Origin of the sequence: Streptomyces sp. Qhu_M48 (assembly GCF_051305195.1) — a bacterium.
In the GTDB taxonomy this organism is placed as follows: Bacteria; Actinomycetota; Actinomycetes; order Streptomycetales; family Streptomycetaceae; genus Streptomyces.
Genome location: NZ_CP195432.1, coordinates 4178469 through 4236139, shown reverse-complemented (window position 1 = coordinate 4236139; position 57671 = coordinate 4178469). Strand labels below are relative to the sequence as shown.

Below are 57671 nucleotides of genomic sequence, written 5' to 3'. Positions count from 1 at the left end.
TGCCGCGATCCTCTCGAAATGCCCCTTCACGGTGGCGTTGTCGGCGAACATCGCGGCCAGGTCGCCGTATTTGCTCTCGTACGTGAACCGGTCCGGGCCGGCGGTCCTGTCGACGAGCAGGAACCTCCGGTACGTCGGGAAGCCATCGCCCGTCGGGTCCGTGGAAGCGGATTCCTCGGCCAGCTTCGGGCCGTGCCCCGGCCTGGGCCCTTCGCCGCTCCCGGAATCGTCCGAAGGCGGTTCGAAGTACTTGTCGAAGGAAGGCCTTCCGGACTTCCACGCGCCTTCGTCGTGGTATTCGCTGTAGCTCGTGTAGGAGGACAGGTCGGCCTGGTAGTACTGGTGGAACTCGTGGAACAGCTGCCGGACGGCCTGCAGTTCCGTGTCCTCCAGGTCCACGAGACGACGCTTGGTGCCCTCCGTCGTCATCAGAGGCTTCCCGGTCAGTTTGAGGGCTGCCTCGGCGATCCACAGGAACGTGGCATCGCCATCGTTCTTTCCACGGTAGTAGAAGCCGAGAGGATCGGAGTCGACCATGACGAGGGAGGCATGGAACGCGAAGCGGACGTCCTCCCTCTCCATGTCGCCCCAGAGGTTCCGGTAGCGGCGCATGAGTTCGACGGCGCCGCGGTGCTCGGGTTCGTCGTCGTGCGCGTCCTTCCCGTCGCCGTACATCGCCTTCGAGTTCAGCTTCTCGATGTCGTGGAAGAAGATCGACTTGACGACGGCGTCCACCGGAATCAGACGTCGTCCCGCATCACCGCCGGCGGCGACGAGCTTGAGGTACTGGCCCGCGACCATCTGCGCGTGCTGGTAGAACGTGTACTCCTCGTTCGAGGCGCAGATCATCTCGTATCGGCGGGTGAGCTCGGGGAACTCCTGTTTCAGGAGGTCGAGCATGCGGAACACCGGCTGACCCTCCTGCCGGAGGCCGCTCAGTTCCGTACCCACCCGGAGCTGCCGGGCGACTTCGGCGGCCCGCCCCTCGCGCAGGGCGGCGAAGTCCTGCACCACGGGAGTGTCGGTGACGTTGAGGTCCGCGCGGACCTCCTTGTTCTGGCGCGCCAGTTCGAAGGCGATGGCCGCGTGGGTGGCCCAGACCAGCACCGTCTCGTGCATGAGACGGTCGACGGAGCCCGTTCCGTACCGTGCCGACCACTCGGCGGGCGCCGTGTTGACGACGTCGAGAAGGTGCTTGTGGTCGTCCAGGAACTGCTTCAGTTCCTTCTCACGGGCCACAAACGGAATCTCGTCCTCCTGGAGAGGGTGCCGAACGCGGTCGACGGGCCTCTGGTTGAGCTGTTCCCACGTCACGTAGTGCTGGCGCAGTTTCCTGGAGATCCAGTGGAGCGTCTCGTCGGTGTTCTGATGGGAGTCCTTCTTGACGTACTTGGGAGGGCCGTCCTCTTGCGGGACCTGGGTGGATTCGAGCCAGGGGTTGTATCGGGCGCTCAGCTCACGGGCTTCGGAGTCGGGCATCCCGAGCCGGTCGCGAAGTTCGTTCACGTGCAGGTGTTCACCGTGCTTCGGGAACGTGTGACCGGGAAGGTCGTCGTCCTCGCTCAGGTGATCCCTCGGGCCGTCGAAGTAGGTGATCAGAGAGTTCGGCAGGATGTTCTGGCGGAGCAGCTCGAGATCCGCGTTGCGGATTCCGAACTGGTTGCGGTCGGCCGAGTGGTCGACGTTGGTGGTCTCCCTGCCGAGGGAACCTGCCGGTGATTCCATGGGTACGGCGGCGCGCGTGATGCGGTGGTACGTGTCCTGGGGGACCAGGTAGGAGCGGATGAGCGGCTTGTGTATCCCTCCTTCCTGCAACGCGTACTTCATGCCCCACGCGACGGCCCGAGCCGGAGTTCCCACGCTCGTCCACATGGTGGCGTCACCCGTGCCCGTGCAGAGGACGATCTCCCCCGTCTCGGGGTTCTGCTGGACGTCCTTGAAGCGGGACGATGTGGCCCGTCCGCGTACACCAGGGGTGATGTCCAGAGCGACCTCGTCCATCACGACGGTGTAGAAGCGCACGTACGGAGCGCCGTCGACCACCTCGACCTCCACCTCGCCGCGGTGGACGTGGTGGTTCGTCTCGAACGCGTAGCGCCGGCCGCTCCAGCGGGGCCGCGGGTCGGTGGGCCGGCTCGGTCCCACAAAGCTCATTCCGGGGATGCCGATGGCCGGATCGTCCCGGTCGGCCGGCCGCCGGGACGGCCCGTGCTCGGAGCCCTCCGCGGCCTGCGGGTCCACCTCACGGATCTTGACCAAGGACCGGCCGTTCGCCGCCCGCGTCACCGACCGCACCTCGTAGTGCGAGCCGGGTGTGAACACGATCCGGTTCCCGTCGCCGACCGTACGCGCGTCCCACGCGAGCAGCGGCTGAACCTCGAAGATCACGTTGTGCGCCGGGTGGGGCTCGTGACCCTGCCTGGTCGTCCAAGCGAGCGCGGGGGGCATCAGGTCGCCCAGCTGATGCGTCGTACGCGCGTCCGCCAGCTCCCGGAGCCGGGCCAGGCGGTCGGCAGGGAGCCGGGCACCGGACTGCACCGGATGCCGGTAGGGCTTGACGGTCTGGTGGATCTCGCTGATCGCCCGCGCCACCGGCTGGTCCGGCTCCCGCGCCAGGTCACGCAGAACCTGGTCGCCCCTCGCGTGACCGATGACGAGCGCCAGCTTCGAGGCGTCGATCTCGGCGTCGTCGAGCTGCTGGAGGAGTGTCCGGGCCTCGTCGGAGTACCGGGTCAGCGTGCGCACGTCACCGGAGACGGTGCCCTGGCGCCGCGCCTGGGCCACCGACGCGTCGTTCGGCGTGACGGCCTCCTTGACCGACAGACCGTGCGGAACACGGTCGACATCGACCTTGTCCACCAGCCTTCGAGCGGCCTCCGGCCCGCCCGCCGCGTTCTCGATGCTCCGGGTGAGCGCGTCGGCGATCCCGTCCACACGCTCGGTGGCGGCTCGCATCGCCTTGTGGGGCATCCGGTTGTTGCCGCCCGCGGTCACCGTGATCGTGAGCTTCTCCTCGCCGGACAGCTGTCGGCGCTCCAGCTCGGGGAGCAGCCCCGCGGCGAAGTCGTCGAGCTCTCCCCGCTGCACCTCGCTGAGGCTCTTGCCCCCTTCGGGGAACTGGAGGGTCAGCCTTGTGCGAGTGGAGGGTTCACCGCCGGGCCCGAAGAGGGCGGTCAGCGACACGTCGTCCGCGTCACCGAACCGGACGGCGCCGGGATGATCCCGGGTGTCCGCACCGGCGTCGCGTTCGGCGTCGTCCGGGGCCCCGTCATGGTGGGTGGACACCCTCTCGGCGGTGTGGTCGTCGGTGCCGCTGTCGGTGTAGCGGTGCCAGTCCGAGCCGTCACCGCCGACGGCGATCCGGCCGTCGGCGGTGATGCCGACCTGGCGCGCGGTGACGAGTGAGCCGCCCGGCACGGACCAGACCGGTGCGTCGGCGGCCAGCGCGGTGAGGGAGTCGGGCTGCGATCCCCCCTGGGCGCGGTGTTTCCAGAGGCCGCTCATCACCTCCTTGACGGTCGTGTCATGGAGGGCGGCCAGGTCGCAACCGGTGAACTGGATCTCGGTGACGCCGTCGAGCCTGCCGTCGTCGTGGGCGTCGACGAGTGCCGCGAGTACGAGGTCGGCGCGGGGCGGAGCGTCGTCGCCGGTGTGCATGCCGACGACGAACCGGTTCTGCTGCGCGGGAAGGGAGGCGAGCGCCCGGGACTGGGCAGGGCTCAGCTCACCGACGGCGATGCCGGAGGGAATGACGCGTACCGGCCGCCGACGGGTGAACTCGGCGATACCCGAGCTCAGTTCGTCCACCACGACGGACGTGTCGCGCCTCCAGAACTCCGGGGTGTGCCCGGCCTCCCCCAACAGCGCCGGCGGGTAGCCCTGGTCCACCAGGAGGCGCGGGACCAGGATCCGTACGTCGGCGGTGACTCCCGTGCCCGGTGCCGACGCCGGAAGGTCGGTGGCCCCCTGGAGCGCCCTCACGAGCTCGACGAGTGCCGTCAGCCGCGCCCGGTCGCCCGGGTTCGCGGACACGGCGTCGTAGTAGCGGTCGAAGGCGGTGTCGAGGCCGTCCCGGACGGGGTCGGGGGTGGGCGTGGGCTCGTCCTCGGCGAAGCCGTAGAACCGGTCCATGATCGAGGTGATCTCGTCCCGTACGCCGATCTGGTCGTCCGGTCGGGCGTCGTCCTCCTGCTCGATCCGGCGCCGCAGCTCCAGGTAGGAGTCGGCGTTCAACCGCCGCCAGTCACGGCTGCCGGTCCCCTCGCCGAGCGCCTCGCGCATCAGCGCGTCGGTACGGCCGGTCAGCCCGGGAGTCCCGGCCAGCAACACGTCCAGGTCGCCGTCGTGGAGCGCGCGCGTGTTCCGCGGTGCGGCCGGCAGCGGGGCGTCGGCCCGGTCCCGGGGGCCCACCGGCAGCGTCTCACCGGCTTCGAGACCGAGGGCGATCTCGTCCGGGAATCTTCCCCCGGGCATGGCCGAGCGGAGCGAGGCCTCGGACAGGGGGGCGAGCGACCGGAACCTGGTCCAGTCGTCCGAGTACCCGAGCAGGTCGGACGAGGCCGACCTCCTGCGCAGAACGTCCTTCTCGAAGGCGTCGGCCGCCGTCATGATCTCGTGGAACGTGTGGTGGCCGATCGGAAGCATGTCGGCGAGGAGGGCCAACCGCACCAGCTGGTAGTCGACCGGCACCCGCCACTTCGTGGCCATCGCGTGGACGGCCGCCAGCGTGAAGTACGTGGTGTTGGACGTGCCGGCGCTCATCAGACCACCGGTTCCGTCCGCCGTCACCTGACTCTCGGTCTTGAGCGCGATCTGGCGGTGGCGCTCGCCCGGCTCCCAGGTCAGCGCCCCACCTGCCACCGCGTGCGCGCGCTCGCGGTCGCTGAGCGGCGGCACCACCTCGTCCGGTACCAGCTCGGTCCGCCTGCGCAGTTCCACGGCGGCGACGAGCGCGTCCCGCTCGGGACCCTCGGGCAGGGTCTGTTCGAGCCGCTCCTGCTCCTGCCGGATGAGCTGCACGACATCGGCGTCCTGCTGGATCCCCGGGCTCCACTCCCGCTTGAGGATGGCGGGCTTGTCCTTGGCCAGGCCCAACGGGCCGGTGAGGGCCGAACCATGGACCGCGGTGGCGAGCAGGTGCATCTGTTCGCGGATGTTCCCGCCCTCGACGACCTGCCGCAGGGTCTCCGTGTCGGCGCCGACGGAGCCGCTGCCGGTGTTCCCCGTGCTGCCCAGCTTGTGACGGTCCTTGACGGGAGTCCTGTCCCAGATGACCCTGACGAGATCGTGCACCTGCCGCTGGACCTCCGGCAGCTGGGCGATGTACTCGCCCAGGGGTCGCTCGGCGGCGCGCGAGGCGTCCGCGTACGCGATGCGGGTCGCCGCCCGGACGATCTCGTGGTGCTCGGTACGGTCCGGGTTGGCGTGCAGAGCCTGCCCGACGCGCGTCAGGACGGTCAGAGGGAGCGGCCGGACCTCGACGGCGAGCGGGCTGTCCGGTCCGTGCAGGCCCTGCTGGAACCGCTGGATCGCGTCGACCGGGCCGTCCGGTCCGGTGATGGTGACGGCAGCCACCTTGTCCTTGCCCACCAGCAGCGTCCCGTCACCCACGTCGACGGCGTGCCCGGCGGGAATCCGCACCTCCAGCCAGTGGACCGCGTCCGGCGGGAGCGCCCTGGTCAGCGTCGCGTACGGCCGGTCGCCGGTGCGCAGGAGTCCGTCCGAGCGGCCCACCAGCGGAACCGGGGCGTCCGGCAGCACCAGATAGGCGGTGGTGTCCTCCGGCGTAGGCGTGCCGAGGGTGTCCAGCTCCGCCCGCCAGTCCGTCGGGCCGTCCGGGGCGTCCTCGTCCCCGTCGAGCGCGGATCCGTCCTGTGTGATGCCGGTCTGCCCGGCGCCGGTCGGCGTGGCGTCGACATCGGTGACGTCGGTCTGTGTCAGTGCCGGTCCGTCGGTGGTCGTGGACCCGCCGGCACTGGTCGACAGGACGTCGTCGCCGGCCTCTCGCTCCGCGGGGGCGACCGACCGTGACCACGTGCGGCTCGAATCCACGGTGGCCATGGCCACGTCCACCGCGAACTGCCGGAGCCTGTTGGGCCTCGCCTGGGGCCGGGGCTGCTTCCACTGGGCCTCGGCATGGAGTCTGTCCGGCAGCGGCACCGGGGAGAGGCCCAGGTCCCGGAGCATGCGGGGAACCACGAAGCGGGTGTGGGCGGTGAGCGCGCCCTGCGCGGACGCCGAGGAACCACTGATCTGATGGAGCGTCAGGACCGCGTCGGCGACGGCTTCGAGCTGCTTCATGCGCCCGGTCGCCCCGGCCAGATCCGCCCCGTACTTCGCGAAGACGGCGTCGAGCCGGGACCGCACGCCCTGCTCGGGCGACTCCGGTTCCCGCCCGTCGGCCTCGGCGCGCAGGGTCAGGTAGGCGTCGGTGTCCAGTCGCGCCGACGGCTCGGTGTTCGGGTCCGAAGCGGGCGAGGGGTGGGCGGTGACGCGGGAGACGTCGGCCATGCCGAGGGCCAGCTCGCCCGCGAGCACCCCGGGGGTCGCGTCCTGCCAGAACGTCGGGGTGCGGGCCTCGGCGGACAAGCGCGCCGGGGGGAATCCCCGGTCGAGCAGCAGGCGCTGGATCAGGATCTCGACCTCGGGCGTGAGTGAGCTGCCCGTCGCGTCCCCCTGGAGCGCCTTGACCAGGCCGGCGACGGCCTCCAGACGGCTCCGGTCGTCGTCGGCGGACGAGACCTCGGTCTCGTAGTTGTCGAACGCGTCCTCGATGGCGTCCTCGGACAGGTCGCCCCGGCCGGCCGTGTCGTCCTGGTCGGACCCGGCCACCCGGCCCAGCAGCTTCCGGTACGCGTCCGCGTTCATCGTGTGCCAGTCGCCGCCCGCGTCCTGCCGCCGGTCCGCCACCTCCGTGAGCACTCCCGACCAGCGGAGATCCGACAGCACCAGTCCCCAGTGCTCCTGGGGAAGGTGCTGTGACAGAGGCCCCTCGCCCGCCGTGCCGGTCCCGAACGCGACGATCGCCTCGTCGCCCGGGACGACCGCGACGGGCAGGTCATCGGCGCGCGTGGTGATGAGGTCCGGGGTGTGGTCGGGCGCTCCGGAGTCGGCGTACTCCTGCCAGGCGGCGTCGTCGCGGCGTACGGACAGCCTGCCGTCAGGGGCGACGGAGACGTCGGCGGCGGTGACGAGACGCCCGCCGGGGACGTACCAGACGGGTGCGTTGGCGGCGATGGCTTTGAGGGGGCTGGGTGGGGTGGCGTCGGTGGCGCGGTGTTTCCACAGGCCGGTCATGACGGTTTTGAGGGTGGTTTCGTGGAGGGGGGTGGCGAGGTTGCAGGCGGTGAAGTGGATTTCGGTGATGTCGTCGAGGGTGCCGTTGTCGTGGGCGTCGGTGAGGGCTTTGAGGAGGGTGTCGGGGTCGTGGGGGGTGTCGGGGTCGGTGTGCATGCCGACGACGAAGACGCCGGGGCGCTTGGGGAGGGCCTGGAGGGCGGTGGTCTGGGCGGGGGAGAGGACGCCGACGGAGATGCCGGAGGGAATCTCCCGTACCGGACCCGTCGGTGCCGTCCCCGTGGCGGGCGCTGTGACGGGCCCGTCCGTCGTGGGCCAGGTGCCGGGGCCGGTGTTGTCGTGGAGGACGGAACCGGAGCCGGTGACGTCCTCGATGGCCTCCAGGTAGCGGCGCGGGAAGGTACCGTCCGGCAGCGTGGACGTCGCCATGACTCCGGACGCGTCGGCCCGGTCGGGAGTGCGCCGGAACAGGGTCTCGGCGTCGTGGTAACGGTCGGGCAGCCCGGCGTAGTGGAGCAACTCGTGCAGCAGCATGGCGTCGTCGCGGTTCCTGGCCTCCGGATCCGCGTCGTCGTCCCGCAGCCGGAAGTTGAGCTGGTCGGATCTGTCACCGGGCCCGGTGGCAGGGCTCACGGTGATCCAGTCGCGGCCCTTGGCACCTTCCTCCGCCACGGACCTGGGGTCGAGCCGGACCTCCATGTGGAGCTGGTCCCCGCTCCGGGGCAGCTGGAAGCCCAGGTTCACATGGGCGTCCAGAAGGCCCTGGAGCCTGTCCCGCAGCGCGGCGGCGTCGGCGGCGGTGTAGGCGTCGTCCACGGCCACGGGAAGGTCGAGCTGGACCAGCCGTACGGTACCGCCCGGTGAGCCGCCCGCCGCACGGTCCCCGTCCGGGACGCGGAAGCGCTGCACGTCGGCGTTGATGAGCGTGTACCGGCCCGTACGCGTCCCGTCGTCGCGCCGCCGGTCCGCCGTGCCGGGGAAGGGACCACGCTCGTCCGGATCGGCCGCGGGATCGAAGCGTTCGGTGCGGACACGGGCGGGCGGCGGGACGTCCTGGCGGCCCTGAACCCACTTCCACGCCGACCACCGGTCCGCGGTGACCGGCTGCTCCGTCGGCGCCACCTCCTCGGGAACCCGCTGACCGGGCTGGGAGTGGGCCGAGCTCTCGGGGACGTCGCGACTGGTGTCCGGGCGGTCACGCTTGGGGCCCCTGCTCTCCGTGTCGTCGTCGCCGTCACCGCCGTGGGGACGCTTGGCACGCGTGCTGGACTCGGGTGCCGGGTCCAGGTCCATGTCCATGTCGTCGAGATTCCGGGTGGGCACCCGGGCCTCGCGGATGGCGGTCAGTTCGCGCCGGTAGTCCTCGGCGATCTCGTCGGGGAACCGTCCGCCGGCCGCGACGTGGTCCCGCAGGTCGGACTCGGGCAGCGGAGGAAGAGAGCGGTAGTGCGCCCAGTCCGGAGCCTGGTCGGGTGCCGGGGTGATGTGCAGATCGCCGATGTCGGTCCGCGCGGGGTGCTGGGCAGCGTACTGCTGCGCGAAGGCGGCGGAGCCCGCCAGCACCTCGGGCAGCGAGTGATGGCCCTGGCCGACGAAGGTGGCGATGATCGCGAGACGCAGCGTGCGGTGGTCGAGGAGGAGGCCCCACTGGTCGGCCATCAGCTGGGCGTACCGATGGAAGTAGTAGCCCGAGCCCGAGGTGCCGGACCTGATGAGGCGCCCCAGTTCCTCACTGCCGCGCTGCAACGGCGTGTTCATGTCGAGCGTGAGGCGACTGCCGCCGGGAATCCACCGCAGCTTGCCCCGCGAGTTGAGGGCGATCATCCTCTCCTGCGCGCTCAGCGTGGGTACGGCCTCGTCTCCCTTGAAAGGCCTCAGGATCGAGTCCAGTGCCTCCCACTTCTCGTTGGCCCTCGTGAGTTCCTCGGAGCGCGGGTCGTGCCCTTGGCTCCGCAGCCTGTTGATCTCTGCTTCGAGGCGGGAGTGCTCGCGGAGGTCGGGGTTGTCCCTGCGCTGTGTGCGCTCCTCCGTGATGGACGGCGGATAGGCAGGGCGGCGGTTGAGGGCCTTCGGGAGGACCTGCGACGAGATGGAATTGAAGAACAGGGTCATCCGCTCGCGCAGGTTGCCCTGGCGCACGACGTGGCGCAGCGCCTCCGGGGAGTTGCCCACGGCGCCCGGCACAGTGGCATGGCGGGTGCCCATGCTGCGACGGTCCGACTCGTTGGTGATCCGGTCCCAGACGGTGCCGGCCAACCGCGCCGCGACCTCCTGGACTTCCGGCCGCGTCGCCAGGTAGTCCGCGAGACGCCGTTCGTACGCCTCCGATTCCTCCCTGTAGCGGATCCGGACCAGGTCGTCGACCGTGGCGTCCGGCGCAGCGGCGAGTGCGTCGGAGGTCGGCGGTGCCTGGCTCGACGCACTACCGGCACCGGCACCGGCAGAGGAAGAGGAAGAGGAGGAGGAACCGGAGGAGGAACTGGAGCCGAAGCCGGACGGTTCTCCTCCACCCGGGCCGAACTTGACGGCGTCGGGGTGCTCCGCGTCGACCGCGGGCGTACGGAAGCGGAAGCGGACCGCGCCGTCGGGGAGAGTGGCGGACGGGGCCGTCGTGCGGGTCGGCGTGTGATCGACGTCGCCGCTGTCGGTGTACTCGTGCCAGGCGGCTCCCTCGTCGACGACGGCGATCTTTCCGTCCGGAGTGAGACCGACGTGCTGGGCCGTGAACAGGTGACCGCTCGGGCCGTCCGTGGAATCACCGCTCGTCGTGGGGACGTACCAGACGGGTGCGTTGGCGGCGATGGCTTTGAGGGGGCTGGGTGGGGTGGCGTCGGTGGCGCGGTGTTTCCACAGACCGGTCATGACGGTTTTGAGGGTGGTTTCGTGGAGGGGGGTGGCGAGGTTGCAGGCGGTGAAGTGGATTTCGGTGATGTCGTCGAGGGTGCCGTTGTCGTGGGCGTCGGTGAGGGCTTTGAGGAGGGTGTCGGGGTCGTGGGGGGTGTCGGGGTCGGTGTGCATGCCGACGACGAAGACGCCGGGGCGCTTGGGGAGGGCCTGGAGGGCGGTGGTCTGGGCGGGGGAGAGGACGCCGACGGAGATGCCGGAGGGAATCTCCCGTACCTGACCTTCCGGCGGAGTGGTGCCGTTGTCCTCGTCGCCGCCGCCGTCCGAAGGCGGGGAGGCGGCGACCTCGACGGGTGTCGAACGTCCCGCCGGGGCGTCGTTCGAGGACGTGGTGGTGCGCTCGTCGTCGACGAGGAGGTAGTCGAGTCCCTCGGCGGCGGCCTTGTCCGCTTCGGCCTGGAGCGGGTGGGGCGTGACCCCGGGCGCTGCGGCACGCGCCTCCGCCTCCGCCTCCGCCTCCGCCGGCTCCTCGCCGGCCTTCGGCGCGGGCGCCGTGAACTGGTCGCCGCCGCTCTGGGTCACCGTGTGCGCTGTCGGCCGGTGCTGATCCGTCGGCCGGTCCTGATCCGTCCGGTTCGGGGCCCCGTCCTGCGCGCCGTCGCCCAGCACGGAGGAGAGGTCGGACGAGACAGTGGGCTGGGAAGGCCCGGCAGCCGCCTCCGTGTCCGAACCCTCCTTCTTGCCGCTGTCGGTGGACGTGTCGCCGTCGGTGGAGGTACCGCCGTCCGTGGAGGTGTCGCCGTCGGATTCGGTCCGGAACAGCGGGTCCTTGGCGATCTCGTCGGAGAACGACGGCCCCAGGTCGAGGTCCAGCGGCTTGAGGGCGCCGTCACCGTCGCTCTCGACCGTGACGTCCGGCTGCTGAGGGGCGTCTGCGAAGAACGAGGTGCCCGTGAAGGGGTTCGAGAAGACCCACTTCACCATGTCCTTCATGTCGCGCGTGAAGTTCGGGTCCGGCGTGTCCGACGTGGGGCGGGGCACCGGCCACGGTGCCGAGCTGCCCGTCATGTTCGCCACGAACGAGGCGATGTTCAGGGGATGCAGCAGCCCGAAGTACTTGTTGTCGTCGATGTTCTCGGCGTACTGGTGGGTGAGGATCCAGTTCTGGTACTTGGTCATGACCGGCTCGAACATGCGATGCAGGCCGGCGCTCAGCGCACCCATGGCCACGCCGGAGGCGAACGGACCCGCGGTGACCTTGAACGTGCCGTCCCCGAAGAACAGGTTGTAGAACCCCTCGCTGAGCATCTCGTGCGTGCCCTCGCTGAGGAGCGACGCGACGGCCCCGCCGAGCTGGTACATCGGGCTGCCCTGGAGCGGGTTCTCCTGCTTGAAGACGCGGGCCAGGGCGTTGCTGTGCTCGGAGCGGGCGAACAGGTCCGGCATCGCGTCGGCGAGGTTCCTGAGCGGCGCCAACTGACCCAGATCGCCCATCGCCTTGGTGAGGAGCTCGGGAAGCTCGGAGTGGTCCGCGCCGAGACGGACCCACTTGCGGGCCAGCATCTCGCCGAACTCCTTGCCCGCCGCCTCGGCTCCCTCGTGCGCGAGGTGCTTGGCGAAGACGTCCCCCATCTTGTCGGCGAACGCGTCGGCGATGGTGCCCTCGCCGAACCGCATGAAGCCGGTCTCCAGCTGGCGGGTGACGCCCCCGAGGAGTTCGCCGACGTCCTTGGCGAAGTCCGATCGCGCCTCCTTGGTGGCGAGGAGACCGTCCAGCGGGTTCTCGGTGTCGCTCGCGGTACGGCCCGCCGCCGCTGAACCGGAGGACTTGGAGCCGGTCGTCGGCGCGTCTCCGGCAGCGGACTTGTCGGAGTCGGGGGCGTTCCTGCCCCCGACGGTCTCGGGCTTGCCCGTGGTCGGAGCGTCCTTCGTGCCCGGGGCGGGAGCGTCCTTCGTACCGGGGGCGGGAGCGTCCTTCGCACCCGTGGCCGGAGTGTCCTTCGCGCCTGCCGCGGGGGCGTCCTTCGTACCCGTCGCGGGCGGGTTCGGCTTGTCCTTGGCCGTGGCGCCGCCCGGCGTCTCCGGCTTCGCCCTGCCGGGAGCGGTCGCGGCGTCCGGCTTGGCGGGGGCGACCGGCGGTGGCGTGACTCCTTCGGTGGCGGTCTTCGGCGGGACCGGGGGAGGCGTCGCGCCCTCCGGCGTCCTGTCGACCGGCGTGGGGGGCAGTTCCTTGTCCGTCGCCCGGTTGACCGGGGTGGGCGGCAGTTCCTTGTCCGTCTTGGCCGCGATGTCGTCCAGCTTCGACTTCGGGCCGGCCCCGCCCGTCGGGACGTCGGGGGTCTTGTTCTTCGGGACGTCGCCCAGTGTGTCGTCGGCCTTGCTCAGCACGTCGTCGATCCGCTTGCTGAGGATCGAGCCCGGCGTCCTGCCGCCGAGGAGCCTGCCGAGCATCTTGCCGCCGTAGTGGAAGACGACCTCGAGCGGGCCGCCGACCAGGCCGGTCAGGGCGCCCTGCTTGACCGAGTCGATCAGCGACTCGGTGTTCCAGCTCGTGGTGTGTCCCGCGCCGAGCTGGTAGAGCTGGATCACCGTGTCCTGGAAGACGCCGCCCATGATGCCGATGAACGTCTGGCTGAGGATGGTCTGCAGCAGCCACCGGAAGAGGTGGTGGATGCCCTCGCGGGTCGCCGCGAACATCGCCGACACCGGCCCCCACACCGAGCCGAAGGTGAAGACCGAGAAGAGCGTGGCGAACAGGATCTCGGCCAGCAGCTGGACGAGCTGGAGGATCGCCATGATCTTCGTGTACTCGACCTGGTTGGCGACCTTGAGGGCCACCTCGGACAGCTGACGGGACAGCTCCGCCGTCTGCTCCAGCTGGTTCGCGCCCGCCGTCTGGCCCGTCAGGTCCCTCATGGCCACCAGGAACGAGTCGGCCGCCTCGCCGTCGAAGTCGTTCTTGACGATCGGGATGAGCTCCACGACGTACCCGGTGAGCGTCTCCAGGTCCCGGGCGATGGAGCCGTAGTGCTCCGACACCCGCCGCATGAGGTCCTCGTCGGCCTCGGGCCACTCCATGCCCGACACGAAGCCGAGGAAGTCGGCGACACCTTCCGGCGGATTGATGGCCATGGCGTGGAGGTCCTCTGATCGGGCGGACGGCTGTGCCCGGAGGAACGGGGACAGCCGTCCGCGCGGTTCAGCGGGGGCGTAGGCCCGCACCACCACCACCGGCACCAGCACCACCAGCGCCCGCGCCCGCACCCGCACGCGGGTGCGGGCGGTCATCGGGCGACCGGCCTCAGAACCCGTCCGCCTGCGCCCCGGCCTCCTCGTCCGACTTCGCCATCGTGTCGGACGTCTCGTTCCCCGCCTCCACGACCGTGCCCAGCCGCTTGCTGATGTACGCGAGCGTCTCGGTGAGGTTCTCGGTGGGCTTGTCGACCTGCTGGTGGTAGGCCGTGCCGATCTCGTCCTTCCCCGCGGACTCCTTGTTGATCCGGTTGATCTCCACGATCGCCCGGCTGAGGTCGGTGAGACAGCGCTGGTAGTCGTCGTAGTGCGCGAACTTGCTCTTGAGGTCGCTCAGTACCTTCAGTTCGTCAGCCACTGAACTCCTCCTGCTTTCCGGTGGGGATGCGGGTCTCGGACTCGGTGACGAACTCCTCCTGCTTCGCGGCCTGCTCGGAGGCGCGGCGGGCGGTCGCCTCCTCCTCGGCGGCGAACTCCCGCTGCTTGGCCGCCCTCGCCTCCTCCTGGGCCTCCTCCAGGCCGAATGAGGGACGCATCGCCCGCAGCGGCTTGAGCAGTTCGTCCATGTCGGCGGGCATGCCGCTCATGCCCGTCACGCTGCGCAGGTGGCCGCCGAAGTCCTCGAAGCCCTTGATGCGTTCGATGACCTGACTGCCCATCGTGGCCCGGGCCTCGTTGAGCACGTTGACCAGGGCGGCGGAGAGTTCGGCCGGCGCCATCGACTGGTACGCCTTCGTGTGGAAGGTGAGCGAGACCACCTGTCCCTGGGGGCCGACCGTCACGGACACCATGCGGTCCTTGGAGGTGACGGAGGCGGTCGCCTCGTCCAGTTCGCGTTTGGCCGCGAGCATCCGGTCCCGGTGGTCGTGCAGGGCCGACATCGCGTCCTTGAGGATGCTGTCGAAGTCGATGGCCATGGGGCGCCTTTCGTGTGGTGGGGAGGGGTCGGCCGGCCGTCAGCGGCCGATGACCCCGCTGACGGAGCCGGTGTCGGTGCCCCAGGTGTCCTCGTCCTCGGTGAGCCAGGTGGTGCGCTGCCGGTCCTTGCCCTGGTTGGGTTGACCCGCGCCCGCGCCGCCGGGGCTCATCGGGGGCATCATCGGCGGCATCATCGAGGACTGCGACGCTCCGGGGCCGCTCCCTGGCCCGCCGGACGACTGCCTGCCATCGGCCCCGGGAGCGGCGGACGAGCCGGTCGGAGGGGTCTGCGTGGGCAGGCCGAGCATCCGGGCGGCCCGCTCGCCGAGGCCGGTCGCGCCGCCGACGGTCGTGGACGTGCCCTTCAGCCTGGCGCCGTCGCCGATCCCGCCGCCGCCCGACCCGAGGCCGTCCGTGACGAACTTCCGGCCGCCGGCACCGCCGCCGGCACCCGTACCGAGCCCGTCCGTGAGGTGTTTGTTGCCGCCCGGACCGCCGCTGGTGATGGTCTTCGGATCGGGACGCGAGGTGATGGCGTGCTCCGCGTTGGTGAGCAGCTGGTGGGTGCGGCTGATCGGGTTGCCGTTCGCGTCGACGACGATGCCGTCCTTGAGCGTCGCCCCCTTGGGCAGCGCGTACGGGTTGCCGTTGGAGTCGAGCAGCGGCTTGCCCTTGGCGTCGACCACGGTGCCGTCCGCCAGGACCTTCGCGCCCTCGGGAAGACGGATCCGGTCGTAGGAGGAGCCCGGCAGTCCGCCCGTCTGGGTGTCCTCCTTGGGCGGCACACCCACCTTGCCCCCGGGCGGGGCGACGACCTGCTTGCCTCCCGCGCCCATCACCGGCTTTCCGTTGGAGTCGTAGACCTTGCCGTCCTTGCCGATGCGGGAACCCGGCGGCACCATGACGGGGTTGCCGTCGGAGCCCATGACGGGCTTGCCGTTCTTGTCGAGCAGCGGGACCTTGCCGCCTCCCGTACCGCCTCCCGTGCCGCCGCCCACCGTCCCGGGCGAGGTGGTGGGAACCGAGATGGGAGGGGGCTTGGGGCCGCCGGGGAGGTTGCCCCCCGGCAGGTTGCCGGATTTGTTGCCTCCGGACCCGCCGGTCCCACCGGACCCGCCGCCCTTGCCTCCCGTGAGGTCCGGGAGGTTGCCCCCGCCGGTGCCGCCGGGACCCTTCTTGTCCAGGTTCGGGGGGTTGGGACCGGGGCCGCCGGCGCCGCCGGGGCCCCCGGGCCCTCCGGCGCCCGAGCCGCTCGGCAGGGTGAAGTTCGGCTGGTAGACGCCTTCTTCGAGGGCGGAGGCGAGCTTCTGGTACTCCGTGTCCAGCTTGCCGACGTAGGTCGTCGCGGCGGTGTCCAGCGTGGACAGACCGAGCAGCCACTCGTTCTTCGCGGCCCGCTCGATGGTCTTGATCCAGTCGGCGGCGCTGACATCGGTTCCCGACTTGTCGACGATCTTGTCGAAGACCGGGTCGGTCTGGCTCGTGTATCCGTTGCCGTAGCTCGCCGTCGACGTCTGCCACGTGACGTGGAGCGTCGCACCCGTCATGAGACGGTTGAACTCCCTGCGCAGCAACGACACACCGTTGTACGGCGAGTAGGCTTCCGGCGTGCCTTCGCCCGTCGGCTTCTTCCACGCCTCCAGGCCCTGGTAGAACATGCCGGACGAGGAAGCTCTGAGCTGCTCCTTGGCGGACTCCAACAGGGTGACGCAGTTCTGCGGCGTCGTGATGTCGAGCCTGACCTTGTTCATCTCCATGTGCATGACGTCGACGAACTTCTTGAACGAGCCGGCCGCGCTGCCCCGCCACTCGCTGCCCTCGGAGTCCAGGTCGTCGCCCCACCCCTTGATGACCGGCATCCACTCGTCGAGCCAGCTGACCACGCCCTCCAGCTGCTGCTTGGCGTTGACGAAGGTGAACTGGTTGACGATGCTCGTCTTCGCGGGCGAGGTGCTCACCAGGGGCCCCAGGGCCTTCATCGGCTCGCTCAGCCACAGGTTGTACGGCGAGTCAGCGGCGTCCCAGTAGCCCTTCCAGTCGACGCTGAAGCCCACGACGTACCGGGCTCTGTCATTGCCGTAACTGCTCTCGGCCGACCAGTAGATGTCGAAGATCTTGCTGTAGTCCCTGGTGAGCCCCACGTTCTTCTCGATGCGGAAGGTGGCGAAGTCGATCCATGCCTTCGACTCCGGTCCGGCCACCGCTTCCCGGGTCGTCAAGGTCCCGGTCGTGTCCATGAAGACCTTGAGGCCTTCCTCCCAGGTCCACTTCTTGGCGTCCATCGTCGCGCCGAACTCCTGTCGGGTTGGTGGCGGTCTACTTCGCGGGCGGGGAGCCGGTCCCACTGGGCTGCTGGGCGTCCCGCTGGATCATGCTGAGGAGCTCCCACATCTCGGTCACGTCGACGGAGTCCCCGGCGGCGTTGCCGAGGATCTCCTTGACGCTCCGCAGATTGAGGCTGCCGCTCTTGGTGACGCCCTGGAGCTTGTCGAGAGCGCCCTCCACCTGCTTGCACATCGCGGTGAAGCCCGCCTGCACGCGGGCGGCGCTGGTCAGCTGCTTCGGGTTCCCCGGCAGGAGCTGGCCGTAGTCACCGTTGGACGCGCCCGCCGACCAGTCCGGGAGCGCCAACAGGACCGGGTCCGATGTCAGCTCCTTGAGCAGCGCCTCGAACTTCGTCGCCTTGTCCAGCAGAACGTCCTCGGTGATCGAAGTGACGTTCTTGTCGCCCTCGTCGTCGTCCGCCATGGTTCCTCTCCTGTCCTGTGCCGGGCCGTACACCGTTCGGCACGGAGAACGGAGGGCCCCCGCCCCGGGGTTCACCCCCGGCCCGCGATACGCCGGGACCCGGCACACCGACGAACGGTCGGCGCGCCGGGTCCCGGGGCGGGGTGCGGCGTTCAGCGCTGGAACAGGAAGGCACTCTTGCGGTCGCCGTTGCGGATGATGCCGTGAGCGTCCGCGAGCAGGTCGGCGCCCTTGTTGAACTGCTGCGACAGGTTGGAGTCGAGGCTGTTCACGGCCTGCTTGAACTCCGCGAACTCCTTGGCCGCCTCACCGGTGAACTCGGCGCGGATGGCGTCGAGCCGCTGGACGACGGTTTCGAGGGCCGCGTTCATGGTCGCGGCGACCTGCTTCATCTGGGCGTTCGCGTCCTCGAGCGCGCCGTGTTTGATGTCCATGTCCATTTCGCTCATGCGCGTTCCTTAGAGAGAAGGGGAGAAGCGGGGGGAGAGGAGGAAGGAGGCGGCGGACCGGGGATCGCCGCCCCGGGTCACTTGCTGAGGACGTCGTAGACGTCGCCGGACCACAGGTCCATGTTGGCGTCCGCCTCACCGGCGGTGTCCGTCATGACCTTGCTGGTCGTGCCGACGGCGTCGACGAGGTCCTTGTACTCGGCCATCACCGTGCGGTAGCCGCGCTGCCAGTTCTCGATCTTCGCGATGAACTTGGTGCCCGCCGCGGACACCATGCTCTGCGCGACCTGGTTCGCGATGTCCTCGGACTGCGTGTAGGCGCGCTCCATCGTCTGGAGGTGCTCCTCCAGCTCGTTGAGGGTCTGGGTGAGTACCGCGGACGAGATCTTGAGGTTGGCGTTGGGAGCTTCGGACACCTGGTCTCCTTGGTCGTACGGTCGGTGGAATTCCCGGCAGGGGGAACGGCCCGTCCACGGCGCGGGGTTCACCCGGACCACCGTGACGGCGTCCCACGGCGTGGACGGCGGGACTCAGCCCCGAGGAGCCGACGCGGGACACGCCGGGTCGAGCCCGCCCGAGGGCGCCTCGACCACGCCCTGCGCCGCCAGCGCCGCCGGATCGAGGCCGGGACCCGAGGGCAGCATGGTCAGCAGGGTCGCGGGCACCCCCACCGCCGACGCCCCCGCGTAGCCCAGGGCCTTCGCGGACTCCTGCGTCGGCAGCGGGTACTTCACACCGTTGTCCGCCACCAGATACGTCGTTCCAGCGGCACCCGCCCCGGACAGGGCGCGCACCAGCGCGCCGCCCCCCGGCCGCACCGAGATCCGGTCGGCGCCGCCGCACGCCGCCGCCACGCCCGGCTGGGGCGTCACCGGCCGGCCCGCGACCGCTGCCGCGTCGACCACGGTCACCAGGGTGCTGGGCCCGCCGCCCGCCGAAGGCCGAACCTCCGTGCACACGCCCTGCCCCGCCCCCGGCTCCACCAGCTTCGGCGGCACCGCGGGAAGCCCCGCGGCCGGCAGCGTCCCGGCCGGCGCCGGGTGGGCGGCCAGGTCGGCGGCGCCCACCTCGGCCGCCACCGCGGCGGCCCCGGCGTACGCCTCCTTCTGCGTCCGCGGGTCACCGCGCAGCAGCTCGAACTGGGTGCGGCTGAGCGGTGCCAGCCCCTTTCCGGTCAGCGCGTACGGCTCACCGCCCGGACCCGTGAACAACTGGCCGACCCGGGTCGGCCGCCCGGCGAGGGCGGGACCGGGCGTCCCCCGCCCCGCGACCTCGGGCGAGGCCAGATCGGGGCCGGAGGGAAGGGAGTTGAGGTAGGAGGCCGCCACGGGGAACGGGGAGACCGCGCCATGGCCGAGCGCCGTCCCGGCTCCCGCGCCCATCCGCAGCCGCTTCCCCTGCCACAGCACATGACGGGCACCGTCCGCCGTGGCCACCAGGAGCCCCTGGTCAGGACCGAGCGCCCGGCCCGTGCTCGCGGAGCCGACGGCCAGCGAGACCACCGGCGCCACCGCCCCCGACGCCGTGCCGGCCACCAGCCCGCACACCATCCACTCGCCCCGGGACAGCGCGGACGCGGCCGGCAGCCCGTCCGGAGCGCCCACGATCCCCACCGGACCGCCACGCGGCGCCGACGCGAGCGAGTTCTGGCCGACCTGGGCGACGGTCATCTTCTCCCCGGCCACCAGCCGGGCACTGGCCTGGTTGAGCACCGGACGCAACTCGCCGCCGATGAACAGGTACCGGGCACCCGTCTCCTTGACCACCACCAGGGTTCCCGGCTTCGCCCAGCTCGTCGCGCCCCCCGGTTTGATCGCTCCGTACAGGCCCATCACCAGGGCGATGAGGACGGCGATGAACAGTCCGGTGCGCACCCCGCGGGTGGTGCGCCGGGTGGGGAGGTCCAGGGCGTCGGGTTCGCCCCGCAGCATCCCCGCCCCGAGCCTGCTCATCACGAACAGGTGAGCCTGCACCTGGTCGCGCCTGGACTGCATGTGAACTCCTCAAGGGGAAAGGTACGTCGGGGCGCGAGGCGCTTCCCGGTGCTGTGGTCGGTCCTGCGCGGGCGTCCCTCGCCCGGGTCGGGACGGTCCCGGGCAGGGAAACCCGCGCGGGACCGTCCCCGCCCGGGTCGGGCCGGTCCCGGCGGTCACCCGGTGAGCCCCCGCACCCACGTGAACACCCCGGCCTCGGTCAGCGCCAGCGGGAGCAGACTCAGCGCCAGCGCGCTGTGCAGCAGGTCGGCGGCCCGCCCCCAGTACGGCAGCATCCGCCGACCCGGCACCGTCCACGAGACGATCGCCAGGGCCGCGGCCGACGCCGTCAGTCCCGCCAGCAGGTACAGACGGCCGGTGGGGCCGAGCGTGAGGGCCCACCCGGCCGCCAGCAGGCCCAGGCCGTACACGCCGGGCAGCACCAGGGCCAGCCGCTGCCACCGGGAACCCACCTCACGGGCGTGCAGGACCAGCAGCAGGGAGAGCGCGGCCGCCAGCGCCACGGGCGCCCAGCCGGGCGCGCGGGTCATCAGGGTGAGGCAGCCGGCACACAGGGCGCCGGTCACCACGTGGAAGGCGGTCAGATAGCCGTCGGCCACGGCGCTGCGGTCCACGACGTCCCGCGCCGGGTACGGCTCGATGTCCTCCTGGAGTTCCCCGGCGTTGCGCGGCAGCGCGGGCAGCTTCAGCCCCGACAGCCGGAAGGCGAACCCGGGAAGGAACGACCCGAACGCCACCACCAGCACCGCCAGCGCCCCGGCCGTCTCCGACGGGGTCAGCCCCAGCAGGACGAGCGCCCCCGCCACCGACGTGGCCACCGACGTGACGAGCAGTCCGAGGAACAGGGGCGCCGAGCAGGCCACGGAGGCGAGCGCGAGGACCGACGCGCTCGCCGCCGCCGAACCGCCCGCGAGCAGCCGGGCGGCGGTCAGGTCGCTGTCCCCGGTCGGCAGCAGCGCTCCGGCCAGTGCCAGGAAGGGGACGGCCGCCGCACCGAGCGCCGTGCCGGCCCCCGCGTCCCCGACCGCCCGGGCGGCGCTGCTCGCACCCAGGAGAAGGAGCACTCCGGTCAGTGCCGCCGAGACCACCCGCAGCGGCCCGATGTCGGCGGAGAGGGCCAGCAGGACGAAGCCGCCCGCCAGCGCGAGCAGCGCGAGGCCGAGGGCCAGGTGGTGGGTGAGGGCGGGGTGCCACGCGTCCCCGCGCCGTTCGAGCCCGGCCGCGACGCCGTCGACGACGTCGTCGAAGTGCACCTCCGGCAGGGACTCGCGGCGCAGCCGCAGATAGAGGCGCTCGCCGTCCTTCAGGCCCAGGGCCTCCGTCGTCTGCTCCTCGTCCAGGGGCTCCTCACCGAGTCGCTGGAGCACCCAGCCGCCCGCCTCGACGGCCTCCTCGTCGAGTCCGTCCCCGGAGTAGCCGATGATCGTCGGCAACAGATCCGCCAGGGGGACGTCCGCCGGCACGGAGAGTTCGACCACCTTGTGCGGCCCGTGGAACCTCAACCTGCACAGCCCCGCCACCGCGCTACCGCTCACTGCCCGCGTGTCCTTCCTGCTGTCCCGCCGAGGCCGGAACGCCCTCGGCGGGCAGTGGAACGGAAAGCCCCGTGCACCGGGTTCAGCGCCGACGACAACAATCGGACCCGGATCGGGCAGGCACGTGCGCCGAGGACACCCCGGACCCGACCGGACCGGCGGGGTGACACCCGTCCCGCGCCGGGAGCGCCCGGAGTCAGCCGTCCCCGCGCAGCGCGCGTACGAGCGCCTCGACGCCCTCGTCGCCGTGCCGAGCCAGGAGCACGGCGACCAGCCCCGCCACGCTCCGCCGCTCCTCCTCGCTCCAGCCGCCCGCCGACGGATGCTCGTCGACCACGAACACACGCGCGATCAGCCGAGTCTCCGGCGGGGGTGCCTCGCCGGACGCGGTGCGGCCCAGCAGCCGGCCCACCGCGTCCGTCACCTCGGACGCGGTGGCCTCCGGCACGTCGAGCCCCGTCGCGGCCCCGGCCGGCGGTTCTCCGTCCTCCGGACCGACGTCCGGCAGCCACGCGCGCAGCAGCGCGCGCACCTCGTCCGCCTCCTCGTCCTCGTTCCCGTACACCGTTCTCCCACGGACACCGCCACGACGGGCGTGCACACACCTCCGCGTCCACCCCGGCGACCGGTCGGCGGCGCGGCCCGACGGGCGCCCGTACTCGCACACGCTCGCCCACCGTCCATCGTTTCCTGTCCCGACGGAACCATCAACGCGTCCCCCCTCCGACGAGGTTCACTCCGAACGCGCCTGAGCGAACGTGAACCGTGGCGCACCGTCCGCCCGTTCCCGTCTGACGAGAGAGCCCGACACAGTCCGCCGTCAGGCGTGAGGAGCGTTGTTCGTTGAGCGTGGTGCAAGTCAACCGCCCACCGCGGCGGCCGGGCCCCGAGATGCCGGACGGCGAGATCCAGCTCCAGGAGCCGCCCGGCCTGCCGGAGAAGCAGAACGGCATGGGCAACATCATCACGATGGTGCCGATGGCCCTGTCGTCGCTCTCCATGGTGTTCATCTTCCTGCGGCCCAACGGCGGCGTCATGACGTACATCGCCATGGGCACGATGGCCGTGTCCGCGATCGGCATGATCGTCACCCAGATCATGCGCGGCAACGCCGACCGCAAGCAGGAGTTGACCGACGAACGCCGCGACTACCTGCGATACCTGACACAGATGCGGCGCCAGGTGCGCAAGGAGGTCCTCCGCCAGCAGGAGGCCCTGGCGTGGCGCCACCCCGAACCGGCCGAGCTGCCCTTCCTGGTGCGGACCTCACGGCTGTGGGAGCGGCGCTCGTCCCACCCCGACTTCAGCGACGTACGGATCGCCCTGGGCGCCCAGCGCCTCGCCGTCCACCTCGCGCCCCTCGCCACCAAACCGGTCGACGACCTGGAACCGCTCAGCGCCCACGCCCTGCGCCGCTTCATCCACGCGTACGGCTCCGTCGCCGACCAGCCCGTCGCCATCCACCTCCGCGGCTTCGCCCACGTCCTGATCACCGCCGAGGAGGCGACGGAACCGCGCGGCGGGACGCCCGACAGCGGGACGCCCGACGGAGCGGCACCGGACACCGACGACGACCGCCCCCGTGCCCTGGCCCGCGCGATCCTCGCCCAACTCGCCACCTTCCACGCGCCCGACGAACTGCGCGTCGCGGTGGTCGCCGCGCCCGACCGGCGCGCCCACTGGGAGTGGACCAAGTGGCTGCCGCACGCCCTGCATCCCGCCGAGACCGACGGCGCCGGCCCGCTGCGGCTCGTCGCCGGAACGATCGGGGAGCTGGAGCAGCTGCTCGGCGAGGAGTTCGGCGCACGGCCGCCCTACGAGCCCGACGCCACCCCCAGCCGCGACGAGCCGTACACGGTCGTCGTGCTCGACGGAGCCACGTTCACCGCCCCCCACCGGGCCGCGCTCGGCGGCTACCGCAACGCCACCGTCATCGACGTCGGCTCCACGCTGGAGTGGAAGCACAGCAGGGTCACCCTCCGTCTGCGCATCGCCGGAGCCCCGAACGGCACTGGCAACGCCCTGGAGATGGTCGGCGCCGACCGCAACCGCAAGGACCAGGTCACCTCGCTCGGCAGCCCGGACGGCCTGACCCCCGCCGCGGCGACCCGGCTGGCCGCCGCCATGGCCCCGTACCGGCTGGGTGACAGCGCCGACCAGGGCGAGCCGCTCGCCACCGACTTCGACCTGACCAGTCTGCTCGGCATCCAGGACCTGCACCGCTTCGACGTCAAGGAGTACTGGGCGCGGCGCAACCAGTCCAACAAGCTGCGGGTCCCGCTCGGCCTCGGCCCCGACGGCACCCCCATCGACCTGGACATCAAGGAGTCCGCCCAGGGCGGCATGGGCCCGCACGGCATGCTGATCGGCGCCACCGGCTCCGGCAAGTCCGAGCTGCTGCGCACCCTGGTCCTCGCCCTGGCACTGAGCCACTCCTCGGAGATCCTCAACTTCGTCCTGGTCGACTTCAAGGGCGGCGCCACCTTCCTCGGCCTGGACCGCCTGCCCCACACCTCCGCCGTCATCACCAACCTCGCCGACGAGGCCGACCTGGTGGACCGCATGCGCGACGCGCTGCACGGAGAGATGATCCGCCGCCAGGAACTGCTGCGCGCCGCGGGCAACTACTCCTCCCTCCTGGAGTACGAGACCGCCCGCGCCGGCGGCACCCCGCTGGACCCGCTGCCCACCCTGTTCGTCGTCGTCGACGAGTTCTCCGAACTGCTGGCAGCGCACCGGGACTTCATGGACCTCTTCGTCATGATCGGCCGGCTCGGCCGTTCCCTCGGAGTCCACCTGCTCCTCGCTTCCCAGCGCCTCGACGAGGGGCGGGTCCACCAGCTGGAGTCCCACCTCTCGTACCGGATCGGACTGCGTACCTTCTCCGCGATGGAGTCCCGGGGCGTCCTGGGCGTTCCCGACGCCTACCAGCTGCCCTCCCAGCCCGGCAACGGCTACCTGCGCAGCGACATCTCCACCCTCACCCGCTTCAAGGCGGCGTACGTCTCCGGCGCCTACCAGCCCAGGCGCCGGGCGTCCGCGCGACGCGCGGTCATCGAGGGCCAGGTCGTGTCCTTCGGCACCGAGTACGTGGCCCCGCACGTGCTGCCCGCCGCGCCGGACACGGAGGAGGAGCCCGAGAGCGAGGAGACCGGGACACTCCTCGACATCGCCGCCGAACGCCTGATCGACGCGGGTCCTCCCGCCTACCAGGTGTGGCTGCCGCCTCTGGACGTGCCACCGACGCTGGACGAACTGCTGCCCCCGATCGGCCCCGACCCGGAGTACGGCTTCACCGCCGAAGGCGAGGTCCGCGGCACCCTCAAGGTCCCCGTCGGCGTCGTCGACCGCCCCTTCCAGCAGGTCCGCGACCTCCTCATGGCCGACCTGGGAGGCGCCGACGGCCACGTCGGCATCGCCGGAGCCCCGCAGTCGGGCAAGTCCACCCTCATCCGCACCCTGATGGTGTCCCTCGCGCTCACCCACACACCGGCCGAAGTGCAGTTCTACTGCCTGGACTTCGGCGGCGGGACCCTCACCGGCCTGCGCGGCCTCCCGCACGTCGGCGGGATCACCGGCCGTCACGATCCCGATCGCGTCACCCGGACCATCGCCGAGGTCAACGCGGTCATCACCCGCCGCGAGAAGTACTTCGCCGAACTCGGCGTCGACTCCATCTCGGCCTTCCGCCGCAAGAAGGCGGCCGGGGAACTGCCCGACGACCCGCACGGGGACGTGTTCCTGGTCATCGACGGCTGGAACACCCTGCGCCAGGAGTTCATGGACCTGGTCCAGCCGCTCACCCTGATCTCCCAGCGCGGCCTCAACTACGGCGTCCACCTGGTCGTCGGCACCACGCGCTGGGGTGAGATCACCGGAGCCCTGCGCGACCAGCTCCAGACCCGCTTCGAACTCCGTCTGGGCGATGCCGTGGACTCGGTCGTCAACATGCGCGCGGCCGGCAAGGTGCCGAAGGTGCCCGGCCGCGGACTGACCGGCGACCAGATGCACTTCCTGTGCGCCCTGCCCCGCATGGACGGCATCGGCACCGTCCACGACCTCGGCGAGGGCGTCGCCGATCTCGTCGACGTCGTCGCCGACCACTGGCCGGGCCCGCGCGCCCCCGAGGTCCGCATGCTCCCGCTCATCCTCGACGCCGCCGACCTCCCCGCGCCGCACGGCCGCCTGAGGATCCCCCTCGGCCTGGAGGAACACGACGTCCAGCCGCTGTGGCACGACTTCTCCCAGGACCCGCACCTGATCGTCGTCGGCGACAGCGAGACCGGCAAGACCAACCTCCTCAAGCACATCGCCACCCAGATCATGCGCGCCTACACCCCCGACCAGGGCCGCCTGATGCTGGTCGACTTCCGCCGGGAGATGTACGAGACGGTGCCCGAGGAGTACCGGCTCGGCTACGCGGTCTCCGCGGACCCGCTGCGCCAGATGGTCACCGGCGCGGCGAAGGCGCTCGCCAACCGCGTCCCCTCCGCCGACATCACCCCCGACCGGCTACGGCTCCGCGACTGGTGGAGCGGCCCGGAACTGTTCGTGCTCATCGACGACTACGACCTGGTCAACGGCTCGATGTCGGCCCACCCCTTCGCCGCCGTCCTCGACCACCTCGCCCAGGGCGCGGAGATCGGGCTGCACGTGATCGTCGCCCGCTCCGCCAACGGAGCAGGACGGGGCCTCTCCGACCAGCTCCTGCGCAAACTCCAGGACGTCAACACCCCGGCCGTCCTCCTGTCCTGCCCGCCCACGGAGGGCTATCTCTTCGGCGGTACGAAGCCGAAGGTCCTGCCCACCGGACGAGCACTGCACATCACCCGCCGCCGCACGGTGCAGCTCCAGACCCCGCTGCTCGACCTCGACGGTCAGACCCCGCAGAACGGACACGACGGATGACCACGTCCGCCCCCGCGACCGGATCGAGCGTGCTGCCGGTCGGCCCGCACCTGGTGATCGCCTCCGAGGAAACCGCCACGGCCCTCTCGGCCGCCCTCAGCGGGCTGCCCCCGCTCCCCTCCGCCCTCCTGGTCCTGGCCGCCGCGCCGGACGCGGCACCGGTGCTCCGCAGGTCCCTGCCGGACCTGGTGGCCCTCGCGGTGGAGCGCGGCGCGACGCGCCTGGTGCTCGCGGCATCGGGCCTGGCCGCACCGGGACCCGACGGCGGCCGCCCGGTGGAGGCGGTCGCCACGGCGGCGGACTTCACCGTGATCGCCCCGGACGGCGTGGTGAGCGTCGAACCGGACGGCGCGGTGCGGCTCGCCGAACCGGGTGCCTGGTGGGTCGCCGAGCCGGCGGCGGCGCCGCGTCGGCTGTCGGCGGGCTGGCCACCGGGGGCGGGGGAACAAGAGGGCGCGTCGGGGGAGCGGGAGGCCACGGCGGGGCAGTCGGAAGCCGGGGCGGGGGAGCCGCCGACAGGCGCGGACGAACCGGAGGCCGGCGCGATGCCCGCACCCGTCGGCGCACCCGCGCGTCCGGACGACGAGAACGCGGACCCGCCGGTGACGTCGCCCCGCGACCCGCACGAGGGCCCCGGCGAGGACGGGAGCACGGGGGCAGCGCGTCTGCCGGACCCGCCCACCGAGCCCGCGCACGAGGAGGAACCGCTTCCGCCCTCCGCACCCTCCGCATCCTCCGCGCCTCCCGCACCCCCCGCGCCTCCCGTACCCGTCGTGTCGGAGTCCCGGGGCGGTGCGCACGGGTTCGGGTCGTCAGTGGCGCGGGACGAGAGCCGTCCCGTCCCGGGCGGGCTCTGGCTGGGGCAGCTGCCCGAAGCCGCCGTGCCCTTGATCGGTGTCGGCGCGGACACCTTCCTCGTCGGGGTCGGCTCTCCTGACCGGCCGGCACTGCCCGTCGCCGAACTCCTGGAACGCACGGCGGAGGCCGTGGCAGAAGCGGAGGACGTGCTGTTGGCCGCACCGTGGGCCACCCCGGCCGAACTCACCGCCATGGCCGTGGCCGTCGCGGAACACCGCGGCCGTACGGTACGGGTGGCGATCGGCCTCCCCGTACGGACGGCCGACGACCACGCCACCACGCTCCTCGACGAGCGGGGCGCCCCCACCTGGCAGCCCCTGCTGCTCGAACTCGTCGCCTCGCCCGAGCACCGCCGTGTGGTGCCGTCGGCGTGGCTGCGGTTGCTTGGACCGGACGCGCCGACCCCGGCCCTGCACCGCTGCGCGGACCTGCGGGACTGGGTACTGGAGTCCGTACCGGCGGGGCTCTGGCTGCGCCCGACGGGCCAGGCGCCCGACCCGCGCCCCCGCCTGCTGCCACCGGACTCGGCCCGTCCGGTCCTGATCGTGGGCGACGGGGAAGGAGGCCTCGGACCCGAGGTGTGGCAGGCCCTCCCCGGGGTGCTGGACGCGGTCCCCGATCTGGGCGCGTCGCAACCGTACGGACTGCTCGTCCACGGGAAGGGCTCCGACGAGGAGGCCGGCCGACCCTGGGCCGCGGCGCTCGACCTGCACTGGCTGGATCCGGGTGGTTGCTGGCCCACGCGGGAGGCCCCTGGCGGAGAGACCTCGCCCCCGGCCGTGGCTGAGGCAGTCGGCGACGCGGGGGCATCAATGATTCCGGCGATTCCGGCGATTCCGGCGATTCCGGCGATTCCGGTGACTTCGGCGACGTCGCAGACGTCGCAGAACCGGCAGAGCCCGGAGTCGGCCGAGGTGCCCGGCCCCGACATCCCGTCGGCCGAACCGCTCGACGGCGACGCCGCGCCGGGAGCGGGAACGGCGCCCGCGCCCACCGTCTCACCACCGCCTCAGGGGCACGGGCAGGGGCAGGGGCAGCGATCGAGGCTGGCATCAGGCGCGGGCTCAGGGCCGGCCCTCGCCCCGAACCCGGGCGCGCGCAGCGGCTCCGAGGACCGAGCGGCGCTCAGGGGACTCCTCGGCGAGCGCTACCACATCCTCGCGAGCAAGGCGGAGCTGCTGGCCTCCCGGCTGCCGTCCTTGCGGTCCACGGCGCAGGACGACCTCAAGCCGGACATGGTGGCGATCGCGCTGTACCAGGGCGACGCCCCCGACCCGGTGAGCCGCGCCGGCCTCGCCGAGGCCGCGCGGTCGGCCGCGCCGGGCCCTTTCGCTCCGGTGCTGAGCTGCCTCGCCTCGGGCCTGCGTCGCCTGCCGGGTCACTACGGGGCCGTCATGCTCGCGGCTCCGGCCGAGGAGGTACCGCTGGACCGGTACGTGCCCGGCGCGGTCCTCGTCGAGCCCGCCGCGGTGGCGGCGGTCCCGGCCTGCGACGCGGAACTGGAGGGCACGGTCGAGTTCGGGATCTGGTCCACCACCGGCCGCCGTACGTCCGTCTTCCTCGGTACGGACGACGAACCGGAGGTGGTGTTCCCTCCGGGTACGGCCTTCTCGGTCCTGGCCCTCCACCTGTCGGAGGACGACACGTCCCCGATCCGCGTGCTGCTCCGTGAGGTCTCGCCGGCGGAGGCGCGTTCGGCGCAGGGGGCGGACGACCGCGTGCGGGAGCGCGACGCGCAGGCCCGTACGCGCCTCACCGACTGGTTCGAGCGCAGGGACATGCTGGAACCGCACGACCGCCGTGCCCTGCGGAACGCGTCCCGCTTCCACGTCGCCCCGGGAGCGGCCCTGGGCCTGTGAGTGCCGAGGTCCCCCGGACGACCTCCGCCCGCTGTTCCGTCGAGCCGTCGCGTCGCAGGCGCCGATGGGTCCGGCCCGGGCGGGATGGTTCGCTCCTTCGGTTCGGGCGTCCCTCACGTGCCGGAACTCGGGCGTCCCTCACATGCCGGAAGGGGGGCGTCCGGCGCGGTGGCTCCGGTGCGTGGCGACCTCGCCCCGAGCCTCCTGCTGCATGCGCTTGCCGGCTGCCTCGGCGGCCGGGTTCCGCAGGGCCTTTCCGTCTGCCTCCTTCATCATTCCCCGTACGCGCTTGACTGCGGCCTTCACGATGCTCATCTCTGCTGCTCCAGCGTGGTGGTCTCTGCGGGTGTGGTGGTCTCCGGGAGGAGGAACTCCGTCGCCAGTGGTCGGCCGATACGAGGGCCCGCCCTCCTGACAGGGGGCTTTCCCCTCACATAACGCCCAAAACGTCACCAACGGCTCCGCAAGGTGATGGGACCCGGCCGGACGTGCCCTGGCGCCCCTCCGCGGCAACGGAGGCACCCGCCCTCTACCGCTCATGTCACTTAATGACATAATGACGTTCAGAGACAGCGCGACGGAGAGGGAAACGGGTGTCGACGACAAACCGCGGTGGGGGAGGGATGAGCGACCAGCGGCGTGCGCGACTGCGACTGGAGATCTCCAGGGAGGCCGCCCGGCTGTTCTGGGAGCAGGGCGTCGCCGCCACGAGCGGCGACCAGATCGCCCAGGCGGTGGGCCTGTCCACCCGTACCATCTGGCGCCACTTCCGCAGCAAGGAGAGTTGCGCCGAACCGATCGTGATGCAGGGCGTCGTCACGCTCCTGAGCGTGCTGCGCCGCTGGCCCCACCAGGTCTCACTGGAGGAACACCTCGTCGCGGAGCTCACGCGGCTCGGCCGCGAAGGCGCGCCCGTGGGACTCGCCGACGAGTTCCTCGCGATGAAGATGATCCGGCTCGCCGATACCGAGCCCGCCCTCCGCACGGCGTGGCTCATGGCCTGCGACGAGACGGAACGCGAGCTGCGCGCCATCATCTGCGACCGACTTCAGCGCCCTTCCGACGACCTGGAAGCGCGGCTGTACGCGGCGTCCGCCGCCGCGGTGGTGCGCGTGCTCGACGAGGAGATCGGCGCCGCCGTCCTCGCCGGGAGCGATGTCACCGCCATCGAGGACGTCGCGGCCCTCTCACGGAGGTACGCCCACGCCATCCGCACCGCCACCGGCGGAGCCGTCGGCGACCCCGTCGACCGGGAGTACACCGAGACCACCGCCCCCGCCGACTGACCCACGCAGGATCCGACGCGTCCCACCCGCCCCCACCAGACGAGGAGCTCCCATGGTGCAGAAGCCCGCCACCGCCCTCCCGTACGAGGTACCCCGCCTCACCGTCGAGGACTTCTTCGGCTCACCCGTCCGCGCCGCCGCCTCGATCTCGCCCGACGGCACCCGCATCGCCTACCTCGCCCCCTGGCGGGACCGCCTCAACGTCTGGGTGGAGACCGTCGACACGGACGAGGAGCCCCGCTGCGTCACCGCCGACGCCAACCGCAGCGTGCTCCGCTACCACTGGACCGACGATCCGCGCTGGCTGCTCTACGAACAGGACGGCGACGGCGACGAGAACTGGCACATCTTCCGGGTCGACCTCGACACCCCGGACGCCGAGGCGGTCGACCTCACGCCCTTCCCCGGAGCCAGGGCGGTGGGCTTCGAGATGACCGCCGCCCGCCCGGGCAACGCGATCCTGCACCTCAACCACCGCAGCCCCGTCGAGTTCGACCTGTACGAACTCCACATCGCCACCGGCCGTCTCACGATGCTGGCCCAGAACCCCGGCCACGTGGGCGGTCTGCTGCACACCCCCGACGGCACGCTGTACGCGCACGGACTGACGCCCGACGGAGACATCCAACTCTCGCGCTGGGACCCCGACACGGGGACCCTGCGCCCCCTCATCACCTTCGACGGCTCCGACTACCCGCTCGACATCCAGCCCTTCCAGCTCACGCCGGACGGCACCGGCGCCTGGATCGGCTCGAGCCGGGACAGCGATCGCACCCGTGTCGTCCGACTCGACCTGGCCACCGGCCTGGAGACGGAAGTCGACAGTCACCCGCGACTCGACCTCGACCCCCGCTCCGCCGTGTTCCCCACGCTGCCCTCACCGCTCATCCTCGACCGCCGGACCGGGGAGCTCATCGGGGTGCGCTACCTCGGCGAGCGACAGGAGATCCGGCCCCTGGACCCGCAGTTCGCGGAGGTCCTGGAGAACCTGGAGAAGCTGTCCGACGGCGACCTGCTCGCCCTGTCGTCCGACATGAGCGGACGACGATGGGTCGTCAGCTTCAGCCACGACCGCGACCCCGGGGTGACCTACCTCTACGACCACACCACGCGGAGCGGCCGTCTGCTCTTCCGGCCCTTCCCGCACCTGGACCCCGCAGTCCTCGCCCCGATGACTCCGGTCACGGTCCCCGCCCGAGACGGCCTGGAACTGCCGGGCTACCTGACCCTGCCCCGCGCCGTGGAGGCCGTACGGCTGCCGCTGGTGCTCCTCGTCCACGGCGGGCCCTGGCACCGGGACAGCTGGGGCTTCGACCCCACGGCCCAGTTCCTCGCCAACCGCGGATACGCCGTGCTGCAGGTCAACTTCCGGGGATCGACCGGCTACGGCAAGGCGTTCCTCAAGGCGGGCATCGGCGAACTGAGCGGCGCGATGCACGACGACCTCGTCGACGCCGTCGACTGGGCCGTCGCCGAGGGGTACGCGGACCGCGAGCGGGTCGCGATCTTCGGCGGCTCGTACGGAGGCTACGCAGCGCTCGTCGGGGTCTCCTTCACCCCCGACGTCTTCGCCGCCGCCATCGACTTCTGCGGCCCCTCCAACCTGGTCACGTACCTGCGCACCGCACCGGAGTTCGTCAAGCCCTACATGGTCAACAACTGGTACCTGTACGCGGGGAACCCCGACGACCCGCGGCAGGAGGCGGACCTGTGGGCCCGCTCGCCGCTCAGCCGCGTCGACGACATCCGCACACCGCTGATGGTCGTGCAAGGCGGCAACGACCCCCGCGTGGTGCGGGCCGAGTCCGACCAGATCGTCGACGCGCTGCGCGCCAGGGGAGTCGAGGTCGAGTACATGGTCAAGGAGAACGAGGGCCACGGCTTCGTGAACCAGGAGAACAACATCGACATGTACCGCGCGGCCGACCGGTTCCTCGCCCAGCACCTGGGCCGCCGGGACTGAGCGAGGGTTTCCCGTCCGGGCTCCGAAGCGGATCCGCCGCCTCCCCGGCGCCGCCCGACGTGTCCCGGCCCGTGTGAGCGTCGGGCCGATACGCTGCGCACCTCTGTGCGACTGGTGGCCGCCGGGTACGGCCTATGGGCCCGCACCGACAGCTGGGGGCAAGCGGTGGACTGGTGGCCGGCTGGCTGCTGCTCTTCGCGGTGTGCAACGGAGGGCGCGGCGCGACTGCTGGTTCCGTGACAGGGACCAGCGGCGGACCGTCGAGAAACTGATCGCGGGGGACCTCCATCCGGTACGGGCCTCGTTCCTGCTCGGCGGGGTGCCCGAAGCGGCGGAGACCGCCGTCTGCATGCTGGTGGACGACGGCGTGTGAAGGCTTCCGTCACCGGCGAGCTGCGGACCACTCACCGGGGCAGGAAGCGGACGGTTCCCGCCCTGAGCACCGTGGCGAAGGATCCGCAGCACGCCGACGGACACGACGACCAAGCTCTACGAGATCCTGGCCGAGGCCCGCTTCCCCGAGTTCAGAGAGCTCGTCGAACGCGAGTCGCCCGAGGTGCGCCCGACGGCATCGGGGAGGAGAAGCCTGACCCTCATGCTGGCCACGCTCACACCACCATCGCCCCGGCCTGAGCACGGCTCTACCGCGTGACCCTCGACGACCTCAGTGCGCGCGGCGAGCTGGATCTCCGCGAGCCAAGGCAGCATCTCCGGGATGACGTGGAGCATCGGGCAGTGGATGCAGGCTTCTCCGAAGTTGCGCTGGTGAGGTGATCGAGTCAGGAACGCCCGTGTTCGCGGCTGAGCTCGTGGTAGCCGCGAAAGTCGAAGAAGCGCAGGCCGTCGATCACTGTTCCAGACAGGATTTCCGGCAGGGTCCATGGGTGGGTGGTGTAGTCGTCCGTTACCACGCCTCCATGCTCAAGCAGCAGAGCGATCATTTGGTGAAGCTCTGCGGTGCCGTCGATCCGCCCGGAGATGTCGATCTGCACCGCCCAAGTGGGGTGATGACCGATGGCCGCGTCGAGGACCGCCACATCCGCGGGATCCCAGTCGGAGAAGAGGTAGCCGGTCTGCTCGTCGTCGGTGTCGATGTAGAGGTTGTCGTCCAGAGTCCATGGATGGCGCTGCTCGGGCAGATGCCGATCGAGCGAGGCAACGGTCTCAGCTCGCTCACCTGTGGGAAACACGAAGACGGTTCGCATGGTTGGAGCGTAGGGAGTTCGGCTTTGAGGGACCATGGATTTCAGGGACGCTGCCTGGCCCGCGAGCGCTGCTCCTACACCTCTGTCTCACCTCCGATGGCACTTCCCCGCGGGGCGGCGCCAGCGTGCTAGAGATGGGGTGGTGCAGCTCACCTACGTCTACCGCATTACCAAGTACGACCCCGCCGACCGTGACGAGCACGGGTCCTACACCGGCAGTGAGGACACCGTCAGCGATCACGGCGCGGTCGAGGGGGCCTATCTTCAGGCGGTGGCGGCCTTCGCCGGGGACACTGGCGTTGATTTCCTGGCCGTACGCGACCCCGGAGTCCCGTCCCTGGCGCACTTCGGTGTGGAGCCTCCGGCGGACGGCTTTGGGTTGGACGGGCTCCTCCCTGCCGGCCCTACCGGTTTTCACGACGGGGCGGAAGTGCCGCTCGAAGTCGGGCTGCAGCCGGTGCGCGCCATGTTGCGCGACAGCGGCGCCTGGTGCCGGCTGGAGGTGGAAGGCGTGTTCGCGGTCCATGTGGGATGGGACCAGTACCTCTATATCAGCAGCAGCCGGGCTTGCGAGGCTGCGTTGGCCCACACTCGGGAACTCGGACTGTTCCCAGAACGCCTGGACGCCTCCCCGTATGCCTTCGGTGGCGAGGAGGAAGAGCAGGTCATCCAGCGGCCCGGCGATGACGACTTCTGGGCCGACCTGCACACGGCAGTCGCCACCGGCCGTGCGGGAATCCTGCAGGAGACATATATAGAAGGCGCCTCACGATGGCACCAACTCGGCAGCGACACCGTCGACCCCCTTCGTGTCGGAGTGGCTCCCCGGGCCCGTCTCGCCGTCTGGCCGCCCCTGTCCACCGACATCGAAGCCGTCCTGAGAGCCCTACCCGCTGACGGCCTCGTGGAAGGCGTGTGGCAGGACGGCGACGGCACCATCCACAGCGCCATAGCCGGCGAAGATGATTTCCCCGAACTGTCCGCCCGGATATCCCGATCCCATGCCGCCGCCCTCCTGTCCCCATATGCGGGTGAATCCGTCCCTCTGTGCACGGCCGTCATGCCCGACAACGACGGAGTCGTGCGTGCTCGTTGGCGAACCGAGCCGACGCCGAGCGATCGAGACTGGGCCCTGCGCCAACTCCTAGGATGAGCGGCGAGAAAGACGACGACCTCCCGGCGCCGGAAGTTCGCCTGACGACGGATCCGGTCTCCCCGGGAGCACCTGCCCAGACCCGGAACGGAATGCCGTCGATCAGCACCCGCCGAGGCGCGTCAGGCGGCCGCGCCGCCCCGGAAGCCTTCGGTGTCAACGGCTGCAAAACCGCCCACTGCTCAGTCGTGAGATCTCACCGACAAGGAACCGGGACGGCGAGCTTCTGTTCGATACGGGGAGCTTCCTCGACAACCCTGATCACCACGAGCCCCGTCCCCGGCGCCGCCCGCCATCCCTGGACATTGCCGCATCCCCCCCGAGAGTCTCTTCGCCATGGGAGTCACAGACAACGGGGACTACCTCTTCTGGGTCACCCAGCCCGCCGACGCAACCGCGAGGACGCCGGTTCGACTCCGGCCGACTCCGCCCACCCTTGGACCGGAAGGCGCGTGACGGTTCCCATGGCAGGCGGAATCGCGCTTCGTGCCCGCCGTCACAGCACCCACCGTCAGGCCCCTGCCGACTCGACTTCCACCTTCTCCAACTCGGCCAACCGGGCAAGGACGCGCTGGGAGAGCTCCGCAGCCGTCAGCCGGAACGGGCTCCAGCGATCCTTGGAGTCCGGCTTCATCGACGCCGAGAACCGGAAGCGCCCCTTGCTGTTGGGCTCGGTGACCATGTCGCCGAAAGTGCCACTCGGTACCAGCCAGGCCGTCATGATCGCCCCCAGCTCGACATCCACGGCGACGAACAACATGTCCAGGTCGGTCCGCGGCTGGAACGTCTGCGACCGCACGAAGGCCATCAGCCGGCCCTGCTGAACTTGCGTTCCGGTCGACATCCGCGCCTTCACCTGCACCGCCAGAGTCGCGGAACTCCCGCGCCGGTGAAAGACGAGGTCCACACCCTCGTCGTCCACCAGCGAGGTGGAGACGTTCAACTCACCGCCCGTGGCGAGGATGCACGAGGCCGCAACCAAGTACTCCGCGGCCTTCCCCATTCGTCCGGCAGCCGGGCTCTTCTCCAGGTAGTCCTCGTCATCACTCATGGCGGGAATCTACCGAGCGCCCTCCGACCGTGACCATTCATTCTGTGCAAGGTCACTACGGCCGTCCCGCAACAGCTGCCGCAGCGGCGTGTGCGAGCCAGGTGACCCGTACGGCTGCAGCCTCCAGAGGCCGCTAAAAGGCATGAGGGGTGAAGCCGGAGCGCTCCCGCACGTGCTGAAAAGGGCGAGTCCAGTGGGATACCGGGCAGCTGGAAGGAAGGCCTGCAGTGGGATACCGCGCGTCGCCTGCCTGTTCGTCGTCCGAAGAGATCCCAACGGGCTTGGAAGCACTGGTGTTCGCGGTCAGGGCGCAGACAGGCACCTGGAGTCATCGACACATACGCGGTCAGCCCACCTGGTAGCCGTTCTCCAGATACACGGTCCGACCGTGTCCCCGCGCACGCGCACACGCCTGGACGCGGCGCGCCAGAACGGGCTTGAGCAGTTCAGCGACCACATCGACGTCCACGAACGCGTAGCCGCGCAGCTCCTCCTTCTGGAGCCGGATCGCGGAGACCTGCTCCGGGAGCAGCCGGCCTCCGTCGAAGACGACAGCCAGGCCCTCGCTGCGCCCCGTCCGGGAAGCCGTCCAGTCAAGGCCCAGCAGGCGCCCGGGCGCCAGGTCGAGCCCGAGTTCCTCCAGGACCTCGCGGCGGGCACCGGCCCGGGGAGACTCCTCGGCCTCCACAGCCCCGCCAGGGATCTCCCACGGCTCCTTGTAGACGGGATCGACCAGGAGCACCCTGCCCGCGTCATCGAAGAACAGCACGCCGGCCGCCATCCGTTTCCGAGCCAGACCCTTGTCGTACTCCGAGACCCCAGCGGGCACATCCGTCATGCCACGAGCCTAATGCCACACCGGTACAGCTCACCGAGCACGAACGCGGTCTCGGCGGTGGCGTCCGTGACCGCGTACTGCGCGACGATGGTTCCGTCGAACGTGCCCAACTCATACGGCACATGGTGACAGCGGAGCAGACACTTGGAGAAGATCTCCGGCGCGGAACACGCGGCTCTTCCCCGACCAGCGGCGTCTGCCCAATCCCGACCAGCGGCGCCCGCCGAAACCGGGGAGACCCTCCCCTGACGTTGCCCCTGCCCGCAGCCTCCACGTCCAGGACCCGTGAACAGAGTCCTGCTCTTTCCGTTGCGTGCTGCGCCCGGGTCGGTCAAAGCGGTCGGGGCCGGACGCCCTGACTCTCCCGGGGTGTGGGTGCCGACGAAGGCATGAGACCTTCCGGAAACGGGGACCTTACGGCGTGGTTGTCTGCCAGGTGCAGCGGCCACGACATCACTCGGGCCGAACCACTGAGCTACCGCACCACCCCACGGCACGCACCACGGCGGACCGTTGTGAGCGCTTCACCCAGGGTCAGACGCTTATCCGTGGGCCCACGGGTTGAGCACGCGACAGGGCCGGGCTGAGTACAAACGCTCATGGCGGGGTGCCCGGCCTGTTCCTACCGTGATGGATGGTCGGAGAGCGGGTATCGAACGGCAGGGATTCCATGAGCTCAGTCATGTATGAGGCGAGCAGCAGTTCCTGTGCCTCGGAGAACTGGCCGATGCTCTACCTGTGCGTGGTGGCCGTCCTGGCCGGGTTCGGTCTGCTGATCAACCTGATCGCTCTCTGGGTGTGCGTCAACGTCGACCAGCCCCCCAATGCATCGGCGCTGACGATGGTCCTGCTGCCGTGGATGGGCCTGATCGTGGCGGTGGTGGCTTCCGTGGGGCTGGGTCTGGAGGCTGCCAACCAGGGTGAATCTCCTTGGCGGTTCCTGCTTGCAGGCGCCGGGGCGCACCTCGGGGCTCTGTCAGCTGTAGCCCTTCTCATCTGGTCCGCTGCGAGGAGGGCCGATCGTGACGGCACCTCAGCGCAGGGTGCTGCCTGGCCCGGCGCGCGGGCCGGCGACACGCGCGGCACTGGAGTGAGGTCCGTGCGGGTGGCTGGAGCGAGCGGCCTGGCGGATGACGCACCGGAGCATGGTGGGTGCCGACGAGGTGGCACTTCGAAGGAACACCACGACCCCTCGACGCCGACACACCCGCGATCCTCTGCCACCGACCGTGCCGCGCACGCCGGCTCCCCTGGGGAATGGGAGACCCGGGTGATCCGCCGGCCGGACGACGTGGGATACGGGATCCTGCTGCCGTGGAGGGCTGAGAAGTACTTCGAGCACCATCATCGCCTGATGGACTGGCATGTGCCCGCCGGCTGCCATGTGGGCGAGGCAGCCACAGCGGGCGACGCCCTCGCGGTGCTCGCCCTGGGCGAGACCATCCACCGCACGGTCCTGTCGGACCGCCCCTGGTCCCTGCACGACGCTCTGAAGCTCGGAGCCACATGGAACGAGGTGGCGGCCGCACTGGACGGCACCACGGGCGAGGCCCGCGCCGTCCTGCGAACGTACGCGGAGGTACAGCGCCAGCAGTACGAGGAAACCGGGATGACGGGGTACAGGCCCTCCGGCTACTCCGCTGAGGAATACCGGTCCGTGCTCGCGCTCATCAGGCTGGCCGATGACGACCGGTCGGCGCCCGCCGAATAGCACGACGCGCAAGCCCCTGCACGATTGACGGCGAGACGCGGACTCAGGGTCGGCGATCAACGTCGAACTCCGCACGCGGTCCTGGCCGGGCTGCGTGCGTCGAACGCCGGCACCGGTCGGCCCCGAGCGTCTCCGCTACCTCTTCCTCGTCAGCGCGGCAAGAGCACCGGTAACTCCACCCGAACGTGGGCAGGTTGAAGGTGCCGCCGCTGCCCTCCAGGTCCCTTTTCCTCTTCTCGACAAAAGCCTTGAAGGAGGCCTCGTCGTTCTCCGAAACGTCCACATCCTCGGACATGCCGCCTTCATACCGCTCGTCATCGCCGACGTACCGGCCGACGGACATCGTCGCTAACCACAGGGGGAAGAACACCGCACCCGGAGCGGCCCCACGGGCACACATCACCACGCGATCGGTCGCCCCGCTCATCAGCTCCCGAAATCCCTGACCCCGCCCCCATACGTACGGCCTCACACCTCCGCCTGCTTGTGGACGGGCGGGCGCTGGCGGAGGGCACCACGGGGTGGGTCCGCAAGGGCTACGTGCAGCCGTCGGTCTGCATGCGGAGCAACCGGCAGAGCCGCCGGTACCGGGCCCGTCCGGGTGACCGGAGTCGCAGGTGGTACGCCGACTAGCCCCGAGAATTCGAACAGGGGTACGTTTCTGGGGTGAGCGAAGACACCCCGACGGACCCGCACCAATTCCCCGCCGACCTCAAGCGGCTCCAGGCTGAGCTCCACCATGCCCGCGCCGAGCATCGGGCACTGTGCCGGGCCCTGCCCTGGTCGGTGGAGCGCCTGCCCGGCTGGCCCGGCACTGCCCACCCCCACACCGGAGAGGTGACCGGCGGGCGGGAGCCGTCCCCCGGATACACCCCCGATCAGGCCGCTGAGGAACAGCGTCTGTGGGACCGGGTACGGGACCTCTCGATCGAGGTCTCCACCCATCCGTACTGGACCAAGCCGGAGCACGGCCCGGAATGGGACGTGGCCCGTATGGCGCTCATGACCCACAAGGACGTCATCGCCTTCACCGGTCTCTGTGAGTCCGCGCAGGCGGGTGGGCGCCGTCGGACATGTCGATAGTCGAGCGGCTGGCCAAGCAGCGGGCCGTCCGCGACTGGCTCCGCCGGCAACGCGACCAGACCGAACGGATCATCCGCGACCTGGAGCTCCAGGCCACCGAGGCCCGACGCCGCCGCCGCGAGGCCGCACATCGCGAATCGCGGTGGGTCCTCTCGCGGTCCCGGGCCGCACCGGGGCACCCCGGGGCCGCACCACGGCACCCCGAGCTGCACAGGCCCCGAGCCGCACCGGGGCACCCCGAGCTGCACCGGGGCGGCCGCTCTCTCGCGGCCAAGCACGGGGCCGGCGTCCTCCTGGACCGCGCCGACGTCGTGGCCGCAGCCGAGCCCCACGCCGACCTGGGTGCGGCGGCTGACCATGAGGCCCATGCCATCGAGTTCGCATGTGATCCGTGACGCCGACCACGGGTGCTCCCGTCGCATCGCCTCGATTCGCTGCACGATGGCGGCCCTGGTCGCGCTGGGCAGGTGGTGTGGCGTCGAGGACCGGCCGAGCAGCCCGAGGCCGCCGTGCTTACGCCACGGCTTCCCCACGTGGATCCGCACGCGCGTGAGCTGCCCGTCTTCCGCGGCGACGTGCGCAGTCGGACGCGTCTACGGCGATCGATCACCTGCGGCGGCCTTCCCCGGAGAGGGGTGCGTTGGCTGGGGTCATAGCCTGCCCACGATGAAGGTGGTGCTGGCCACGGCGAGGAGCAGGTAGCCGCCCGGGAAGGCGATGTTGCGGAAGACACGTGCGCGGACGTGAGCCAGGACCGCGCCGATGAAGAACACGGTCAAGCCGATTCCTGCCGCCAGGCCCAGCCGGTGGAGCCCGAGAAGCCCCATGAGCAGGCCGGCAGCGCCCAAGAGTTTGAGGGTCGCCAGGTACGGCACCGCGCCTGGCGGGAGTCGGACCTCTGCGGAGTTCGCCAGCACGAACGGTGCCCGCGCGTAGTCCGCGATCGCAATGGAGGCGTTTGCGACGACGCACCCCACAGTGGCGATGATCAGTACGGAGCTCATGAGTTGTACGCCCCCACGACGGGAGACGGCTCTGTGGGAATCGGCGTTGCCACGGCGCGGTTGATCAGGTCTCGGAGCCGAGCGGCTTGCGGCAATCCCACCCATGGATCTTCTGCTGCCTCCACCATCCCGGAGGCCAGGACGAAGTCCTGCCCCGACTCACTGGAGTACGCCGTGTAGACCGTGCCCCGGGGAGATGCCGCGTGGAGAGCGGCGAACACCCTCGCACGGTGCGACCGGACCTCGGCAGCCGTACCGCTGTCGGTGCGCAACCGCGCCATCTGTAGGCTCATGACGTTGTCATCTCCTCGGGATGCGAACAGGAATGGTGAACCGACCGTCCTGACGTACGCAAGCCCGGAAAGGTGACACCCATGCCGATCACCGTCGAGGAATTCGAGACCGCGCGACCGCAGCTGCTGTCGGCTGCCCACCGCATGCTCGGATCGGCGCATGACGCCCAGGACGCCGTCCAAACGGCATGGTTGCGGGTCATGACCGCCCGACACTCACCATCGATTGAGAACCCGTCGGCCTGGCTCACGAACGTCACCGCCAGGGTCTGCCTGGACGAGCTGCGTGCCAGACGCCGCCGCAACGAAGCGCCGCTGCTCGCGGACGCCATCCCGGCCGCAGAACTGGCCGCGGACGAAGCGATCCTCCGAGCGGATGACGTCTCCCGGGCACTCATGGTCCTTTTGAACCAGTTGACCCCGTCCCAACGGGTGGCGTACGTCCTGCACGACCTGTTCTCCATGCCCTTCGACCAGATCGCGCACGTGCTGGGCGGGACGGTGCCCGGTGCCAAGAAACACGCCAGCAGGGCCCGACAACGCCTGGAAGGCGCCCCGCATGCCTCGGAGCGGAGCAGTCGACCGGACCAGCGGATCGTCGAAGCGTTCCTGACAGCAGCCCAAACCGGGGATACGCGCCGCATGCTCCAGCTGCTCGCGCCCGACAGCGTCCGCGACGCCGACGCTGCGCTCCTGCCTCGCGGGGCCGGCACCGTCGTCATCGGCGCTGTCGACATCGCCACCGAGACCGTGCGTTTCCGTGATCGCGTTCAGGCGGTCTGCAGACTCACGGTCAACAACAAGCCGGTGTACCTCATCGCCCCGGGAGGACATCCCCTCGCCACGATCGAGATCAGCACGGCCAACCAGAAGATCACGAGAATCGCGCTGCGAATGGCCCAAGCCGACGACCACTTCGCGGCCGCCCCACCGTCGACGACCTCCTGACCCGCAGAACATCCAAGGGCTCGCAGATCATCGACGCGTTGTCTCGACCCTGCTGCCACCCTCGCTGCCCCGAGCGAGGAACTGGGTGCGGAGGACCGCGAGCGTGACGGGCGGAGTATCGGCGGGTGGGATCACGATTCCGTGCACCTTGGGCAGCCTCCAGATCTCCAGGAATGTGCGGTGCACGGCGGTGCGGCTGCTGCCGAAGAGCACGGCAAGAGGTTCTGCGGCAGGGCGAGGTACGGGTGGAGCACGGTGACCCACCTACTCGTCACGGGCACCCTCGCGCTGGCCAACGGGCCTGCCGCCGCCCGTGCCCGCCAGACCTCGGACCTGCCGCCGCCGGTCACGCGCTCGACCAGCCTGTACAGCCCGGCGATCACCCAACCCGAGAACGGCGAGCTGCGATCCACAAGGTGCATGGGAGCACGGGGCGGGGGTAGGCGGGCGAGGCCGTCCGAGGTGGATCGGACGGATCGTCAACTTCAGTGAGGCCGTGGGGGGGCACGTGAACAGGATCGCGCTTCGAGGACCGTGGCGGGCGGGAGCGGTGGCGTCGACGGCGTGTGCCTTGCTGCTGCTCGGGATCGCTCCGCCGGCGTCATCGGTGTCGTCGGGCGAAGGGCCTGCGGCGATGCCCGTACGGAGCGGCACCTTCGGGTACCGGGCCAACGCCCGGGGCGACAGCCGGGTCGTGGGAGCCACCGCGAAGCCGCCGTTCAAGAAGCTGTGGCAGCGAGACCTGGGTTCGGTCGTGTCGGCCCCCGTGGCGGTGGGCGGCCAGGTCTTCGCCGTCGTCAACGCGGATCAGGGCGACGAGGGCGGCCCGCGCATGGAACTCGTCGGGCTCGACGCCGCGACGGGCAGGTCTCTGTGGCCACAGAGATTCCTGACCAGTCGGCCCAACGCCACCGTCACCTACGGAGGGGGGCTGCTCTACACCCAGACCATGGACGGTCAGGTACGGGCGTGGGATCCGGCCACCGGGACGGTGAAGTGGACCGTGGAGCTCGGTAACGGGTTCTGCCACTACCCGCCCACCTGGTACGCCAACGTCGTCTACGCGCAGGACGGCCGGGGCAGGGCCTTCGCGCTGCGGGCCGACACCGGCGCACGCCTGTGGGAGGCGCCCCTCGTCGAGAACGGGTTCGCCCCCGTCCTCGTCGACGAGGACGGCGTCTGGATCGGCTTCGACAATCTCGCCTACCAGCGGCTCGACCGGGCGACCGGGAAGGAGCTGCGGCGCTACGACGTGCCCGACATGTCCGGGCCGGGCGGGAACCCCGCCGCGTTGGGCGGGGGCGCCCTGTGGCTGCGGAACAGCTTCGCCGACGACTCGAACGTCGTCGCCTACGACCGCAGGACGGGCGCCGTGGTACGGAGGCTGCCCGCCGACGCCACGCCCGCGTTCGGCACGGGGCGGGTGTACGTCGCCAACCGCGGCGTGGTGAAGGCCCTCGACACCACCGCCGGATATGCCACGCGCTGGACCTATACCAGCCCGCGCCAGGCGGCGACGGTGCGCCTGGTCGCCGGGGGGCACGTGTACGTAGCCGACGGCTCCGGCGAACTGGTGGTCCTGGCGGAGCGGACGGGGGAGAGGGTCTGGTCGTACCGACTGTCCGCGGAGCCGCATCCGATGGAGAACATCGTCGCGGAGAACGACGGGCGGGGCTGGACCGTGCCGGGGCTGGGGACGGCGCAGGGGAGGGTGTTCGTACCGGCGCAGGGCGGCGCTCTGATCGCGTTCGGCAACGCCTGACCTGGTGGTCGCGGCTGAGACGGGGTGCCCGGGCGGCGGGGCGTCCCGTCGGCCCGTGCGGAAACCGCGAATGCTTCGGCCGGTCGGGAGCTCTTTACTCATCAGTGCCATCGCCGCCGTCGGGCCCCACCTTGCGTTGACGTCATACCGGTGGAATTGCGGGCCAGAGGCAGGCGGAGGCTTATGAAGATGGTCCCCCTATTTTTCGGCCTCCTCTTGACCCTGCTCCTTTCGGTGCCGGATTTGCGCTCACGTTTCTCTGGTGGGTCGCGATCGTCGTGGTGGTCATGTGGCTGACCGGCTTCGTCGACCGCCCCAAGACGGCAGCGGACGGTGGTACCGCCGGCAGCGGACACGCCATCAGCGCTGGACGACCGGCTCCGAAGCTCGTATACGCAGATGAATGAGCCGGGATGAACGGGGTAGGCGATATTCAGCGGCAAATGCAGAACAACACGGTCCGTGGTGTGGCTAAGACACCCACCCGTGTGTGTCGCAGGCAAGAAGAAGTAAGAGCGGGATAACCGCAAAATCGACTTGAGGAGTTGTTTCTCGCATGACGGAGAACCTGTGGAACTACACCCCGACTTCGGGCTACCTGGCCGGCGTGGACCTCATCGGCTACAAGGTGGAGGCGACGGACGGCTCCATCGGCAAGGTCGACAAGCACTCCGACGAGGTCGGTGACGCCTATCTGGTCGTGGACACGGGCGTGTGGATCTTCGGCAAGGAGGTCCTCCTTCCCGCGAGCACGGTGACCCGGATCGACCAGGACGACCGGAAGGTCTATGTCGACCGGACGAAGGACCAGATCAAGGACGCCCCGGAGTTCCACCGTGACAAGCACCTGGGCGAGGACCGCGGATACCGCGACGAGCTGGGCACCTACTACGGCCGCCCGCACTGAGCACTTCAAGGCGACGCGGCGGGGCCCGGACTCATGGAGTCCGGGCCCCGCCGCGTCCCCGAGAACCTGCAAGCTGCGGACGACGGAGATCGCGTGCTGACGGGCCTCGGTGACGCGTCCCGGAAAGGCCTGACCGGCCCCTGGTCGCACAAGCTTCCGCACCTCGGCGAGCCGGCCCCGACATCGGGTACCTCCAAGAGGTCGTGCGGTGGTGGGACCACTGGCTCAAGGGCATCGGCAACGGAGTGATGGACGGTCCCATGCTCCGGACCTGGATGCAGGAGCGGGTTCCGCCCGCCACCTCGTACGAGGGACGACCGGGCCGGTGGATCGGCGAACCGTTCTGGCCCTCCCCGAACGTGGCCGGATCCGTGCTCCCCCTGCGTGACGGCGCGCTCCGGATGCCCGGGGAGCCCGCCCCACATGACGGCCGCCCGGCCGCCGACCACGCGTACACGGTCCAGCCCCCCTGACCGTCGGCCAGTTCGCCGGCGAGTGGGGCGTCGTACAACGCCCCACTCGACGTGCCGTACGACCAGCGCGAGGGGACGACGGCTCGCTCGTCTTCCACACCGAACCCCTGACCGAGCGCATCGAGATCCTCGGCGCGCCCGCGCCGTCGTGGAGCTGTCGGCCGACACCCGGGCCCAGCTGAACGTCCGGCTCTCCGACGTCGCACCGGACGGCCGCGCGACCCGGGTGACCTAAGGCGTGCTCAACCTCGTGCGCCGCGACAGCGAGGCGGCGCCCGCCGAGCTGCCCCCCGAACGGCGCTACACGGCCAAGGTGCCGCTCCACGGAGTCGCCCGGGCGTTCCCACCCGGCCACCGCATCCGGCTGTCCCTGTCCACCTCGTACTGGCCACTCGTCCGGCCCGCCCCCGAACCGGTGCCGCTCACCGTGTACGAGAACGGCAGCTCCCTCTCCCCGCCGGTGCGCGACAACGACGTCGCGACGGACGCGGAGCTGCGTCCCTTCGGAGAACCGGAGGGCTGCGCGCCGCCCGCCGTCACGCGGCTGTGCGAAGCGGAGCAGGCCTGGACCCGAACCTCAGCCGGTCCCGGGCGGCGGTCGCACGGGTGTGCCACGGCAGTGCGGGGGCATACGGACAGCACCCTTCGGAAGGAGCCCCGCACATGCTCGGCATAGCAGCCGCCGTCCTGTTCTTCTTCGCTTTCCTGATCAACGCCGCAGACATCGGCACCAACCACGTGTTCTCGTCGACGAACGTGATGCTGCTCGGGCTCACGGCCCTGGCTCTGCACCTCGCGGGCATCGGTGCGAGCCGTACCCGTCACACCAACGGACGCCGCCGGCCCTGGTCCCGCTCCTGACCCCCGCTCGGCGGTGAGTCCCACGCCCTGGCGCAGCCGGCGCGCGACATCCTCGCGGGCTGCCTGTGCCGAGGACGACGGGCACCGACGGCGTCCTCGGCCGCGTCGCAGCCGCCGGTCGGCACCGGCCCACCCGCGGGTTCGACATCCCGGTACGGATCTTCCGCCGACCATCCGACAGCGCGAAGCCGCTCGCCCTGGCATCCAGGATCAGCGCGATCCGGTCGTGAGCTCCGGGCGGACACGTACGCCGCGACCCATGCCGCCCGTCGGCGGGAGCGGGCCCGCCGCGTCCACGTATACGCGCCGGGACCGTGGGGCCCGGTGGACCTCCCAGCCGATCGACATGCCTCGCGGTCCCATCCGACCGCGTGCCGCATGGAATGACCGTCAGTGGTAAGCCGCAGCTCATGAAATCCACGACGAATCCAGACCCGGCCGACCAAGAGCCCGACCCCGGCAGGTCCGGCGCGGTGGGGCCGTCCAGCCAGGTCGAGGAGCAGGCGCCGGACAAGCTCTCGCAGTTGCCGAAGAGGTCCTGGAAAGCCGTGTTGCGCGGCACACTCAGGGAATTCAAGGACGACGAGCTGACCGACCGCGCTGCGGCGCTGACCTACTACGGGATCCTGGCCGTCTTCCCGGCTCTCCTCGCGCTCGTGAGCCTTCTGGGCATCGCGGGCGAGTCGGCCACCAGGCAGGTGCTGGACAACATCCAGAAGCTTGCCCCCGGCCCGGCTCGCGACGTGATCACCGACGCGGTGACGCAGATTCAGGGCAACAGCGGCCTGGGTTCCGTCGCCGCGCTCGTCGGCCTGGTCCTCGCCGTCTGGTCGGCCTCCGGATACATCGCCGCGTTCATCCGGACCTCGAACGCCGTCTACGACATGCCCGAGGGCCGTCCCGTATGGAAGATCCTTCCCCTGCGCCTCGTTCTGACGGTGACACTCATGATCCTGCTCGTTCTCAGCGCGCTGATCGTGGTGTTCACCGGCGGCCTGGCACAGCACGCGGGAGACGCCCTGGGGGTGGGTTCCACGGCGATGACGGTGTGGTCGATCGCCAAGTGGCCGGTCCTGGTTCTGCTCGTCACCACGATGATCGCCCTTCTGTACTGGGCCGCTCCGAACGCGAAGGGGCGCGGCTTCACTTGGATCACCCCTGGCAGCTTCCTCGCACTCCTCCTCTGGATGATCGCCTCGGCCGGCTTCGCCTTCTACGTGGCGAACTTCAGCTCGTACAACAAGACGTACGGCGCCCTCGCCGGAGTGATCGTCTTCCTGGTGTGGCTGTGGATCAGCAACCTGGCCGTACTCCTCGGCCTGGAGTTCGACGCCGAGATGTCCCGCCAGCGCGCCGTCGTCGGCGGCCACCCCGAGGGCGAGGAGCCCTATGTCGAGCCGAGGGACACCCGCGCGTGGACGGACGAGGACCGCCACCGCCTGAACTGATCGAGGCGGGGGCCCTTGCGCGAGCCTGCTGGGACGAGCGGCACACCCGGCAGGCGTGTCCCGAAACGGCGATGCAGAGGCGAGCGGACACGCCGACCGGCGCGTTCGTGACGACTGAGGCCGACCCGCGTGAAGGCCGGGCAGGCGGGCTACGCGCCCCCCTGCTCCCGGCCGGGTCCCTGTGGCCCGGAGGGCACCGTGCCGCGCACGAGGACGAAAGGAAGACGATGCTTCACAGCGCGTGGAACACGGTCGACGCCGCGGTGCGACGTGTGGGCAGGGGTTTCCGCGTGCCGGGGCCGGAGCGGGACGGCCTGGTGCTCGGCGCCAAGAGCGTGGGAGCCGCGACACTGGCGTGGATGCTTGCCCGGCACCTGCTTCCGGCGGCCGTGACCACCTTCGCGCCGTTCACCGTGCTGGTCGTGCTGCAGGCCACGGTCTACAGGTCGGTACGCGAGTGCGCCCGGTATCTGATGGCCATGGCAGCGGGCGCCGTGCTTGCCGCCGCTCTGGCGGCCTGGGCCGGCATCCACTGGTGGGCGTTCGCCATCCTGGTCCTGCTGGGTCTGACCGTCGGCAGATTACGGCCCTTCGGGGGCCAGGGCGCTCAGGTCGCCGTAGTGGGGCTCTTCGCCTTCTCCGCCGGGGCAGGGCGCCTCGACTACATCGGCCACCTCACCGCATCCGTGGGGATCGGAGCCGTATGCGGCCTCGGCACACACTTCCTGCTCGCCCCCGCCCGTCACACCCGGCGCCATCAGAAGGCGGTCGCCGCCGTCTGCCGCGAGATCTCGGTCGGCACGCGCGCGCTCGCCGAGGCTTCGGCCACCGGTGGGGGAGACGCGGACGCGGTGCGACGACTGCGCGCGGGATGGCGCCGGCCGGCATCGGAATGCGACCGGCTGCACGGCGAGGTGGACGCCGAGACGGAGAACTCGCGGCTCAACCCCCGGCACACCGTCGACCCCCGCCACGAGGCCATGCCCCGCGCCCGTGAGGCGCTGACCATCGCCCAACGCGCGCTGGATCACCTGCAGTCCATCACCCGGACCCTGGACTACGCCCTGACCGACGGACACGTCGAGGCCGTGTCACCGGAGTTCCGATCCGAGTACGCCGCGCTCCTGAACCGCGCGGCCGACGTCCTGGAGGAGATCGGCCGGGCCGAGCCGACCGATCGCCGGCGTCTGGAGGAAGACCTCGACCACGCCGACGACCACCTGCGCCGCATCCAACCACTACAGCGACCGTCGGCGGTGCCCGCCGCTCCCACGCTGCAGGGGACGCTCCTGACGGACGCCGCCCGCCTCATGGCCGACATCCGTTCCCACCTCCACGTCATCGCCGCCGTACGGGTGTGACAGGCGTGCGTTCGGTGCGCGGATCGCGCTCCATGCCCGTCGTCGGGCTGGACAACGCCACCCAGGTCTCCGTTCCACCTCCACACTGTGCATACCGGGCCTGCCCGGCGAGTTGCCGCATGCAGGCACCGGCGTCCGATGAGGGGGCGGCGGCCGGCCGGCGCGTACCCGATCCCCCTACGCGTCCGCGCGCTCAGCTTCCGCCGGTGCCGAGCGGGGCGAGCGGGGCACCGCCACCTGCCGCCCAGGCCGCGGAGATGTGGTCGCCGAGGCGGTCTTCCGGCAGGACGGTGGCCGCGCAGCCGAAGGCGATGTCGGCCTCGGGTTCGGGTTCGTCGGCGAGGAGGCCGCCGATGACCTCGTGGCGCACCACCTGTTCGTGGACGGCGTCGGCCTCCACGTGTTCGGCGTAGAAGTGCTCCGCGGCCGGTCCCGCCCCGCAGCGCCGCATCGCTTCGGCGAGGCGACGGGAGCCGGGGGAGGAGGTCACCTCGACGCAGGCGAAGTGGCCGTCGAGCGCCCCGCGCAGCGCACGGTGGAGCTCGAAGAGCGACATCAGGTTGACGGTGGCGAGAAGAGGCGCGGGCGCCTGCGGGAGGTAGTGGCCGTAAGCGGGGTCGAGACCGAGGCCGACCATGAGGTCTGCGAAAAGCTGGGCGTGCATGTTCTCGGGCCGGCCCGCACCGAACTCGTCGTACTCGATGGCGACCATCGCAGCCTTGGCCCGGCCGGTGAGGAGGGGAATGACGCAGGCGTGGGGATCGGCTTCCTGGAGGTGGTAGAGGGAGCGCAGAGCGGCGTACTCGCGCAGCTGCCACAGCTCTCCGTCCTTCTCCAGGTGGTGGCTGAGGCTGTCGGAGAGTTCCACGGGCTCGACCAGGAGCGGTGCGAACGCCTCCTCGACGGTCCGGGGTGCGTCCGCCAGCTCGCAGCGCAGAGCCTGCAGGAAGCGCTCCTCCATGGCCTGGCGCGGTCGCAGCAGTTCGGGGTCCCACTCCCGCTCGTCGGCCACCGCCTCGAACCCGCGGTAGTGCAGCTCGTAGAGCAGATAGAGCGCCAGGTGCAGGTCTTCACCCCACGGGTCTGTCTCCCGGACCGCCCGGCGCGTGTGCACCGGAGCGGCTCCGGTCCGCAGCGCCTCGACGACGCGGTCGGACAGCTCCCCGCGCCCGTCGACCCGACGGGGTCCGCTCGTGGTCGCCGGCATGTCGACGCTGCGTGCGGTCATGAGGGGGTTCCTGTCCTCGACCTGTCGGGCGAGCCGTCCGCACTCTTCGCGTGGACGGGGGCTGGTGCCGTACCACGGGTAGGCGCGACTGCGGCGGCCGCCACGCTCGACGGGATCGCAGAAGGGGGCCCCAGGGAACGAACGCGCGGGCGGTGACTTCCGCGTCCATCCCCGCAGCGGCCAGCCGTACTGGTCACGGTGTACCTCCGTGAGGGGGGACCGGTTCGCGAGCCGGCGGCCGCTTCGCTCCACTGCCCCCGGCCAGCCGACTCATCCGGATCTCGGGCGATCACGTCGCCGACGCACCCACGGTCGCTTCGCGGCAGACCCGCGCAGCGGCCCGCGACGTCAGGGACGGGTAACCCCTCCATCTGGATCATTCTCCGGGATCCCCCACGATGGCGCGCGTGGCCGCGCCGCAGGGAGCTGCTGCCCGGTCCGGGCGGCGGCTCCGCGTCGGTCGCCGTAACCAGCAGGCCCCGAGCGGGAGAGCGCCCCCTACGACGCCGGTGAGGATGAGGAAGGGAGAGCCTGGCTTCCGGCCGCGAGGTTTCCGAGGGCGATCATGCCGGGCGTCTGACCGGAGTGAGATCGTTCACGACCGGCGAGGCGGGGCGTGCGCACGGGAGGACGGCTCGGTGCCTGTGCCGCCTCGCGTGACGCTGCGAGGGCTTCGGGGGTCGGACCGAACCGCCCGTGATAGGCAGCGAGCCCCGGACCGCGAGGGTCCGAGGCTCGGCTCGACGGTACAGGGGTGATAGGTGGGGGCACCGGTATGCGGGGCGGCTCGGCGGGGGACACCTTCTGTATGACTTCCCACGATGACGGCCCCGACACGGCACACCGCAGACCCCAGGATGTCAGCGACGCGACCGTGGAGGCGCTGGGTTCCCTCTCCAAAGCGCTGGAGACTGTCGAGCGCGCTCGCGGTCACCTCTACGGCTTCCACCAGCTGACCGGTACGGCTGACTTCGAGCTGGACCAGGCGGTCGAGCTGCTGCGTGCCGCCGGACATGACGACTGGGCGGACCGTGTGGAGTCCGAGATCATCGGGCGCAACGTGATTCCCGGTCATTGGACCTTCCAGATCGTCGAGGCCTATGACCAGACGTACTACGAGCCCTTCCGCGACCTGGAACGTGGCGCGGTGGCCGACCTCGCCGACGGACGGCCGCACCTTCTGGAGGCCCGTCTGAAGGAGGCACGGCGCACCACCGGTCACCCCGACCACACGGCCTGCCCGGGAGCGTCCCCCACGAAGGAGTCTTCGAGCGGAGACGGTGGTCCGCCACGGACTGGACGCCCGTGACGTCCGTACGACCGGGGGGCGTTCGGCGACGGACGCCGCCACGTTCAGGGGACCGCACTGACCGCCGACAACCGCGCCGGACGTCACCCCGCACCGCCGACACACGCCCGCCGACCTCCAGCCATCGGCTCCTACGACCTCCCCGAGGCACGTGACGCTTCCGGCTAGTCGAACCAACCCTTGGACAGCACCCCTGACTCCCTGCCACGAGCCGTCGGGCACTCCAGGCAGGGAGCGCACCTCTGGCCGACATCCCTTCGGCTCCGGGAGCGACTCCGGCAAGACCTGCGACAGCGACGGCCGGGAGTTGCGCGCCCTCCGTCGCGACGTGCAGCACCGGTCGGCCCGCAGCCCGCACGATCGGGCGGCCCCCCATGCGCGGACTCGACACCGAGGGCGCTTACCGGGCGTGCCCCAGGCGGAGAGGCACCAGGCCGTCGCGTTTCGGGTTCTGATGGTAGAGGGACCGACGGGAGGCGTGCACCGTACGCCGGGTGAGACAGAGCTCGCCGGCCGGGACATGGCAGGTGGTGCACGGCACGGAGTAGGCGCCGTGCCGGAACCGGGCCGCGGTCGCGTGCGCGGCGTCGTGCGCCGCGTCCGCGGCAGGGGAGGCTATGACAGCGGTGAGGGGCATCAGGCGGTCCTGGTGGCCAGGAAGCGAGGGGCGGCCCCCGCGGTGGGGGAGTCGTGGCTGCGGTCGAGCATGTGATCCTCCTGCCCCGCAATGACCTGACAATGTGCGATCCACCTGTAGTAGGCAGTGCCAAGTCTCCTGTCCGTGGAGCGCCCAGCCGATGTCCCACTCTGTCAGCGCGGCTTTGTGATGCAGCAGTTCGTCGTTGTCCAGCACGAACCACTCGGATCGCCGGAAACCGTGCGGCGGTGCCTCGGCCGTCCCCCACCCTGAGGTGTGTCACGCCGAAGGGCCGCCCTGATGGCGATGCCGCGTCCGCCCCCGGCCGGGACGGTCAGTGGCCGTGGACGTCGCGGCACAGCTCCACCGCCCTCGGCGGAACCTTCATGCCCTGGGCCTGTCGGCAGAGTTGACGCATCTACGGGGTCGCCCCCGCAGCCGGGCGCCGCCGACGCGGGGCGGGGGCCCTCGGCGTCGTCCTCCTGACTGTGCTCATCGCCTTCTCGGCTCCCTCTTCACCGTGACCGCGCCGCCCTTCGACGCCGCGGCCGGGGCGGCACGCCGGTTGCTGGGCGCGGCCGCCGGGCGGAAGGACCTGCGGCGACCCCAGCCCGCCTCGACGGCCGCCGGGCGGACGGAGAGGCTTTGGCCCAAGGCCAGTTCGGCCACCCTGCCGAGCGACGGCACCCGCCCGCGCACGACGCGGAACGCGCCTACCAGCGGGTGGCTTCGCGACCGATGTCGGCGGCCATGTCGGCGGCCATGGCCCGCATGTCGCTCTCCGGCCCCTGCCGCTCGTCCATCTCCATGGCCTGCTGCAGCTCGTCGGTGATCTACGGGGAGCGGCCGGGGCGCCCGGTCATTTGTTCGAGGGGAGGGGGCTTGTCGTACCTGCGTGGTATTCATGTCCTCATGAGCCAGTTCCACGACTTCAACCTCAAGCTGCTCGTCCTCGAGGAGCTCATGTACGGCCCCGAGCCGCTCCTGCCGGTCTACGACCTGCCCGCGCGGCTGACCGAGCGGGGGATCGGTGATGCCGCGTCCTACGTCCTGGCCAACGGCCTCCACGCGGTCGTGTTGCCGGAGTCCCGGACTCATTTCGAGGCCTTGGAGATCCCGGCCGAGCTGCTAGCCCGTGTCGAGGAGCTGTGCTTCGACGCCGGGGCGGAGGTCTTCCGGCACTGCGCACCCGCCTGGGACGGTGAGGACGACCTGTTCGACGTCCGCTCGCTCGACGACCTCGCCCTGCTGCCCAACCTGCGCGAGGTCACCTTTGTGGAAGACGGCGTCCTGGCCGTGCCGGACGCGGCGGAGGTCTTCGCCGCCCGCGGCATCGCCACCGACTGAACCCTGGCCCCCACCGGGCACGCACCGCCGTGAAGCGGACGCTTCCGGCGCCTACGGGAGTTCCGGAGCGCCCGACGAGCCCGGCTCGCCCAGACGCTTCGGCAGCGGCGCCCCACGCACCACGATCAGCCCCGACGCCCGCACGTGTCAGCGCCATGTACGTGCGTGCCCGAACGAGACGGCTGAACCAGCACCAGGCGAGATCACTCGACGTAACGCGGCAGTCTAGTGCTGTGACCGGGATGGTTCACCGTGACCGGAGGGCGGCTCGTGGGACGAGCGCGCGCGAAACGGCTGGTATTACTGGAGCATGCAGGAAGAGACCGCACGCTCCGCGATCGACATGTTCATCTCCGCGTTCAACGCCTCGGACGACAGCTATGTGACTGCCCTGCTCTCCCAGGCCCTGACCTCAGACGTGGTCTTCTGGGGACCGCTGGGCCGCAGCGAAGGAATCGCGGCGGTCGAGCGGTTCGTGCTGGACATCCGGCGCCACCCGGCGGGGACCGGCACGATGGTGCGCTGCTCAGCGGTGGACATGCCTGACGAATGGGCCCGGTACCAGTGGGTCTTCACCACGCCGGACGGAGGCCCCCGCCTGGCGGGAACGGACGTCGTCCATCTACGGCGGAGCCTCATCGACCAGGTCATCGTCTTTGCGGGGGATATCGATCCGTCCGCCTCCTGAGTCGTCCTTCTGTCGGTGTCCTTCTCCTGAACTTGCCCCTTCGGCGTTCGGGAGCTGCGGTTCGGTTAGCCAGACTGCGGTGTTGAAGGGGCGTCTGCCCCAGCGGATGCCCTTTTCGCTGCGGATGCGGGCGCGTTCCTCGCGTTGGGCGGCGAGTACGTCGGGGTGGCGGGCGTTGGTGTTGCGCCAGCGCAGGTGGCTGTGCAGTGCCTGGGTTTGCACGGGGTGGCTGCGGTGGTGGGAGTTGGCCAGGGTGAACTGCCGCAGCGGGCCTCACCGCCGACGCGGATGTCACGTCTGTGCGCTTTCCGCAGGTAGGCGGCGAGTTTGCGGATCGACTATCGGGTGAAGGGCTGGCGGAGCTTGCTGGGGCGAGTGGTGGCCGTCCGGATGACGAAGTCCTTGTCATCACGACTGAGTAGGCGGGGACGGCCTCCCGCCCACTGAGGGTCCAGGCAGGCCAGGCCGATCTCGTTGAAGCGGGGGATCACATCGCGCACGGTGTCCTCGTCGGCCTGGACCAGCTGGGCGATCACTGGCACCCGGTTCCCACCCGCCGAGGCGAGCAGCATCACGCGCGCCGGGGGCGCACCGAACTAGTGCTGCCCCGGCGCACGATCTGCTACAGCGTCTGCCCCTCCCGGTCGGTCAGTCTGCGTACCCGGACAGGCTCAGCCACCGCGCCTCCAGCGGTCTGATCGGACGTCACCGCACATCCAACCGTCGCGACCACCAACCCGGCGAACCTTCCCGGCCAGAGCGCTAGGGTGCCCACGGCCCGAGCATGGACTTCATCGCATCCGTCACCGCGAACTGCAGCAGCGGTCCGTAGGTGATCCGGCCGACTCCGAGGCGACGGAACCGCTCAAGGTCGTGCTTGACGGGATGGGCCGTGGCGTTCACGGGAACGGCTACGGCGCCGGTCACCGCCGCGAGGAGGTCGTCGTCGTCCTGAATGCCCACCGGGTAGAGACTGTCGGCTCCGGCCCGCTCCATGGCCCGCAGGCGCTCGATCGCCTCGTCGAGGACGCTGGAGGCATCCTTCGTGTTCAGGAAGAGGTCGGTGCGCCCGTTGATCCAGACCGGGATCCCCGCGTCGTCAGCCGCCGCGCGCAGGCCGGCGATGTAGCTCGCGTGCTCCTGCGCGCTGCGCACGCGTCCGCCGTCCGAGTGGACGGTGTCCTCGATGTTGAGACCGACGCCGCCGACCTCGGTCAGCCCGGCGACGAGATCGGCGGGCTCGTGCCCGTACCCGGCCTCCAGATCCACGGACACGGGGACGTCAACCGCCGCGATGATCGGCCTGACGGCGGCGAGTACCTCCTCGAGAGTCTGTCCCTCGTGGTCGGCGGCCCCCCGGGAGTCGGCGAGCGGATGGCTGCCGACCGTCAGCGCGGGAAACCCGGCGCCGACAGCCGTCCGCGCGGACCAGACATCCCATACGGTCGGTAGCACGAGCGGCTTGTGGTCGGCGTGCAGCTGCTTGAGGCGCTGAGCGCGCTCGACGGTGGTGCGAGAGTCCATGCTGACGACGCTACCCCCCGGCTCGCACGAACAACGTGCCGACGGGCGGTGCCCGGTGGCGTAACGATACGGTTCCCCGCCGTGCCAGGGGGTGGCCGACCGCTGACGGCGTGGGGCAGCGATCCACTACCGGGCGATCGCGGTTACGGGCCGAGAGCATGGTGTCCGTACACCGCAGGTACCACGGGAAGGTCCCGCGCCGCCGTGGACAGGAAGCGGCACGCGTCGACGACGCACCCGCGCGATCGCCGCTCCCGCCACCGCGGGGCCGATCTCCGATCCGCCCAACTCCCGTGCGAGCGAAGATCATCCCCTATCCACGGCCGCCGCTCTCTGTGTAGCATCCTGCCTCCAGGTTCGGACGTCTGTTCTACGTCCGGACGTCTTACTTGAGCGGCCGTCAGGTCCGGGCGCGAGGCCGCTGAGTCATGCCGACCCGCCCCGTCCTGCGGTCGGCTCCCTGATTCAGAAGTGGCACTCCATTGCGCCCCAGACCCCCAGGGTCTTCCCAACCCCTGCGTCGACTCTCCCGCCTGACCCGCCGCCTGCTCCCGCCGTTACTCGCCATGGCCGTAGTGGCCGGGGTGGGTGTGAGCGCCGACTACACAGCACCGCCGATCCAGCCGGCCGCGGACTACGACTGGTTCGAGGACACCGCAGCCGAGCAGCTGCGGCAGGACCAGTGCCTGATGAGCGACGTGCTGCGGCTGGGCGGGCCGGGCATGGCCGCCACCGCCAAGGACGGGCTCAACCAGACGCCGGAGCGGCTGCGTGAGCTGGCCGACCGGGACTACTGGAAGAACACCCCGCTCGCCGCCGCCTACGAGTCCGACCGCGCTGCCGCGCTCGCCGAGTTGGACCGGCTCAACGCGCTCCACGACAGCTGGAAGATCACCGGGCTGGAGACGCCAGGCGGCTTCGCCTCCGTCGCCGACTTCGAGTGGCCGCCCGGGACCAGCGGTGACGACGGCGAGGACTTCCACTCCCAGACCGGCCTCACGGCGTGGGTCGCCGACCGGTTCTGGAAGGACGAGAGCGACTTCTACGAGGACGCGACCCCGCCCGCCGACGCGGCGACCGTCGCGGCCGTCAAGGCCCTGGGGCAGCCGCTGTACGGCAGCGAGGCCGACCCGTCCCTGCCGGACTGGAACCGGCAGCTCGCCCTGCGGAGCGCCTACAGGCAGCTCACCGACTGGAGTCTGGAGCCGACCGGCGCGGACAACGCCCGTCTCTTCCTGAGCTCGGGCGGATTCCCGAACAAGGCGCCGGTCCCGGGGACCGCCGAGCACCGGGTCGCGGTCGAGGACCTCAAGTCCCGCTTCGCCGCCTGCGCGTGGCGTGACCCGATGGACCCCGAGAAGGTCCTCGGCGAGGTATCCGCGACCGCCGGTGCTGAGTGGCAGCGGGAGATCGGTTCCCAGGCCGCCAAGCGCAACGACATCCTCACCGCGAACAAGAACGCCGTCCAGGCGCTGACCGTCGCCTCCGAGTCGATGGGTGAGCTGCTCGGCCACTCGTGGGTCGCCGACCACATCACCCGCTGGCAGGACTACTGGTCCTCGGGCGGCATCGGATGGATCGGCACCTCCCCGATGGCCGTCCAGATCCCGGGAGCGTCCGGGAAGTGCCTGGGCGCGCAGGGCGCCGCCACCGCGAACGGCACGCCCGTCGAGGTCGTCGCGTGCTCCAGCGCCGCCGCCCAGCAGTGGAGGATCAACGGGGGTTACGGCGAGGGCTACAGCCTGCAGAACGTGAACTCGCAGAAGTGCCTCGACGTCGCCACCAACCAGACGAAGATCCAGATCTGGACCTGCAACGGCACTCCCATGCAGGTGTGGAAGTTCAGCGTCCGGGCCGGCGCCACCCTGCAGAGCCTGGGCGCGAAGAAGTGCCTGAACCTCCCCACGTACACGGCGGGACAGGACGCGCTCGCGGCCGCGTGCAGCACGGCTGCCACGCAGAAGGTGCTGTTCAAGGTCTCCGCGCACAACGGCAGCGTTCCCCCGGCGGCGGAGTTCACCAAGGCCTCCCAGCGGCTGAGCGCCGCGCGCGCGGGAGCGGCGGCCGCGCTGGCCAAGCTCAAGAGCCAGGCGACGGCCGCGACGGCCGCCCAGACCGCCAGCGTCACCGCCGAACAGGCGGCGTACGCGATCGCGGACGCCAACGGCGCGCCGCGGGGTCGCGGTCTGCTGGTGGGCCAGCAGAAGGCGCAGGTCACGCAGGGAGCGTCGGCCGCGGTCGCGGCCCTGGTGAAGGCCGGTGAGACCGCGGAGGCGGCCACCCGCGCCGCCGCGGCGGACAGCGCCACGATCGCCCAGCGGGCGCTGGCGCAGGCCGCGCAGTCCAAGGCGGAGTTCCGCAAGCAGGCGGCGTACCGGGCCGAACTGCAGGCCAAGGCGGCCGCCGACGCGGCCAGGCTGCACCGTGACAACGCCAAGAAGGACAAGGAGCTGGCCGAGGCCAAGCTCGCCGAGTCCCTGGTCGCGGAGGCGGACGCCAAGGCGGCGGCGGCCGACGCGCACGCCAAGCGGCTGAAGGCCGAGGCCGAGGAGGCCACGGCCAAGAAGGAGAAGGACACCGCCGACCTCAAGAAGTCGGAGGCTGCCCGGCACCGGCAGACCGCGGAGACCGAAGCGGCCAACGCCGAGGCCGCCAAGGGCAGGGCCGAGACGGCCGAGACCACGGCGGTGGCCCGGAAGAAGGACGCCGAGACCGCCAGGGATCGCGCGAAGGAACTGCGCGACGACGCGTGGGACGCCCAGCAGAAGGCGGACGCGACACGCGCCAAGGCCGACGCCAAGAAGGCCTACGCCGAATCGCTGGAGGCGGGGGACGCGGCGGACGCCGCGCGGGCGGCGGCCGACGAGGCCGACCGGCACGCGGACGACGCCGAGGCGGCGGCCGGCCGGGCCCGTACCGCGGCCGACGCC

Annotated in this window: 39 protein-coding genes and 2 pseudogenes (2 of these 41 cut by a window edge); 20 read left to right on the top strand and 21 right to left on the bottom strand. The window is 70.9% G+C overall.

Annotation, left to right across the window (positions count from 1 at the left end; translation table 11 throughout):
* The 10 genes from ACRRSS_RS19350 to ACRRSS_RS19305 all read right to left on the bottom strand — a co-directional run.
* On the bottom strand, positions 1-13428 hold the 5' portion of the coding sequence (locus ACRRSS_RS19350; RefSeq protein WP_435972361.1) for a hypothetical protein. The gene continues 8049 nt to the left of window position 1, outside the view; the window shows 13428 of its 21477 coding nt (coding positions 1-13428); its start codon is at positions 13426-13428; the stop codon falls past the left edge of the window.
* Positions 13429-13441: 13 nt separating this feature from the next.
* Complete coding sequence (locus ACRRSS_RS19345; protein WP_435972360.1) at positions 13442-13750, bottom strand: hypothetical protein; 309 nt, start codon at positions 13748-13750, stop codon at positions 13442-13444.
* Entirely contained in the window at positions 13743-14309 is a 567-nt protein-coding gene (locus tag ACRRSS_RS19340; RefSeq protein ID WP_435972359.1) for a YbaB/EbfC family nucleoid-associated protein, read from the bottom strand. The genes ACRRSS_RS19345 and ACRRSS_RS19340 overlap by 8 nt, the downstream gene beginning before the upstream one ends.
* 39 nt (positions 14310-14348) lie before the next feature.
* On the bottom strand, positions 14349-16592 hold the full coding sequence (locus ACRRSS_RS19335) for a hypothetical protein (RefSeq protein ID WP_435972358.1): 2244 nt from the start codon (positions 16590-16592) through the stop codon (positions 14349-14351).
* 34 nt (positions 16593-16626) lie between these two features.
* Positions 16627-17058, bottom strand: coding sequence for a hypothetical protein (locus ACRRSS_RS19330; RefSeq protein ID WP_351900578.1), 432 nt, complete (start codon positions 17056-17058; stop codon positions 16627-16629).
* Positions 17059-17210: 152 nt separating this feature from the next.
* Positions 17211-17507, bottom strand: coding sequence for a WXG100 family type VII secretion target (locus ACRRSS_RS19325; protein ID WP_351900577.1), 297 nt, complete (start codon positions 17505-17507; stop codon positions 17211-17213).
* 77 nt (positions 17508-17584) lie between these two features.
* On the bottom strand, positions 17585-17923 hold the full coding sequence (locus tag ACRRSS_RS19320) for a hypothetical protein (RefSeq protein WP_435972357.1): 339 nt from the start codon (positions 17921-17923) through the stop codon (positions 17585-17587).
* Positions 17924-18037: 114 nt separating this feature from the next.
* Positions 18038-19501 carry a type VII secretion protein EccB gene (eccB, locus tag ACRRSS_RS19315; RefSeq protein WP_435972356.1) on the bottom strand — a complete coding sequence of 488 codons (1464 nt, stop codon included), beginning with the start codon at positions 19499-19501 and terminating at the stop codon, positions 18038-18040.
* 155 nt (positions 19502-19656) lie between these two features.
* Positions 19657-21036 (bottom strand): type VII secretion integral membrane protein EccD, encoded by a 1380-nt coding sequence (eccD, locus tag ACRRSS_RS19310; RefSeq protein WP_435972355.1) that lies wholly within the window; start codon positions 21034-21036, stop codon positions 19657-19659.
* Positions 21037-21232: 196 nt separating this feature from the next.
* Entirely contained in the window at positions 21233-21601 is a 369-nt protein-coding gene (locus tag ACRRSS_RS19305) for a hypothetical protein (RefSeq protein WP_435972354.1), read from the bottom strand.
* Positions 21602-21879: 278 nt separating this feature from the next.
* Between ACRRSS_RS19305 and eccCa the strand changes: the two genes are divergently transcribed.
* Together eccCa and ACRRSS_RS19295 are read left to right on the top strand one after the other, a co-directional pair.
* Positions 21880-25944: a type VII secretion protein EccCa gene (eccCa, locus tag ACRRSS_RS19300; protein ID WP_435972353.1), complete on the top strand. Its 4065-nt coding sequence runs from the start codon at positions 21880-21882 to the stop codon at positions 25942-25944.
* Complete coding sequence (locus ACRRSS_RS19295; RefSeq protein WP_435972352.1) at positions 25941-28661, top strand: hypothetical protein; 2721 nt, start codon at positions 25941-25943, stop codon at positions 28659-28661. The genes eccCa and ACRRSS_RS19295 overlap by 4 nt, the downstream gene beginning before the upstream one ends.
* 138 nt (positions 28662-28799) lie before the next feature.
* Here ACRRSS_RS19295 and ACRRSS_RS19290 read toward each other — a convergent pair whose 3' ends face one another.
* Entirely contained in the window at positions 28800-28976 is a 177-nt protein-coding gene (locus ACRRSS_RS19290; protein WP_435972351.1) for a hypothetical protein, read from the bottom strand.
* Positions 28977-29284: 308 nt separating this feature from the next.
* On the opposite strand from ACRRSS_RS19290, the gene ACRRSS_RS19285 reads away from it, so the two are divergent.
* The 3 genes from ACRRSS_RS19285 (at position 29285) to ACRRSS_RS19275 (ending at position 32283) form a co-directional block, all read left to right on the top strand.
* Positions 29285-29947 carry a TetR/AcrR family transcriptional regulator gene (locus ACRRSS_RS19285; RefSeq protein ID WP_435972350.1) on the top strand — a complete coding sequence of 221 codons (663 nt, stop codon included), beginning with the start codon at positions 29285-29287 and terminating at the stop codon, positions 29945-29947.
* A gap of 52 nt (positions 29948-29999) precedes the next feature.
* Positions 30000-31910, top strand: coding sequence for an alpha/beta fold hydrolase (locus tag ACRRSS_RS19280; protein WP_435972349.1), 1911 nt, complete (start codon positions 30000-30002; stop codon positions 31908-31910).
* A 202-nt stretch (positions 31911-32112) separates the two neighbouring features.
* Positions 32113-32283 (top strand): hypothetical protein, encoded by a 171-nt coding sequence (locus tag ACRRSS_RS19275; protein ID WP_435972348.1) that lies wholly within the window; start codon positions 32113-32115, stop codon positions 32281-32283.
* 406 nt (positions 32284-32689) lie between these two features.
* On the opposite strand, the gene ACRRSS_RS19270 is transcribed toward ACRRSS_RS19275, so the two are convergent.
* Complete coding sequence (locus tag ACRRSS_RS19270) at positions 32690-33115, bottom strand: hypothetical protein (RefSeq protein ID WP_435972347.1); 426 nt, start codon at positions 33113-33115, stop codon at positions 32690-32692.
* 142 nt (positions 33116-33257) lie between these two features.
* Between ACRRSS_RS19270 and ACRRSS_RS19265 the strand changes: the two genes are divergently transcribed.
* Positions 33258-34268, top strand: a complete 1011-nt coding sequence (locus tag ACRRSS_RS19265) for an RNA-binding protein (RefSeq protein WP_435972346.1) — start codon at positions 33258-33260, stop codon at positions 34266-34268.
* Positions 34269-34779: 511 nt separating this feature from the next.
* On the opposite strand, the gene ACRRSS_RS19260 is transcribed toward ACRRSS_RS19265, so the two are convergent.
* The 3 genes from ACRRSS_RS19260 to ACRRSS_RS19250 form a co-directional block, all read right to left on the bottom strand.
* Entirely contained in the window at positions 34780-35319 is a 540-nt protein-coding gene (locus ACRRSS_RS19260; RefSeq protein ID WP_435972345.1) for a hypothetical protein, read from the bottom strand.
* Positions 35320-35665: 346 nt separating this feature from the next.
* Positions 35666-36157 (bottom strand): NUDIX domain-containing protein, encoded by a 492-nt coding sequence (locus tag ACRRSS_RS19255; protein ID WP_435972344.1) that lies wholly within the window; start codon positions 36155-36157, stop codon positions 35666-35668.
* On the bottom strand, positions 36154-36279 hold the full coding sequence (locus tag ACRRSS_RS19250; RefSeq protein ID WP_435972343.1) for a hypothetical protein: 126 nt from the start codon (positions 36277-36279) through the stop codon (positions 36154-36156). Before ACRRSS_RS19250 ends, ACRRSS_RS19255 begins: the two co-directional genes overlap by 4 nt.
* Positions 36280-36827: 548 nt before the next feature.
* Here ACRRSS_RS19250 and ACRRSS_RS19245 point away from each other — a divergent pair.
* Positions 36828-37868, top strand: a complete 1041-nt coding sequence (locus tag ACRRSS_RS19245; RefSeq protein WP_435972342.1) for a hypothetical protein — start codon at positions 36828-36830, stop codon at positions 37866-37868.
* Positions 37869-37911: 43 nt separating this feature from the next.
* Here ACRRSS_RS19245 and ACRRSS_RS19240 read toward each other — a convergent pair whose 3' ends face one another.
* A complete protein-coding gene (locus tag ACRRSS_RS19240) occupies positions 37912-38295 on the bottom strand; it encodes a hypothetical protein (protein WP_435972341.1) in 384 nt (127 codons plus the stop codon).
* 239 nt (positions 38296-38534) lie between these two features.
* Between ACRRSS_RS19240 and ACRRSS_RS19235 the strand changes: the two genes are divergently transcribed.
* Both ACRRSS_RS19235 and ACRRSS_RS19230 read left to right on the top strand, forming a co-directional pair.
* On the top strand, positions 38535-38951 hold the full coding sequence (locus ACRRSS_RS19235; protein ID WP_435972340.1) for a hypothetical protein: 417 nt from the start codon (positions 38535-38537) through the stop codon (positions 38949-38951).
* The gene (locus ACRRSS_RS19230; RefSeq protein ID WP_435972339.1) at positions 38942-39346 is read left to right on the top strand and encodes a hypothetical protein; all 405 of its coding nucleotides are present in this window, start codon (positions 38942-38944) and stop codon (positions 39344-39346) included. Before ACRRSS_RS19235 ends, ACRRSS_RS19230 begins: the two co-directional genes overlap by 10 nt.
* 255 nt (positions 39347-39601) lie before the next feature.
* On the opposite strand, the gene ACRRSS_RS19225 is transcribed toward ACRRSS_RS19230, so the two are convergent.
* The gene (locus tag ACRRSS_RS19225) at positions 39602-39955 is read right to left on the bottom strand and encodes a DoxX family protein (protein WP_435972338.1); all 354 of its coding nucleotides are present in this window, start codon (positions 39953-39955) and stop codon (positions 39602-39604) included.
* A 374-nt stretch (positions 39956-40329) separates the two neighbouring features.
* On the opposite strand from ACRRSS_RS19225, the gene ACRRSS_RS19220 reads away from it, so the two are divergent.
* From ACRRSS_RS19220 to ACRRSS_RS19190, 7 genes and pseudogenes are all read left to right on the top strand, one after another.
* Positions 40330-41196 (top strand): sigma-70 family RNA polymerase sigma factor, encoded by an 867-nt coding sequence (locus ACRRSS_RS19220; protein ID WP_435972337.1) that lies wholly within the window; start codon positions 40330-40332, stop codon positions 41194-41196.
* A 634-nt stretch (positions 41197-41830) separates the two neighbouring features.
* Positions 41831-42958: an outer membrane protein assembly factor BamB family protein gene (locus tag ACRRSS_RS19215; RefSeq protein WP_435972336.1), complete on the top strand. Its 1128-nt coding sequence runs from the start codon at positions 41831-41833 to the stop codon at positions 42956-42958.
* Between the two features lie 556 nt (positions 42959-43514).
* Positions 43515-43865, top strand: a complete 351-nt coding sequence (locus ACRRSS_RS19210; RefSeq protein WP_435972335.1) for a PRC-barrel domain-containing protein — start codon at positions 43515-43517, stop codon at positions 43863-43865.
* A gap of 111 nt (positions 43866-43976) precedes the next feature.
* Positions 43977-44906, top strand: a pseudogene (locus ACRRSS_RS19205) (CocE/NonD family hydrolase); the annotation flags it as partial.
* A gap of 95 nt (positions 44907-45001) precedes the next feature.
* Positions 45002-45199 (top strand): hypothetical protein, encoded by a 198-nt coding sequence (locus tag ACRRSS_RS19200; protein ID WP_435972334.1) that lies wholly within the window; start codon positions 45002-45004, stop codon positions 45197-45199.
* 410 nt (positions 45200-45609) lie between these two features.
* Positions 45610-46647, top strand: a complete 1038-nt coding sequence (locus ACRRSS_RS19195; RefSeq protein WP_435972333.1) for a YihY/virulence factor BrkB family protein — start codon at positions 45610-45612, stop codon at positions 46645-46647.
* Positions 46648-46874: 227 nt separating this feature from the next.
* Entirely contained in the window at positions 46875-48008 is a 1134-nt protein-coding gene (locus ACRRSS_RS19190) for an aromatic acid exporter family protein (RefSeq protein WP_435972332.1), read from the top strand.
* Positions 48009-48201: 193 nt separating this feature from the next.
* Here the strand turns inward: ACRRSS_RS19190 and ACRRSS_RS19185 are convergent, their stop codons facing one another.
* A complete protein-coding gene (locus ACRRSS_RS19185) occupies positions 48202-49236 on the bottom strand; it encodes an iron-containing redox enzyme family protein (protein WP_435972331.1) in 1035 nt (344 codons plus the stop codon).
* Between the two features lie 808 nt (positions 49237-50044).
* Here ACRRSS_RS19185 and ACRRSS_RS19180 point away from each other — a divergent pair.
* The gene (locus ACRRSS_RS19180) at positions 50045-50545 is read left to right on the top strand and encodes a hypothetical protein (RefSeq protein ID WP_435972330.1); all 501 of its coding nucleotides are present in this window, start codon (positions 50045-50047) and stop codon (positions 50543-50545) included.
* Between the two features lie 400 nt (positions 50546-50945).
* On the opposite strand, the gene ACRRSS_RS19175 is transcribed toward ACRRSS_RS19180, so the two are convergent.
* Positions 50946-51182, bottom strand: a complete 237-nt coding sequence (locus ACRRSS_RS19175) for a zinc finger domain-containing protein (RefSeq protein ID WP_435972329.1) — start codon at positions 51180-51182, stop codon at positions 50946-50948.
* Positions 51183-52094: 912 nt separating this feature from the next.
* On the opposite strand from ACRRSS_RS19175, the gene ACRRSS_RS19170 reads away from it, so the two are divergent.
* Together ACRRSS_RS19170 and ACRRSS_RS19165 are read left to right on the top strand one after the other, a co-directional pair.
* Positions 52095-52529, top strand: a complete 435-nt coding sequence (locus ACRRSS_RS19170; protein WP_435972328.1) for a DUF6892 domain-containing protein — start codon at positions 52095-52097, stop codon at positions 52527-52529.
* Between the two features lie 310 nt (positions 52530-52839).
* A complete protein-coding gene (locus tag ACRRSS_RS19165; RefSeq protein ID WP_435972327.1) occupies positions 52840-53217 on the top strand; it encodes a nuclear transport factor 2 family protein in 378 nt (125 codons plus the stop codon).
* 72 nt (positions 53218-53289) lie between these two features.
* Here the strand turns inward: ACRRSS_RS19165 and ACRRSS_RS19160 are convergent.
* Positions 53290-53836, bottom strand: a pseudogene (locus ACRRSS_RS19160) (helix-turn-helix domain-containing protein); the annotation flags it as partial.
* 143 nt (positions 53837-53979) lie between these two features.
* Complete coding sequence (locus tag ACRRSS_RS19155) at positions 53980-54741, bottom strand: isocitrate lyase/PEP mutase family protein (protein WP_435972326.1); 762 nt, start codon at positions 54739-54741, stop codon at positions 53980-53982.
* Between the two features lie 566 nt (positions 54742-55307).
* Between ACRRSS_RS19155 and ACRRSS_RS19150 the strand changes: the two genes are divergently transcribed.
* Positions 55308-57671: the 5' portion of a polymorphic toxin type 27 domain-containing protein gene (locus ACRRSS_RS19150; protein ID WP_435972325.1), read on the top strand. It continues 2166 nt past the right edge of the window; only the first 2364 of its 4530 coding nucleotides appear in the window; its start codon is at positions 55308-55310; its stop codon lies beyond the right edge, outside the window.

Excerpts from the sequence above, each read along its gene's own strand:
- ACRRSS_RS19200 (WP_435972334.1), top strand. The coding sequence starts at position 45,002 with ATGCTCGGCATAGCAGCCGCCGTCCTGTTCTTCTTCGCTTTCCTGATC.
- ACRRSS_RS19330 (WP_351900578.1), bottom strand. The coding sequence starts at position 17,058 with ATGGCGGACGACGACGAGGGCGACAAGAACGTCACTTCGATCACCGAG.
- ACRRSS_RS19175 (WP_435972329.1), bottom strand. The coding sequence starts at position 51,182 with ATGCCCCTCACCGCTGTCATAGCCTCCCCTGCCGCGGACGCGGCGCAC.
- ACRRSS_RS19290 (WP_435972351.1), bottom strand. The coding sequence starts at position 28,976 with ATGAGCATCGTGAAGGCCGCAGTCAAGCGCGTACGGGGAATGATGAAG.
- ACRRSS_RS19155 (WP_435972326.1), bottom strand. The coding sequence starts at position 54,741 with ATGGACTCTCGCACCACCGTCGAGCGCGCTCAGCGCCTCAAGCAGCTG.
- ACRRSS_RS19185 (WP_435972331.1), bottom strand. The coding sequence starts at position 49,236 with ATGACCGCACGCAGCGTCGACATGCCGGCGACCACGAGCGGACCCCGT.
- ACRRSS_RS19215 (WP_435972336.1), top strand. The coding sequence starts at position 41,831 with ATGCCCGTACGGAGCGGCACCTTCGGGTACCGGGCCAACGCCCGGGGC.
- ACRRSS_RS19260 (WP_435972345.1), bottom strand. The coding sequence starts at position 35,319 with ATGAGTGATGACGAGGACTACCTGGAGAAGAGCCCGGCTGCCGGACGA.
- eccB (WP_435972356.1), bottom strand. The coding sequence starts at position 19,501 with ATGCAGTCCAGGCGCGACCAGGTGCAGGCTCACCTGTTCGTGATGAGC.
- ACRRSS_RS19220 (WP_435972337.1), top strand. The coding sequence starts at position 40,330 with ATGCCGATCACCGTCGAGGAATTCGAGACCGCGCGACCGCAGCTGCTG.
- ACRRSS_RS19225 (WP_435972338.1), bottom strand. The coding sequence starts at position 39,955 with ATGAGCTCCGTACTGATCATCGCCACTGTGGGGTGCGTCGTCGCAAAC.
- ACRRSS_RS19285 (WP_435972350.1), top strand. The coding sequence starts at position 29,285 with ATGAGCGACCAGCGGCGTGCGCGACTGCGACTGGAGATCTCCAGGGAG.
- ACRRSS_RS19325 (WP_351900577.1), bottom strand. The coding sequence starts at position 17,507 with ATGAGCGAAATGGACATGGACATCAAACACGGCGCGCTCGAGGACGCG.
- ACRRSS_RS19240 (WP_435972341.1), bottom strand. The coding sequence starts at position 38,295 with ATGAGCGGGGCGACCGATCGCGTGGTGATGTGTGCCCGTGGGGCCGCT.
- ACRRSS_RS19245 (WP_435972342.1), top strand. The coding sequence starts at position 36,828 with ATGAGCTCAGTCATGTATGAGGCGAGCAGCAGTTCCTGTGCCTCGGAG.
- ACRRSS_RS19170 (WP_435972328.1), top strand. The coding sequence starts at position 52,095 with ATGAGCCAGTTCCACGACTTCAACCTCAAGCTGCTCGTCCTCGAGGAG.
- ACRRSS_RS19190 (WP_435972332.1), top strand. The coding sequence starts at position 46,875 with ATGCTTCACAGCGCGTGGAACACGGTCGACGCCGCGGTGCGACGTGTG.
- ACRRSS_RS19195 (WP_435972333.1), top strand. The coding sequence starts at position 45,610 with ATGAAATCCACGACGAATCCAGACCCGGCCGACCAAGAGCCCGACCCC.
- ACRRSS_RS19180 (WP_435972330.1), top strand. The coding sequence starts at position 50,045 with ATGACTTCCCACGATGACGGCCCCGACACGGCACACCGCAGACCCCAG.
- ACRRSS_RS19230 (WP_435972339.1), top strand. The coding sequence starts at position 38,942 with ATGTCGATAGTCGAGCGGCTGGCCAAGCAGCGGGCCGTCCGCGACTGG.
- ACRRSS_RS19335 (WP_435972358.1), bottom strand. The coding sequence starts at position 16,592 with ATGGACGCCAAGAAGTGGACCTGGGAGGAAGGCCTCAAGGTCTTCATG.
- ACRRSS_RS19255 (WP_435972344.1), bottom strand. The coding sequence starts at position 36,157 with ATGACGGATGTGCCCGCTGGGGTCTCGGAGTACGACAAGGGTCTGGCT.
- ACRRSS_RS19295 (WP_435972352.1), top strand. The coding sequence starts at position 25,941 with ATGACCACGTCCGCCCCCGCGACCGGATCGAGCGTGCTGCCGGTCGGC.
- ACRRSS_RS19280 (WP_435972349.1), top strand. The coding sequence starts at position 30,000 with ATGGTGCAGAAGCCCGCCACCGCCCTCCCGTACGAGGTACCCCGCCTC.
- ACRRSS_RS19210 (WP_435972335.1), top strand. The coding sequence starts at position 43,515 with ATGACGGAGAACCTGTGGAACTACACCCCGACTTCGGGCTACCTGGCC.
- ACRRSS_RS19340 (WP_435972359.1), bottom strand. The coding sequence starts at position 14,309 with ATGGCCATCGACTTCGACAGCATCCTCAAGGACGCGATGTCGGCCCTG.
- ACRRSS_RS19270 (WP_435972347.1), bottom strand. The coding sequence starts at position 33,115 with ATGCGAACCGTCTTCGTGTTTCCCACAGGTGAGCGAGCTGAGACCGTT.
- ACRRSS_RS19165 (WP_435972327.1), top strand. The coding sequence starts at position 52,840 with ATGCAGGAAGAGACCGCACGCTCCGCGATCGACATGTTCATCTCCGCG.